This window comes from Phaeobacter sp. SYSU ZJ3003, assembly GCF_041300735.1.
In the GTDB taxonomy this organism is placed as follows: domain Bacteria; phylum Pseudomonadota; class Alphaproteobacteria; order Rhodobacterales; family Rhodobacteraceae; genus Phycobacter; species Phycobacter gallaeciensis_A.
In genome coordinates this window covers 227,365-284,515 of the sequence record NZ_PXNU01000002.1, presented here as the reverse complement: position 1 = coordinate 284,515, position 57,151 = coordinate 227,365, and the positions used below count along the sequence as shown (strand labels likewise).

Below are 57,151 nucleotides of genomic sequence, written 5' to 3'. Positions count from 1 at the left end.
AGCCGCGCATCACCGACGAAATCCAGAAACCCCTGACCGATCTTGGCGAACACCGGTTTATCGCGCAGCGTGACCGCTCCCGGCGCCGGCGTCTGCGGCGGGCTCAGCAGGTCCGGACCGATGCCGTGCACGCCAAATGCCTCTTCGGGCATGTCGCGCTCGGGGTTGATGTATTCGTGATAGGTCCTGCCGGTGGGCATGTGATTATAGAGTTCCACCGCACCGATTTCGACGATCCGATCCCCGGAAAACGGATCAAACCCCGTGGTCTCGGTATCCAGAACGATCTCACGCATCTGCCATCTTTCTCCTGATCTCGGCCAGGATCTGTTCCACCTGCGCGCGGGCGTGTTCCAGCGTGTCAGTCTCGATCACGTAATCGGCGCGGGCGCGTTTCTCTTCGATTGGCATCTGTTTCTGCAGGATCTGCTCGAATTGCTCAACCGTCATTGTGCCACGGTCCAGAACCCGTTGTTTCTGGGTTTCCGCATCCACGGTGACGCAGGCCACGGCATCCATCGCTGCCTCACCGCCAGTTTCAAACAACAGCGGGATGTCGAAGACGAGGATATCGCTCTCTGCAGTGCGACGAAATTCGGCGCGGTCTTCCCCAACCAGCGGATGCACGATCTTTTCGATCCGGGGCAGGGCAGAGGGGTCGCGGGCAATGATGTCCTTCAGCGCGGCACGATCCACCGCACCGTCGACAATCGCCTCCGGAAACTGCGCCTGCATTGGGGCGACAGCGGCGCCGCCTGGCATATAAAGACGATGCACCGCCGCATCCGCATCCCAGACCGTGCAGCCCAGTTCGGCAAAGATCTTTGCCGTGGTGCTTTTGCCCATTCCGATGGAGCCGGTGAGACCCAGTTTAAACGTCATGCCAGTGCTGCCGCCCGTGTTTCCTCATCCACTTCGGGCCGTTTGCCAAACCAGCGTTCAAAGCCCGGAACAGCCTGGTGCAGCAGCATTCCGAGACCGTCGACAACGGTGCAACCTGCGTCCTCTGCGGCTTGCAGCATATCTGTTTTCAGCGGGGTATAGACCAGATCGGTCACAACGCAGCCCGGGCGCAAACCGTCCATCGGCACCCGCAGCCGCGGCTTCCCTTCCATTCCTAGGGAGGTGGTATTCACCACCAGCGCGGCTTCTTCGACGATATTGCCGGCCAGAACCCAATCCACGACCTTGATACGTTTGCCGAATTCTTTGTGCAGCTTGTCCGCCCGTTCGCGGGTTCGGTTGGTCAGCATGATCTCGGTCACGCCAGCCTCGATCAGCGAGGCAACCACCGCGCGGCAGGCGCCGCCGGCGCCCAGAACCACCGCAGGGCCCGCGTCCGGTTTCCAATCCGGTGCACCCTGATGCAGATTGGTGATAAACCCATACCCATCTGTATTATCAGCCAGAACCGATCCATCTTCGCGGAAGATCAACGTGTTCGCCGCCCCCATCAGCGTGGCACGGTCCGTAACCTTGTCGGCGATTGTCATCACCGTTTCCTTGTGTGGTAAGGTCACATTAGCCCCGACAAAGCCGGCCTTTGGCAGCGCGCGGATCACAGTTTCAAGATCCTGCGGTTCCACGTGCATCGGCACATAATGTCCGGCGATTCCGTATTTGCGGAGCCAATGGTTCTGGATCTGCGGCGAACGTGAATGGGCCACCGGGCATCCAATGACCCCGGCCAGAGGTATCTTCACGGCATTCATTGATCGATAATCCCCTGCAGTCCAAGGTAGTTTATAAGTTCAGTCAGCGGCAGGCCCAAGACATTAAAATAGCTACCATCGATACTGGCGAACAGCCGCACGCCTTCCTCTTCCAGTTTGTAGGCGCCAACGGCGTGGCGGATGCTGTCCCAGTTGCGGTCCACATAATCACGCAGATACTCATCCGAGGCTTTGCGCATCAGCAACCGGACCTGACCGACGTGGCGCCACAATGGTTCTCCATCGCGGTAGATCACCGCCGCGGACAATAGCATATGCCGCTGTCCGCGCATCTCACAAAGCTGCGACAGTGCCTCTTCGGCAGAACGCGGTTTGGACAGAAGTTTTCCCTTGAAATCAAGTACCTGATCGCAGCCGATCACCATCTGACCAGGATGTTTACTGCTGATCTTGCGGGCTTTTGCCTCGGCCAGGGCATCGGCGATATCCCGGGGCGGCGCGCCCTCTGCCAGCAAGGCTGCCTTGATGCTATCTTCATCAAGACGCGGCACATCTGTTTCAAAGGGAATGCCTGCCTGCCGCAGCAGCTGGGCCCTGATACTAGACCCGGAGGCGAGCACGATGTGGGCAGTCATGTGGAAAACCCCGTGGGAAAGCGGTTCGGAAGTTAAGGACGTTTTGTATGGTTTTCCCCGGTTTTGGCAAGCCCACAGGCAAAGCCCGGATTCCATCCCAGTTTCACCCGCATCCATCCCGCGTGGATTGGGATAACTTCAAACCCGGGGATATCCCAGAACTTCACAATCGATCCCTTAGTTATCCCCACGATGCTCAAGATTAAGGATCACTTAACGATCCATAAAACAAAGGCCGTTAAGGATTCTTATACCCTTTCAAGCCGCCAGCTGGTGGAATCTTGTCCACGCTGGGGATAAGGGGAGGAAGCACTCAGTAATCCACGGAAAACAGGGGGCCCTACAAAAACATCATCCTTTACATCTTTCTTATTTATTTTAGGGTGACCCAAACGAACGGCGGAGAAGACACGCATGGACCTGACAGACTGGATGTACACCCTGTACCCCTATGCAAAGTCGCTCCATATCATGGCCGTGCTCAGCTGGATGGCGGGTCTCTTCTATCTCCCACGTCTGTTCGTGTATCACGTGGAGCAGGCTGTGAAGGTGCCAGAGACGGGTCCGGTGTTCCTGACCATGGAACAGAAGCTCATGAAGGTGATCATGCGCCCTGCGATGCACACCGCCTGGCTCGCCGGCCTTTTCATCGTCTTTACGCCGGGCATGATCGACTGGTCCTATATATGGCCTTGGACCAAAGGCGCCTGTGTGATCGGTATGACGCTGTTTCACACCTGGCTTGTCTGGCGCATCAAGGATTTCGAAGCCGGGCGGAACCGCCTGACGGGAAGACAGTTCAGGATGGCAAATGAAGTGCCGACGCTCCTGATGGTGGTCATCGTCATATCGGTCATTTTCAAGTTCTGAGGCCGATCTTACGCCCCTGACAGGGTCGGGCGTGCCTCTTACGCCCCTGACAGGGTCGGGCGTGCCACAGTTGTCAGCATTGCCTCAGGCGGTCTCTGAGGCGGTATTTGACTCATCGTGGACATGCCCCTATGTATGGCCCTCAACGGGCCCGTCCGGGCATTCGTGTCTTCCGATTTGATAATGACACCTCTCCCCGATGCCGGGGACGCAAAGGCTGTATGTAGATGACCGTCCAATCCCTGAATCTTTCCGATCTGAAAGCCAAAAGCCCCAAGGACCTTTTGTCCATGGCTGAAGATCTGGAGATCGAAAACGCCTCGACCATGCGCAAGGGCGAGATGATGTTCCAGATCCTGCGTGAACGCGCAGATGAAGGATGGGACATTGCCGGCGACGGCGTTCTGGAAGTTCTGCAAGACGGATTCGGTTTCTTGCGCTCGCCCGAAGCGAACTACCTGCCCGGTCCCGATGATATCTACGTCTCGCCCGACATGATTCGTCAGTATTCTCTGCGCACTGGCGATACCGTCGAAGGGCAGATCAAGGCGCCACTGGAAAATGAACGCTATTTCGCGCTGACCAATGTCACCAAGATCAATTTTGAAGATCCTGAAAAGGCCCGTCACAAGATCGCGTTCGACAACCTGACGCCGCTGTACCCGGATGAGCGGCTGAAAATGGAGGTCGAAGATCCCACGATCAAGGATAAATCCGCGCGTGTGATCGACCTGGTCGCGCCCATCGGTAAAGGTCAGCGCTCCCTGATCGTGGCGCCGCCGCGGACTGGTAAGACCGTGATTTTGCAGAACATTGCGAACTCGATCGAGAAGAACCATCCGGAATGCTACCTGATCGTCCTGCTGATCGACGAACGCCCGGAAGAGGTCACCGACATGCAGCGTTCGGTCAAGGGCGAGGTCGTTTCCTCCACCTTTGACGAGCCGGCAACGCGCCACGTTGCAGTATCGGAAATGGTCATCGAAAAGGCCAAGCGTCTGGTTGAGCACAAACGAGATGTTGTGATTCTTTTGGACTCGATCACAAGACTTGGTAGGGCCTTTAACACCGTGGTTCCGTCCTCGGGTAAGGTTTTGACCGGCGGTGTCGACGCCAACGCCCTGCAGCGGCCGAAACGCTTCTTCGGTGCTGCCCGGAACATCGAAGAAGGCGGATCGCTGACCATTATCGCAACCGCGCTGATCGATACCGGCAGCCGCATGGACGAGGTCATCTTCGAAGAATTCAAAGGTACCGGTAACTCCGAACTGGTCCTGGATCGTAAAATTGCCGACAAACGCGTCTTCCCGGCGATCGATATTCTCAAGTCGGGCACCCGGAAGGAAGACCTGCTTGTCGACAAGGGGGATCTGGCTAAGACCTTTGTTTTGCGGCGAATTCTCAACCCGATGGGTACCACGGACGCCATTGAATTCCTGCTCTCGAAGCTGAAACAGACGAAATCCAATTCTGAATTCTTCGACTCGATGAACACCTAGAACCCGGCAGCTCAGGAAAGGACGGCCACACATGGATACGATCTTTGCGTTGGCCTCTGCTCAGGGGAAGGCCGGGGTATCGGTTGTTCGTGTCTCCGGCCCCCAAGCCCTGGAGGCGATGAATGCGCTGTCCAAAACCCCTGTGCCGGTTCCCGGGCGGGGTCTGCGGGTTCTGACTGATGCGGCAGGCAGCCCTCTGGATGAGGCGCTGGTGCTGTCTTTCGCCGCACCGCATAGCTTTACCGGGGAAGATGTCGTCGAGTTTCAGGTCCATGGCAGTACGGCTGTGGTGTCCGCTCTTCTGGAAAGGCTGGGGCAGCTCGACGGACTGCGTCATGCAGAGCCCGGTGAGTTCACTCGAAGAGCGCTGGAGAACGGGCAGTTGGACTTGGCACAGGTCGAAGGCCTTGCCGATCTGATCGACGCCGAAACCGAAGCGCAGCGTAAACAGGCCCAGGTGGTTCTCTCGGGCGCGATCGGGAAATTGGCAGAACGTTGGCGAGCCGATCTGATCCGGGCAGCCTCTTTGATCGAAGTCACCATTGATTTCGCGGATGAAGAGGTTCCGGTGGACGTTACGCCCGAGGTATCGAGCCTCCTTGCAGGCGTTCAAAAGGATTTGGAAACCGAGGTCGCCGGCGTCAAAATCGCCGAGCGCATCCGCTCTGGGTTTGAGGTGGCCATCGTTGGTGCGCCAAACGTCGGGAAATCGACGCTTCTGAATGCGCTTGCGGGACGTGAGGCAGCCATTACGTCGGAATACGCTGGCACCACGCGGGATATTATCGAAGTGAAGATGGATCTCGCTGGCCTTCCGGTCACGCTTCTGGACACAGCCGGCCTGCGCGATACCGAGGATCACGTCGAAAGCATTGGTATTGCCTTGGCGCGGAAGAGGGCCGAGAATGCTGATATCCGTGTGTTTCTGGCAGAAGCTAGCGAAACGCCTGACGTGGAAATGCAGGACGGAGATATTCGCCTGCTGCCAAAAGCGGATGCTCGGGATGATGCGGAAGATGCAATTTCCGGGAAAACGGGGCAGGGGATCGATAGGCTAGTTGAGCACATTGCGACGGTTTTGAAGTCGCGCTCGGCTCATCCAGGGATCTCCACCCGAAATCGCCACAGGGAGGCTTTGTCTTCCGCGTTGAAGAGCTTACATCAGGCGCAATCGGTTCTCGAACTGGGACCGGAGCACTATGATCTTGCGGCTGAGGATATGCGATCAGCAATCCGATCGCTTGAACTGTTGGTTGGACGTGTCGGAGTTGAAAATCTCCTGGATGAGATTTTTTCTAGTTTCTGCCTTGGAAAATGAGGAGTGTTTCACGTGAAACATTCAGCCTATGACGTTGTTGTAATCGGCGGTGGTCACGCCGGCACCGAAGCTGCTCATGCGGCGGCTCGGATGGGTGTAAACACCGCGCTGATCACGTTAAAACGCGAAGGCATCGGTGTTATGTCCTGTAACCCGGCTATTGGCGGTTTGGGCAAAGGCCACCTCGTACGGGAAATTGACGCTCTTGACGGCGTCATGGGTCGTGTTGCCGATCTCGCTGGCATTCAGTTCCGACTCCTGAATCGGCGGAAGGGACCAGCCGTCCAGGGCCCTCGCGCCCAGTCCGACCGAGCAATCTATCGTCGGGAGATGCTCAAGCTTACCGAACAGCAGGACTGTCTCGACATTATCGAAGGTGAAGCGACCGATTTCATCATGTCCGGCCAATCGGTAACCGGCGTCGTCTTGGCAGATGGATCTCAAATCCCGGCGAAGGCTGTCATTCTTACCTCCGGGACGTTTCTGCGTGGTGTTATTCATATCGGAGATGTGTCGCGACCTGGCGGCCGTATGGGCGACAAGCCGTCGGTCAGCCTGGCAGAGCGTCTCGATAGCTTTGAATTACCGTTGGGACGCCTCAAGACCGGTACGCCGCCTCGGTTGGACGGCACAACGATTCGTTGGGATGAATTGGAATCGCAGCCCGGGGATGATGATCCAACGTTCTTTTCCTTTGCAACCACGCAGGTGACCGCAAAACAGGTGTCCTGCGGTATCACGCACACCAACGAAAAGACGCATGAGATCATTCGGGAAAACCTTGAACGATCTGCTATGTACGGCGGTCATATCGAAGGGGTCGGACCGCGGTATTGCCCGTCGATTGAAGACAAGGTCGTCAGGTTCGCTGATAAAACATCGCACCAAATCTTTTTGGAACCAGAGGGCGTCGACGATAACACCGTTTATCCAAACGGGATTTCGACAAGCCTGCCGGTGGATGTTCAAGAGGACTACGTGCATTCGATCTTTGGCCTGGAAGACGCCAAGATCATTCAACCCGGATATGCCATTGAGTACGATTACATTGATCCGCGGGCGCTAACACTGGGTTTAGAACTCAAGGAAGTTCCCGGCTTGTTCTTAGCTGGACAAATTAACGGTACAACCGGATATGAAGAGGCCGCTGCACAGGGCCTGGTCGCAGGCCTCAATGCTGCGCGGCGGAGTAGGGAGGAGGACCCGATTATCTTTGGTCGCTCCGGCAGCTACATTGGGGTTATGGTTGATGACCTGACCACGAATGGCGTGACGGAACCCTACCGGATGTTTACTTCCCGTGCGGAATTCCGTTTGTCCCTTCGGGCCGACAATGCGGATCAGCGCCTCACGCCTCTGGCGATTGAAGTCGGCTGCGCGGGGCAGGCCCGCAAAGAAATGTTCCAAAAGAAGATGGAGCGCCTGGATGCTGCGCGTGATGTTCTGACTGAGTCGGTTTTCACTCCAAAACAGGTTTCCGAGGCTGGTATCCGCGTAAATCAGGATGGCAATAAACGGACCGGCTTGGACGTCCTGGCGTTTCCTGATGTGTCGTTCGAAGATCTTTTTCCTTTGCTACCTGAACTCGCGAACAGCGATACTACAACACGACGTCAGTTGGAGCGTGACGCGCTTTATGCAAATTACATCGACCGGCAGGAGCGAGAGATCGCAGCGCTAAAGCGGGATGAGAGCTATCTGATCCCGAGGGATTTTGAATACGTCGGGATCGAAGGTCTTTCCAACGAGTTGCAACAAAAACTGGAGCGAGCCCGGCCTGAAAACCTGGCGCAGGCAGCACGTCTGGATGGGATGACGCCGGCTGCACTGGCCCTGCTTTTGGCAAGGTTGCGGAAGAGTTCCACCCAACGGAGCCGTACTGAATGACAACCGAAGCTTTGTTGGAACGGCTGAATGTTTCACGTGAAACACTCGACCGGCTGAAAATATTCGAACAAGTTTTGCTAAAATGGAATCCGAAGATCAACCTAGTTTCTCGGAACAGCCTGGATGACCTTTGGACCCGTCATATCATCGATTCGGTTCAGGTTTTCCGATGTGTTTCTCCGCCAAATCACTGGGTTGATATGGGAAGTGGCGGTGGCCTTCCAGGTGTTATCGTCGCCATTATGGCGGCAGAGGAATCTCCGAATACCAAGGTTACCCTGATCGAATCGGATCAACGAAAGTCGGCCTTCCTGCGTACGGCGGCACGGGAGTGCGGGGCGAAACTTACCGTAATTTCAAAGCGAATAGAGCAGGCGGACCCGCAAAATGCGGATGTTCTGTCTGCGCGGGCACTTGCGGATCTGTCGCTCCTACTGGAATTTTCTGAACGTCACCTCAGCCCGACAGGCACCGCCTTGTTCCCAAAAGGTGCAAACTGGAAAAAAGAAGTGGATAACGCGCGGCAACGATGGCGATTCGATTTCGAACCGATTACAAGTTTAACTGAACCCGACGCGGTCGTACTGAAAATAGAGGGAGTTGCTCGTGTCTGACTTATCCCGCCCGGATGGGCCACGTATCATCGCGGTTGCTAATCAAAAGGGTGGAGTAGGTAAGACAACGACGGCAATAAACCTCGCCGCGGCCCTGGTCGAAGGCGGATTGCGTGTCCTGGTCGTTGATTTGGACCCGCAGGGGAATGCATCCACCGGTCTGGGAATTGAGGCCGATGATCGGGACTACACCACCTACGATCTTTTAGTTGATGATGCGCCGCTGTCCGAGGTTATTCGGGCAACTGAGATCGAGGATCTCTGCGTTATTCCGGCGACGGTGGATCTGAGTTCCGCCGATATCGAACTGGTTTCCAACGAAAAACGCAGCTTCCTATTGCATGACGCCCTGCGACAGACGGCGATGGACGAATACGAATGGGATTACATCCTGATCGATTGCCCGCCGTCGCTGAACCTGCTGACGGTGAATGCCATGGTCGCCGCGCATTCGGTTCTTATCCCGCTGCAAAGTGAGTTCTTCGCGCTTGAGGGGGTATCGCAGCTAATGCTGACGATTCGTGAGGTACGGCAGGCGGCAAACTCGGATCTGAGGATCGAGGGTGTGGTGCTAACGATGTACGACCGTCGCAATAATCTGTCGCAACAGGTTGAACAGGATGCGCGCGACAACCTGGGTGAGCTGGTCTTCCGGACTGTGATTCCCCGGAACGTACGGGTGAGCGAGGCGCCGTCCTATGCGTTGCCGGTCCTGAACTACGATACGAACTCGCTGGGGGCGCGGGCGTACCGGGCACTGGCAGAAGAAATAGTCGCCAATCATCAAAGACTGGCAGCATAAAGGGGAGGGCACCATGACGGAAAAAAAGAACAAACCTCGCGGATTGGGACGTGGATTGTCGGCGCTGATGGCCGATGTGAACCCGGAACCCGTCAGCACCCAAGCCGAAGCACCCCGCAATGCCGAAGTATTGGTGCCAATCGAGAAGGTTACCGCCAACCCTGATCAGCCCCGTCGGCAGTTTCTTCAAGAAGATCTGGATGACCTGACGGCCTCTATCAAGGAAAAGGGCGTCTTGCAGCCGCTGATCGTGCGTCCGCGCGATGGCGGCATGTACGAGATCGTGGCTGGTGAACGGCGCTGGCGGGCCGCGCAGGCGGCGCAGTTGCATGAGGTTCCGGTTTTAATCCGGGACTATGACGACGTTGAAATGCTCGAAGTCGCCATCATCGAAAACATTCAGCGGTCAGACCTGAATGCGATGGAAGAGGCGCAAAGCTATAAGCAGTTGATGGAAAAGTTCGGCCACACCCAGGAAAAAATGGCTGAGGCGTTGGGCAAGAGCCGTAGCCATATTGCCAACCTTGTGCGGCTTCTTCACCTGCCTTCCGACGTGCAACAGCTTGTTCAGGAACGGAAATTGTCCGCGGGCCACGCGCGGGCGCTGATTACGTCAGACCATGCATCGGAACTGGCCAAGAAGATCGTCAAAGGCGGACTCTCCGTACGTGCGACCGAGAATCTGGTCAAAAAGGATGCAGCGGGTACCACTACCAACTCTTCTCCGAAAAAACCGCGCAAAGAGGTGGAAAAGGACGCGGATACCCGCGCGCTTGAAGGCGATCTGTCAGCGATGTTGCGGATGAAGGTATCGATTGATCATATCGCGGGCGGGGAAAGCGGCTCGGTGACGATCAGTTATGAGACGCTCGACCAGCTTGATGAGCTTTGCAATCTGCTCAGCCGTTAGGGCGCGACCAGATAAAGGTCAACACGCCTGACAGAACCACCGCCTGAATAATCAGGATGCGGGAGGGGGCGCCCAGCATCAGAGACAACAGAAAGACGGCGGCAATCGATCCGGTTGCCGCCTTTTTTGCGGTTGGTCGGATGGCACCGTTTTCGCGCCAATCCAGGATCATTGGCCCGAAGATGTTGTGAGAGATGATCCAGTCGTGCAGCCGCTCCGAAGAGTTTGCGAAAAAGAATGTTGCCAGAAGCAAGAAGGGCACGGTGGGGAGCAGGGGAAGGATAACCCCGACGATTGCCAATGCTACGCAACAAATCCCTAGTCCGGCGTAGATATAGCGCATTGGGTCAGTCCACCAAGAGATCGCGAAGGATCGCGTTGAGCACCGCACGTCCCTTGTCCGTCGCATGCAGTCTTTGTTCTGAGATAGAGATCATTCCCATCTTGGCAAGGTCCTGCAGCTTGTCAGCGTTTAGCGGCGTGCCAGAGAGTTGTGCGTAGCGCTCCATATCCAGCCCTTCCCGCAGGCGCATCCCCATCATCAGGCATTCGACAGCGGCATCCTCGCGCTCCAGGGCTTCCCGCAGGTTTTCGCCAGAGCCGTTAGAAACGGCTTGCAGCCAGGCACCGGGGGCGCGGTGGGTTTCGGTGGCATAGCGGGCGCCATCCAGAGTGATACGACCATGGGCGCCGGGGCCGATGCCCACATAGTCGCCGTAGCGCCAGTAAATCAGGTTGTGGCGGCTCTCCGCGCCGGGAACCGCGTGATTGGAAACCTCATAGGCGGGCATGCCATGGGCGGCGCAGATGTCCTGTGTCAGCTGGTACATGTCTGCGGCGCTGTCATCGCTGGGCAGGTCCCGCAGCTTACCCCGGGCATAACGGTCGCCAAAGGCGGTGCCTTCTTCGATCGTCAGCTGATAGAGCGACAGGTGGTCGATGGACATCGACAGTGCTTCGGTCAGCTCTGCCTGCCAGTCCTGCGGCGTCTGACCTTGCCGGGCATAGATCAGGTCGAAACTGACGCGGTCAAAACAATTGCGCGCAATGTCAAAGGCGGCCTTGGCTTCGCCCACGGAATGGATACGGCCAAGGCGGCGCAGGTCGGCGTCGTTGAGCGCCTGAATGCCCATCGAGACCCGGTTCACTCCTGCGTCGCGATAGCCTGCAAACCTGCCAGCTTCGACCGATCCGGGATTCGCCTCGAGCGAAATTTCGATGTCATTGGCAAAGGGCCAGATATCCCGCGCGGCCTCGATCACGGCGGCAACGGTGTCGGGATGCATCAGTGAAGGGGTACCGCCACCAAAGAAGATCGAATTCAACACCCGGCCCTGAAGCTGCTCGGACACACGTGCCAGCTCGGATTGATAGGCTTTGACCCAGACGCTTTGGTCTATATTTGCGGTGACGTGGCTGTTGAAATCGCAATAGGGGCATTTGGCCTGACAAAAGGGCCAGTGCACATAGAGGCCAAAGCCCCCATTGCGCCAGTCATCCACGGGATGGGTCATTCCCCGAAACACCCTTTGATAAACTTCGCCACGGCATTGGCGCGATGGCTGATCTTGTTCTTTTCCCAGCGGTCCATCTCGGCAAAGGTCACGTCGTGCCCATCGGGAATGAACATTGGATCATAGCCGAAACCAGCCTCGCCACGGATCGGCCAGATCAGATGACCGGGGGCGACGCCCTCGAACACCTCGTCGTGACCATCGGGCCAGGCCAGAACCAGCGTGCAGCGGAACTGCGCGGTACGCGGGTGGGGGGCATTCTTGGCTTCCAGCTCGTTGTGGGCGCGGGTCATGGCCATCATGAAGTCGCGGCCATTGCCGGTCTCTGCCCAGTCTGCGGTGTAGACGCCCGGTGCCCCATCAAGGCCGTCGATGGTGATCCCGGAATCATCGGACAGGGCAGGGAGCCCGGTTGCCTTGGCCGCGGCATGCGCCTTGATCTTGGCATTGCCGACAAAGGTGTCCTCGGTTTCCTCAGGTTCTGGCAGATCCATTTCGGCGGCGCCGACAACGGAGACGCCAAAGGGCTTGAGGAGATGCGCCATCTCCTCAAGCTTGCCTTTGTTATGCGTGGCGATCAACAGCCGATCGCCTTCAAACTTCCGGCTCATGCGCAGGCTGCCTTTTGCATTTCTGCCAGCTCGGCGGTGCCTTTTGCGGCCAGATCCATCAGGGAATTCATCTGCTCGCGCGAGAACATCGATCCTTCGGCGGACATCTGCACTTCGATCAGTTTACCGGATCCGGTCATGATGAAGTTGCCATCGACGCCGGCTTCGGAATCTTCGGGGTAGTCCAGATCCAGAACCGGCTGCCCGGCATAGATCCCGCAGGATACGGCTGCCACCGGATCGACCAGCGGGTCGATGCTGACATCGCCGGCCTTCATCAGTTTGTTGACTGCCAGACGCAGGGCCACCCAGCCGCCGGTGATTGAGGCGCAGCGGGTGCCGCCATCGGCCTGCAGCACGTCACAGTCGATACTGATCTGGCGTTCACCCAGGGCCACGCGGTCCACGCCGGCGCGCAGGGCACGGCCGATCAGGCGCTGGATTTCGACGGTACGGCCGCCTTGCTTGCCAGCCGAGGCTTCGCGGCGCATCCGGGTGTTGGTCGCGCGGGGCAGCATGCCGTATTCCGCAGTCACCCAGCCAAGGCCGGATCCCTTGATAAAGGGCGGCACGCGGTCTTCGATGGTGGCGGTGCACAGAACATGGGTGTCACCCGCCTTAATCAGGCATGATCCCTCGGCATGTTTGGTGAATCCGGTTTCGATGGAAATCGGGCGCATCTCGTTCAGTTGTCGTCCAGAGGGTCGCATGAGTAATCCTTTTTTTGCTGGCCTTCGGATAGCCCTGCCTGCGCGCGGTATGCAAGCATGATTGACCTTTGCGTGTGGGCCTCTTTAATGGCAATCCGGAGAAGGCTTCCTATCTATGTAGCGTGTAACCGCCGAAAATGCTCATGACAGACGCAAACAATATCCTGAAAGACATGAACGACCGGTCGCGGGATGTGTTCCGGGCGGTCGTGGAATCCTATCTGGAAAGCGGCGATCCCGTCGGCAGCCGTACCCTGACCCGGTCGCTGAGCGAAAAGGTCAGCGCGGCGACGGTACGCAACGTGATGCAGGATCTGGAGTTTCTGGGCCTGCTCGACAGCCCACATGTCAGCGCCGGACGGGTACCGACGCAGCTGGGTCTGCGGATGTTCGTCGATGGCCTGCTGGAGGTCGAGGACCTGAAGGCGCAGGACCGCGAAAAGATCGACGCCACCCTGGGTCGCAATTCCGGCGATGTGAGCGGTATGCTCGACCGTGTCGGGGCGGCGCTTTCCGGGGTGACGCAGGGTGCCTCGCTGGTCCTGACGCCAAAGCATGAAGCAGAGATCCGCCATATCGAATTCGTCTCGCTGGGTCATGACCGAGCGATGGTGGTGCTGGTGTTTTCCGATGGTCACGTGGAAAACCGGCTGTTCACCCCGCCGCCGGGGCAGACGCCCAGTTCGATGCGCGAGGCGGCCAATTTCCTGAATGCCCTCGTCGAAGGGCGCACGCTGAGTGACGTGCGCCTCGACATGCAGGAAGAGATCGCCACCCGGCGGCAGGAGATCGACAACCTGGCGCATCAGCTGATCGAAAGCGGTCTGGCCGCCTGGGAAGAAGACGGCAGCGACCAGGCGCGTCTGATCGTGCGGGGACGCGCGAATCTGCTGGCGGATAATGGCGTCACAGAAGAACTGGATCTGATCCGCAGCCTGTTCGACGATCTGGAGCGCAAGCAGGATATTGCCGAATTCCTGGAACTCACCGAAGAGGGCGAGGGCGTGCGCATTTTTATTGGCTCGGAGAACAAACTTTTCTCACTTTCGGGTTCCTCTTTGGTGGTGTCTCCTTATATGAACGCGGATCGAAAGGTGATTGGCGCGGTGGGGGTGATTGGCCCGACCCGCCTGAACTACGGACGGATTGTGCCCATCGTGGACTATACGGCGCAACTGGTCGGCAAATTGCTGTCAGACCGGAGTTAGAGGTGAAAAATGGCAGAGCCCAAGAACGACGATTTTCTCGACGATATCGCAAATGCCGAAGCAGAAGAGCTGGCGGCACAGACCGAAGAATTTGATGACGCGGCGCTGGAGCTGGATGCCCTGCGGGCGGAACGTGATGAGCTGAAGGACCGGTTCATGCGCGCTCTGGCGGATGCCGAGAATTCGCGCAAGCGGGGCGACAAGGCCCGCCGCGAAGCCGAGCAATACGGTGGCTCGAAGCTGGCCCGTGACATGCTGCCGGTGTTCGACAACATGAAGCGCGCGGTTGAATCGGTAACCGACGAACAGAAAGAGGCGGCCTCGGCCCTGATCGAAGGTGTTGAGCTGACCATGCGGGCGCTGCTGGGCGTGTTTGAAAAGCACGGCATCCGCGTTGTCTCGCCCGCAGTGGGTGACAAGTTCGACCCGCAGGTGCACGAAGCCATGTTCGAAGCCCCGGTGCCCGGCACCAAGGCTGGCGAGATTATTCAGGTTTCCGCTGAAGGTTTCATGCTGCACGACCGCCTGCTGCGGCCGGCGCAGGTCGGGGTCTCCTCGACACCGGCATAAGGCTGCCGGGGTTATTGGTGTAAATCGCTTCGGACCCTGCATTCAGAATTGAAAAAGGCGACCCGCCAGGGTCGCCTTTTTGCATTAATACGGCTTTGCATTTACGCAGTAGCGTCTTTCAGACGGTAGAGCGCCTCCAGTGCCTCGCGCGGGGTCAGATCGTCGGGGTGGATACTCTCCAGCAATTCCTCGACAGGTGACGGACCTGCGGCGGGTTTGGGTTGTGGCGGCGGGGCAGCAGCAAAGAGCGGCAGATCGTCGATCTGGATCTTTGCGCCAGCGCCTTCGCGGCTGCCTTGTTCCAGCATATCCAGCACATCGCGCGCCCGTGCCACAACCGAAGCTGGCAGGCCGGCAAGCTGCGCCACCTGCACCCCGTAGGAGCGGTCGGCGGCGCCTTTCTTGACCTCGTGCAGGAAGATCACCTCTCCCTCCCACTCCTTGACGGTGACGGTGGCGTTTTCGACGCCTTCCAGCTTACCGGCCAGTTGGGTCATCTCGTGATAGTGGGTCGCAAACAGGGCGCGGGCCTGGTTCACCTCGTGCAGGTGTTCCAGCGTGGCCCAGGCGATGGACAGCCCATCATAGGTCGCGGTGCCGCGCCCGATTTCATCAAGGATCACCAGAGCACGGTCATCGGCCTGGTTCAGGATCGCGGCGGTTTCCACCATTTCAACCATAAAGGTCGAGCGTCCGCGCGCCAGATCGTCCGAGGCCCCGACACGGCTGAACAGCTGGCTGATCAACCCTATATGCGCGGCTTCGGCGGGAACATAGCTGCCCATCTGCGCCAACAGCGCGATCAGCGCGTTCTGCCGCAGGAAGGTCGATTTACCGGCCATGTTGGGACCGGTCAGCAGCCAGATCGCGGCGCCATCCCCGGCCGAGAGATCGCAATCATTGGCGACGAAGGTATCGCCGCCCTGTTGTCGCAGCGCCTGTTCCACCACCGGATGGCGTCCGCCCTCCACGTGAAACGCGCGGGAGGCGTCCACCTTGGGACGGGTCCAGTTTTCACCGCGGGCCAGATCGGCCAATGCGGTCACCAGATCCAGCTCTGCCAACCCTTTGGCAGCGGTATTGAGTCGCGCAGCGGTGTCCAGAATGGCGGTAGAAAGCCTGTCATAGAGCCGCTTTTCGATCTCCAGTGCTCGGTTCCCTGCATTCAGGATCCTGGTTTCAATCTCGCTCAGCTCCACCGTGGTGAAACGCACCTGATTTGCGGTAGTTTGACGGTGTATGTAAGTTTCGGACAGCGGCGCAGACAGCATCTTTTCCGCGTGGGTCGCGGTGGTTTCGATGAAATAGCCCAGCACGTTGTTGTGCTTGATCTTCAGCGAGGTGATGCCGGTGTGCTCCGCATATTTTTGCTGCATCCCGGCAATGATCGAGCGTCCCTCATCGCGCAGGGTGCGGGCCTCATCCAGTTCCGGATCATAGCCGGTCGCGATGAACCCGCCGTCACGGGCCAGCAGCGGCGGATCGGCCACCAGCGCGGCATCCAGCAGCGACAGAAGATCGTCAAAGCCAAGAAGATCACGTACGGCGCCGCCGATCAAATCGGGTAGCTCCTGTCCTTCGCACATCTGGGCGATGGTTTCGGCCTGCACCAGCCCGTTGCGGATGGCGGCCAGATCGCGCGGACCACCGCGCTCCAGCGCCAGACGGGACAGAGCGCGGTCCAGATCCGGGGTCTTGCGCAGCGCGGCGCGGATATCCTGCGAAAGCTGTGTCGCCTCTACCGTGAAATCCAGTGCCGCCAATCGTGCGCTGATCACATCCAACGTGCGCGAGGGGCTTGCCATACGTTGTTCCAAAAGGCGGGCACCGCCTGGGGTGACGGTTCGGTCCACCACCGACAACAACGATCCGGCGCGCCCGCCCGACAGGGATCGGGTCAGTTCCAGGCTGGCGCGGGTGGAGGCATCAATCTGCACCACGCGATCCTGCGCCTCCTGTACCGGCGGCTGCAACAGCGGTAGTTTGCCCTTCTGCGTAATCTCCAGATAGTCGATCAGCGCACCCATGGCTGAGACCTCGGCGCGGGTGAAGGTGCCGAACCCATCCAGCGCACCAACGTTGAACAAGGTGCAGATGCGTTTTTCTGCCGCCGTGCTGTCGAAACTTGCTTTGCCCAGCGGGGTCAGCGGGATCTTGTATTCATCTGCCAGCGGGCGGGTCGCATCAAAAGGCGCGCCATCAGCGACGATCAATTCCGATGGCGCCAGCCGTGCCAGTTCCGGCGACAGGCGCACCCGGGCGATGGGCATCACGTGAAACGCGCCGGTGGAAATATCCGCCCAGGCCAAGGCCGCTTCGTCGCGCAACTCGGAATAGGAAACCAGGAAGTTGTGGCGCCGTGCTTCGAGCAGGGAATCCTCGGTCAGCGTGCCGGGAGTCACCAGCCGCACCACATCCCGTTTCACCACGGATTTGGAGCCGCGTTTCTTGGCTTCGGCCGGGCTTTCCAGCTGTTCGCCTACCGCGACGCGGAACCCCTTGCGGATCAGGGTCAGCAGATACCCTTCGGCGGCATGCACGGGAACGCCGCACATGGGTATATCCTCGCCGTCGTGTTTGCCCCGTTTGGTCAGGGCGATGTCCAGCGCCTCGGCGGCATTGACCGCGTCGTCAAAGAACATCTCGTAGAAATCGCCCATCCGATAAAAAAGCAACGCATCGGGATGCGCTGCTTTGATCTCAAGATATTGCGCCATCATGGGCGTAACGGTCATGCGAGCTCCCCCGGGGTTATTTGCCCGACATTTACAATGCGGACGGTCCAAGGAAAACCCGATTACCCGGATTTGCAATCCGTTGCTCAGGCCCTGGCGGGCCGGAGTTGATCAGAAGAGCACGCCGATCGATTGCGGGCTGTAGTTCGCAATCGACAAAGAGGTGGTGCCCAGCTGCTTTTGCACATCAAGCGCAACCAGTCGCGCCGCGGATTCCTCGATATTGGCATCCACCAGGGCGCCGATCCCCTTCTTTGTGGCATCAGCAAGGTTCTGCACGGTCTTGTTCTCTTCTGCCAGTCCATTGGCCGAGGCCCCAAGTGCAGCGGCACCTTCGATGGCAAAGCGCAGGAAACCGGTAATCTCGCTCAGCGCGGTTTGGGCGCTTGCCTGATCCGTGACCTGGGTGCGGTTGTTGATATCGAACAACGGGTCGCTTTCGAAATCGACACCATCAACTGTCAGCAACGACAGGTCTGCTCCGGTTGGAATACTAAGGCCGGTTGCGCCATTGCCGTCCACATTTGTGGCCAGCAGGTTGGCACCGTTGAACTGGGAGGAAGAAATGATCGAATTGATTTCCTCCGTCTTCTGGGCCAGCTGCGCTTCGATCTTGGAATAGTCAACAAGGCCGCTGCTTGCTGTAAGTGCCAGTTCCTTCATTTCGATGACAGCTTCGGAAATCCGTTCCGCACCAGCCGAGGCGACGGCGACGGTGGACTCACCCAGCGACAGCGCATCAGAGGTTGCCCGCAGCCCGGAGACATCGGCCTCCATGATCTGGGAAATCGCCCATAGCGCGGCATTGTCTTTGGCGGTATTCACCTCTTTTCCGGTTGCGACCTCGTTCTGGACGGTTTCCAGCTGCTGTGTCGTCCCTCCCAGCAGGTGTAGCGCTGTGGCGGCGCCGGTGTTGGAGTTGATACTTGTCATATCGTGCATCCCAAATTTACCCTGCCCGCCGGTATTGCGGCGGCGGGTGTGACTTTTCAGAAATGGTCGTATGCCGTTCTGACATGTGCTGTTCTGGCGCCGGTTTGCGGCCTTATAGCCACGCGTCACACAGAAGCTGTTAAGTATTATTAACGGAATATAGCGCGGATCGGTCGAGATTGTGGCGAAAAGCCGACGAAATCTATCAAGTTTTATTTGAAATATTATTGCTTTTTAGGGGTCGTTTTCTTTCCGGATCGGATTGAGAGGGACGCAGGGCTGGGATAAGACTGTGCCCGATTAGGAGAGGACACCTACAGCCCATGCCCAAAGCGAAGATCACAAACGAAGAGGCGCTTGCCTTCCATCTGGAGCCGACACCCGGCAAATGGGAAATCAATGCGACCGTCCCGATGACCACGCAGCGGGATCTCTCCCTGGCCTATTCCCCCGGTGTTGCGGTGCCATGCGAAGCGATCGCGGCGAACCCGGAAACCGCCTATGATTATACCAACAAGGGCAACCTGGTGGCTGTCATCTCCAACGGGACGGCGGTTTTGGGGCTTGGAAACCTGGGCGCGCTGGGATCGAAACCGGTGATGGAGGGGAAATCTGTCCTGTTCAAACGCTTTGCCGATGTGAACTCGATCGACATTGAGCTCGACACCGAAGATCCGGACAAGTTCATCGACGCGGTCAAGCTGATGGGCCCGACCTTTGGCGGCATCAACCTTGAGGACATCAAGGCGCCCGAGTGTTTCATCATCGAGCAGCGCCTGAAGGAAGAGATGGATATCCCCGTCTTCCATGACGACCAACACGGCACCGCCGTGATCTGTGCGGCGGGCCTGATCAATGCGCTGCATATCTCGGGCAAAAAGATCGAAGACGTGAAAATCGTGCTGAACGGCGCGGGCGCGGCGGGCATCGCCTGTATCGAGCTGCTGAAATCCATGGGCGCGCGGCACGACAATTGCATCGTCTGTGACACCAAGGGTGTGATTTATCAGGGCCGTACCGAAGGTATGAACCAGTGGAAGTCGGCCCATGCGGTCAAGACTGAGCTGCGGACGCTTGAGGAAGCAATGGAAGGCGCCGATGTCTTCCTTGGCGTGTCGGTCAAAGGCGCGGTGACGCAGGAGATGGTTGCCTCCATGGCCGACAACCCTGTGATCTTTGCCATGGCAAACCCGGATCCCGAAATCACCCCGGAAGAGGCACATGAGGTCCGCGTCGACGCCATCGTCGCCACGGGCCGCTCGGACTATCCCAACCAGGTGAACAACGTTCTGGGTTTTCCCTACCTGTTCCGCGGGGCGCTGGACATCAATGCGCGCGCCATCAATGACGAGATGAAGATTGCTTGTGCTCATGCGCTGGCCGCATTGGCGCGCGAGGATGTGCCGGATGAGGTGGCGCTAGCCTATGGCAAATCGCTGACTTTTGGTCGCGATTACATCATCCCAACACCGTTTGATCCGCGTCTGATCCACCGGATTCCCCCAGCCGTGGCCAAGGCGGGCATGGACACGGGTGCCGCGCGTCGTCCCATCATCGACATGGAAGCCTATGAGATCAGCCTGAAAAGCCGGATGGACCCGACGGCCTCGATCCTGCGCGGCCTCAACGCCCGCGCGCGTTCGGCTCAGTCGCGGATGATCTTTGCCGAGGGCGACGATCCCCGCGTGCTGCGCGCCGCCGTTACCTATCAGCGGTCCGGCTTTGGCAAGGCGCTGGTCGTTGGCCGTGCCGATGATGTGAAGGCCAAGCTGGAAGCGGCCGGCCTTGGCGATGCGGTGCGCGAGCTGGAGGTGGTCAATGCTGCCAATACCCAGCATTTCGACACCTACAAGGATTTCCTGTTCAACCGCCTGCAACGCAAGGGCTTCGACCGTAAGGACATCCACCGTCTGGTGGGACGTGACCGGCACGTCTTCTCGGCGCTGATGCTGGCGCATGGGCATGGCGATGGTCTGGTCACCGGTGCCACCCGGAAATCCGCGCATGTTCTGGATCAGATCAACCACGTCTTTGATGCCGATGCCAAACACGGCGCGGCCGGCGTGACCGCGTTGCTGCATAAGGGCCGGATCGTGCTGATTGGCGATACGCTGGTGCATGAATGGCCGGATGAGAACGATCTGGCGACGATTGCCGAACGCGCTGCTGGTGTGGCCCGGCACATGGGGCTGGATCCCCGCGTGGCCTTTGTCAGCTTCTCGACCTTTGGTTATCCGGTGTCCGAGCGGGCGGAAAAGATGCATATCGCCCCGGGTGTTCTGGACAAGCGCGGCGTCGATTTCGAATACGAAGGCGAAATGACCGTGGATGTGGCGCTGAATGCCAAGGCGCAGGAGAATTACCCGTTCCAGCGTCTATCGGGCCCCGCCAACATCCTGATCGTGCCTGCCCGGCACTCGGCCTCCATCTCGGTCAAGCTGATGCAGGAAATGGGCGGTGCCACCGTGGTTGGCCCGATCCTGGCGGGCGTGGACAAGCCGATCCAGATCTGCTCGACCACCTCGACCGCTAATGACGTGCTGAACATGGCGGTTCTGGCTGCCTGCAACATCGGCTAGGCGGTAACGATGGCAATCTGGAACCTGGGCTCGATCAACGCTGACATGGTCTACGCGCTGCCGCATCTTCCGGTGGCGGGTGAGACATTGGCAGCCTCGGGTCTGGACCAGTTTCTGGGCGGCAAGGGGGCCAATATGTCGGTCGCCGCCGCCCGGGCCGGTAGCCACGTCTGCCACATCGGTGCTGTTGGCGCTGATGGCAGATGGGCGGTGGACCGCCTGCTGGAGTACGGCGTCGATACCCGCCATATCGCGCAGATCGACACGCCCACGGGCCATGCAATCATTGCTGTGGATCAGGACGGCGAAAACCAGATCATCCTGTTTCCCGGAGCCAACCGCGCGATCAGCCCGGATCAGATCGGTCAGGCCCTGTCGGCTGCCTCTGCCGGGGATATTCTGGTGATGCAGAACGAAACCAACCTGCAGGTCGATGCAGCGCGGATGGGCCGTGATCTGGGGCTGCGGGTGGCCTATGCGGCGGCGCCTTTTGACGCGGTAGCGGTTGCAGCGGTCTTGCCGCATCTGGATCTTTTGTTTCTGAATGCGGTCGAGGCGCGTCAATTGCAGGATGCAACCGGCAATCCGCCCGAGGCGCTGGGCGTTGAAGATGTGATCGTTACCCTCGGGGCAGAGGGCGCGCGCCATTTCCATGGCACCACAGGCGCGGTGCAGGATATTCCAGCCTTGCCGGTCACCCCGGTCGATACCACCGGGGCAGGAGACACCTTTACCGGTTATGTCCTTTCCGGTCTGGATCGCGGAATGCCGATGGCGCAGGCCATGGCGCAAGCCTCCCGCGCGGCGGCCCTGATGGTGACTCGCCATGGCACCGCCGATGTCATTCCCGATCTGAAAGAGGTTCAGGACAGTCGGCTTTGATGCCTCCCCGGACCCGTACTGAGCCTACCGAACGGGTAGATTTCTAACGCCGGTCGATCCGGTTTCTCTTGTTATTCTCGGTGATTTAATCGGGCGATATTCTGGTCTGCTCATGCGCCCGGGATCCGTCCGCCCATGGTTCTGAAATCGTAACTTATTCGAATAAATGCTAAATATGGAGCCAAGGTTCAGGCGGCTCCCCAATACCCGTAGGTGCGAAAAGATCAACATGTCGTGATTTAAGTATGCAAATTCTTAAGCCTCTTCGCGCTAGGAAAAGACTCTGTTGATAGGAGTTTTTAACGATGTCCCTCAGAATGCGGATTGTTGTTGCGCTGTTGGTCAGTTCTTTGGTTGCGATCGCGATTGTCACTGTGCCTTTGTTCATGGGCCTGGGGACAGTCTCGGATGAGGGAACACTCCGCGAGCTGCGTCAGTTCGAGGCCCGTGTCAGTTCCGAGATCGAAGGGCGCCAGCGACTCGCCCTGACCACGGCTCAGACCGTGGCTGCCATGTCGGACGTGCAGCGCGCCGTGGCAGAGCAGGACCGAGACACGCTTGACCGGATTTTCGCCCAAAACTTCAAAGGACTGGCAACGAGTGCCGGGATCGCTCAGTTCCAGTTTCACACTCCAGAGGCGCTGTCTCTGTTCCGGGTGCACAAGCCCGAGAAGTTTGGCGATGACCTATCCGGGTTCCGCCATTCCGTTGTTGCCGCGAACAAGACGCAGGCGCCAGTTTCGGGCCTTGAACGGGGACGCGCGGGCATCGGTATCCGCGGTATCGCCCCGATCAGCCATGATGGCAGCCACGTGGGCAGCGTGGAAATCGGCCTCAAATTCGACAGCGCCCTGGTTCAAAGCCTGACCGAAGGAGGCGATTCCGCGCTTGAAATCTACCTTTTGCCAGACAGCGATATCAGTTCGTTCTCCAGCACTGGCGAAGAGATCCGCCGACTGACCGGAAGTTACGACGGTCCCGCGCTTCTGGATGCGGCTGCCATTGCAGGTTTTGTGAAAGGCGAGGCGGCAGAGACGTCGGACTATGACCTTGGCGGCCATGCCTATGCGGGCAGCCCGTTTGAAATCCGTGACTTCTCCGGAAATCTGGTTGCCGTGGGCAATGCGCTTGTCCCCTTGGATGCGATCACGGCGATCACCAATACGATCCGCAACACCGGTATCGGCGCGGCCATCGTGGCGATGGTTCTGGCCGGCGCCATGGCGCTGGGTCTGGGGAAATGGCTGTGTGGTCTGCTGAACCGGATCAGCAACCGGATGATTTCCTTGTCTGAGGGCAATCTGAACATCGAGATGACAGGCCTGCCAGACAAAGGCGAAATTGGCGACATGGCCCGCAGTCTGGGCGTCTTCCATGCGGCCCTGGTTCGCCAGCGTGAGATGGAGCAGACTCAAAAGGCACATAGTGAAAATCAGGCCAAGGTCGTTGCCAGCCTCGGCGCGCGTCTGTCCGAATTGTCAGGCGGTGATCTGACAACTCGCATCTCCGACCGGTTCCCCGAGGATTACGAACAGCTGCGTCTGGATTTCAACCGAACCGTCGAAAATCTGAACGGCACGGTGACGAAAGTGGTGGAATCCGCCTCCAGCATCCGCAACGGTGCCGCCGAGATCAGCCAGTCTTCGGATGATCTGTCTCACCGCACCGAGAGTCAGGCCGCGACGCTGGAAGAAACCGCTGCTGCGCTGGACGAGCTGACGGCGTCGGTCAAATCCGCTGCCGATGGCGCTCGTAGCGTTGAAAACATCATGAACGAGGCCAAGAAAGAGGCCGAGAACAGTGGCGTCGTGGTGCAAAGTGCAGTCTCGGCGATGACCGAGATCGAGCAATCCTCGACCCATATCGCCCAGATCATCAGTGTCATCGACGACATCGCTTTCCAGACCAACCTTCTGGCGCTGAACGCGGGGGTCGAGGCCGCCCGTGCAGGCGAAGCAGGCCGAGGCTTTGCCGTGGTCGCCTCCGAAGTGCGGGCTTTGGCGCAGCGGTCCTCGGATGCGGCGATGGAAATCAAGACGCTGATCGGCGATAGCTCGAGACAGGTGGAACGCGGTGTGGATCTGGTTGGCAAGGCCGGCGAGGCCCTGCAGAACATTGTCGAGCGGGTGAACCATATCTCTGGTCTGGTCACCGATATCGCCGAAGGCGCTGTGGAGCAATCCACGGGCCTTGGTGAGATCAACACCGGCGTGGTGCAGTTGGATCAGGTGACTCAGCAGAACGCCGCCATGGTGGAAGAGGCCACCGCAGCAGGGCACATGCTGAACAGCGACGCCACCAAGCTGGCCGAGCTGGTTGCTCATTTCAAAATCGCAGGCGGTGGCAATATCACGGCAATGCCCAGCACCCCTGAAGCAGCGCCAAGCATGCCAACGGCCCATGGGGATGCGGACTGGGACTTCAGCGACGCGACACCTGCCGCTGCCACGGATGGCAACGCCGCCCTCGACAAGTGGCAGGATTTCTAAAGCCGGAAGCAGGGCTGAATATCAGCCTGAGCTGAGGCAAGACATCATTCAAGGGCGCCCTGTGGGGCGTCTTTGAACATCTGAAACTGTAGGGGTTCCAACAAAGGATTATGGTGCCCAGGAGAGGACTCGAACCTCCACGTCCATACGGACACTAGCACCTGAAGCTAGCGCGTCTACCAATTCCGCCACCTGGGCAGGTGTCGTGCAGCGGCGTATACGCACCGGCGGCGGGAGCGTCAAACGGATTTTTACATCGGGTGGCAATTTGCAGCCGGATTCAGGGCCCCGCGGCCGGGACCCCGTGAAGGCCGGGGCCGATGGCGGCGGTAAAGCCAGCGATTTATCATGAAACTGTGGGTCCGGACATGATTTTGCGCCTTGTTTGAAACCCGCTGGCCCGGTAGATCGGGTCAAGAGCTAACTGCAGGAGCCAAAAGATGTCCAAACTGGTCACGATCTATGGCGGATCTGGTTTTGTCGGTCGATACATTGCGCGCCGGATGGCCAAGGAAGGCTGGCGGGTCCGGGTCGCCGTGCGCCGCCCGAACGAGGCGATGCATGTAAAACCCTACGGTGTCCCTGGTCAGGTCGAGCCTGTCTTCTGCAACATCCGCGACGATGCCTCTGTCGCGGCGGTGATGCAGGGCGCGGATGCGGTTGTGAACTGCGTCGGCGTTCTGAACGAGCTGGGCAAGAATACCTTTGATGCCGTCCAGGCCGAAGGCGCGGGCCGCATCGCCCGGATCGCTGCCGAACAGGGTGTCCAGCAACTGGTACATATCTCTGCCCTTGGCGCCGATGCCGAAAGCGACAGCGACTATGCCCGCAGCAAGGCCGCAGGCGAAGCCGCCGTTCAGGGGGCTTTCCCGGCTGCAGTGATCCTGCGCCCCTCGATCATCTTTGGTACCGAAGATCAGTTCTTCAACCGTTTCGCCTCGATGACGCGGATGTCGCCCGTGCTGCCGATTGCCTGCGGCAAGACCCTGTTCCAGCCGGTCTATGTGGATGATGTGGCGCGCGCCGCCGTGGCCGGAGTTCTGGGTCAGGCCGAGCCGGGCATCTACGAGCTGGGCGGGCCGGAAGTGAAGAGCTTTGCCGCGCTGATGCAGGAGATGCTGTCGGTCATCCATCGCCGTCGTCTGGTGCTGTCGCTGCCGCGTTTCGTTGCCGGTATCGTGGCCTTCGGGTTTGACGTGCTTCAGGCCGCCAGCTTCCAGCTGATCGAGAACAAGGTGCTGACCCGCGACCAGCTGAAGAGCCTGCGCCGCGACAATGTGGTATCTGAGGGCGCCAAAGGGTTCGCCGATCTGGGGATCGAGCCGGAACTGATGGGCCCGATCCTGCCGGATTACCTGTGGAAATTCCGCCCCTCCGGGCAATACGACGTGATGACCGCTTCGGCTCGCAACCTGAAGGGCGACGCCTGATCGCGTTGGCGGCAGGTCCATATAAGATCATGAAGCGCGGTCCATCTGGTGCCGCGCTTTTTCTTTGACTGTTCTTTGTCTGATCGGCGCAGAGGGATCTCAGCTATAGGCGACGATCAGCAGCACAACGCCCAGAACCACCCGGTAGATCACATAGGGGGTGAAGCTGACCGATCTCAGCAGCCGCATCATCAGGCTAAGGGCTGCAAGGGCCGAGACCAGCGCCAGCACGGCGGCGATGGCGGCGTCGCGCATCAGGGCGGTATTTGCCTCGACCGCGACTTCAGCCCCCAGCAGAACGCCTGAGGCGATAATGGTGGGGATCGACATCAGCATGGCAATCCGTGCGCCTTCGGTGCGGGTATAGCCCAACTGCCGGGCACCGGTGATGGTGATGCCGGACCGCGAGGTGCCGGGGATCAGCGCGATCATCTGCCACAGCCCCATGATCAGCGCATCACGCAGGCCCCAGTCTTGTGCGGATTTCAGGCTCGCGCCCTTCTGATCGGCGACATAAAGGACAATGCCAAAGATCAGCATGGTCCAGCCGATGACAGCGGTGGAGCGTAGCGCGTCGCTGAAGCCGGTGAAATGCAGGGCGGCGCCGAACAGGACCGTGGGGATTGTTGCGACGATCAGCCCCAGCGCCAGTCGGGCACCTTCGGTGTCTACATGTCCGCAGGCCAGACGCGGCAACCCCATCAAGCCGGTGCGCACATCTTTCCAGAAATAGATCACCACGGCCGCCAGTGTGCCGACGTGAACGGCCACGTCGATCACCTGCCCCTGATCGTCCAGCCCGGTCAGCGCAGGCAGCAGAATCAGGTGCCCGGAGGAGGAAATCGGCAGGAATTCGGTGATGCCCTGAATGAGGGCGACCAGGACGAGTTGAAAGAGAGGCATGGCCGGGCGCTCCTGTATCGGACCGGAGGGGTCCTAAGCGGTCAATTTTCTTTAGTAAATTTGCACCCGGATGGGAAGCGCAGCACTTAGGTCCGATTCGGATCTAAAATCACTGTACTTTTTTGCTCCAGCGGGTATCAGAAAGCGAGAACTGACAAAATAGGTCAGTACAGTTGACTTTTAATCCGCCGCGCTTCGATCTATGACGACCGGAGCAAGCTAAAAATGGAGTCCCCCCGTGGCCAAGCAACCAATGCTCAAATTCGTGCAGATCGAACGCGACATGCCCGAGAAGCGGACCGCGGAAGCGCGCAAGGAAGATTTCGACGAAATCTATGCGGAGTTCGCCCAGGCGAAGGCAGAAGAGCAGGCCAGCCGCTGCAGCCAGTGTGGCGTGCCCTATTGCCAGTCCCATTGTCCGCTGCACAACAACATCCCCGACTGGCTGCGTCTGACCGCGACCGGCCGTCTGGAAGAAGCCTATGCCACCAGCCAGGCGACCAATACATTCCCGGAAATCTGCGGCCGCATCTGCCCGCAGGACCGCCTGTGCGAAGGCAACTGTGTCATCGAGCAATCCGGCCATGGCACGGTCACCATCGGCGCGGTGGAGAAATACATCACCGACACCGCCTGGGAAAACGGCTGGGTCAAACCCTTTGCACCGCTTCATGAGCGTAGCGAAAGCGTTGGCATCATCGGTGCCGGCCCCGGTGGTCTGGCAGCTGCGGACATGCTGCGCCGCGCGGGTGTGCAGGTCACCATCTATGACCGCTATGACCGGGCCGGCGGGTTGCTGACCTACGGCATTCCCGGCTTCAAGCTGGAAAAAGACGTGGTGATGCGCCGCAACAAACTGCTCGAAGACAGCGGCGTTACATTCGTGATGAACTGCAACGTGGGCGAGGACATCTCCTTTGCTGACCTCCGGGCCAAGCATGATGCGGTGATCATTGCCACCGGCGTCTATAAATCCCGCGATCTGGCCATGCCGGGCAGCGGCGCGGCGGGCATCGTCAAGGCGATCGACTTCCTGACCGTCTCCAACAAGCGCAGCTTTGGCGACACGGTTGCCGAATTCGACAGCGGTGAGCTGAATGCCGAAGGCAAGAAGGTCGTTGTGATCGGCGGCGGTGATACCGCGATGGACTGCGTGCGGACCTCGATCCGCGAAGGCGCGACATCGGTGAAATGTCTCTACCGCCGCGACCGTGCCAACATGCCCGGTTCGCAGCGCGAAGTGCAGAACGCCGAGGAAGAAGGCGTCGTCTTTGAATGGCTGTCGGCGCCCAAGGGATTTGCCGATGCGGATGGCAAGGTGACCGGCGTGATGGTGCAGAAGATGCGCCTGGGTGCCCCCGATGCCACCGGCCGTCAGGCTCCCGAGGTGATCGAAGGTGCCGACTATGTCGAAGAGGCCGACCTGGTGATCAAGGCGCTGGGCTTTGAGCCGGAAGATCTGCCGACCCTCTGGGGCCAGCCCGAATTGCCGGTCACCCGCTGGGGCACCGTCAAGGCCGAGTTCAAATCCGGCGCAACCGATCTTCCCGGCGTCTATGCCGTGGGCGATATCGTGCGCGGGGCGAGCCTCGTGGTCTGGGCCATCAAGGACGGCCGTGACTGTGCCGAGGCGATCCTGGAGCGGTTCAACGCAAAGGCAGCCGTCGCAGCTGAATAACCAAAGACTTCGGTCCCACGCGGATGCGCGCCCCTGAAACAGGCGAGGCGCCCCCGCCAGGCAAAGGAAAATGACATGACGAAATATGATGCAGAATGGGTCCGCGCCGAAGAAGCCAAGCGCAAGTGGATGGCAGAAAACGGTCTCTATTCCGAGGAAGAAGAGCATTCTTCCTGCGGTGTGGGTCTGGTCGTCTCGCAGGATGGCAGCGCCAGCCGCAAGGTGGTCGAAGCCGGTATCAACGCGCTGAAGGCGATCTGGCACCGCGGTGCGGTCGATGCCGATGGCAAGACCGGCGATGGTGCGGGCATCCACGTGCAGATCCCGGTTCCCTTCTTCTATGACCAGATCAAGCGCACCGGCCACGAGCCGCACACCGATCAGCTGATCGCGGTTGGTCAGGTCTTCCTGCCGCGTACCGATTTCGGCGCACAGGAAACCTGCCGGACCATCGTGGAAACCGAAGTTCTGCGCATGGGCTATTACATCTATGGCTGGCGCCACGTGCCGGTGGATGTGACCTGCCTGGGTGAAAAGGCCAACGCCACCCGCCCCGAGATCGAGCAGATCCTGATCTCCAACTCCAAGGGCGTGGACGAAGACACCTTTGAGCGGGAGCTTTACGTGATCCGTCGCCGGATTGAGAAAGCAGCCGCTGCTGCCGGGATTGGTGGTCTTTATATCGCGTCGCTGTCCTGCCGGTCGATCATCTACAAGGGCATGATGCTCGCCGAACAGGTTGCGGTTTTCTATCCCGACCTGATGGACGAACGCTTTGAATCTGCCTTTGCGATCTATCACCAGCGCTATTCCACCAATACCTTCCCGCAGTGGTGGCTGGCACAGCCGTTCCGCATGCTGGCCCACAATGGTGAGATCAACACGCTGAAGGGCAACGTCAACTGGATGAAGAGCCACGAGATCCGCATGGCTTCCTCCACCTTTGGCGACTATGCTGAGGACATCAAACCGATCATCGCGGGCGGGTCTTCCGACTCGGCGGCGCTCGATTCGGTGTTTGAGGTTCTGGTGCGCGCGGGCCGCTCCGCCCCCATGGCGAAAACCATGCTGGTACCCGAAAGCTGGTCGAAACAGGCGGTCGAACTGCCCGAAGCCTGGCGCGACATGTATTCCTACTGCAACTCCGTGATGGAGCCCTGGGATGGCCCTGCCGCGCTGGCAATGACAGATGGTCGCTGGGTCTGCGCCGGTCTGGACCGTAACGGCCTGCGCCCGATGCGCTATGTCGTCACCGGCGATGGTCTGGTGATCGCGGGGTCCGAAGCGGGCATGGTTCCGATCGACGAAGCCAACGTGGTGGAAAAGGGTGCGCTTGGCCCCGGTCAGATGCTGGCCGTGGACATGAAAAAGGGCAAGCTGTTCCACGACACCGAGATCAAGGACAAGCTGGCCGCCGCGCTGCCGTTCGGCGAGTGGGTTGAAAAGATCAACGATCTGGACGAATCCCTTGCCACGGTGACGGAAAAGCCGCTGTTCCAGGGCGAAGAACTGCGCCGCCGCCAGATTGCGGCCGGTTACACCATCGAAGAGCTGGAGCAGATCCTGGCGCCGATGGCTGAGGACGGCAAGGAAACGCTGGCCTCCATGGGCGATGACACCCCGTCGGCGGTTCTCTCCAAGAAATACCGCCCGCTGTCGCATTTCTTCCGTCAGAACTTCAGCCAGGTGACCAACCCGCCGATCGATTCCCTGCGTGAATACCGGGTTATGTCGCTGAAAACGCGGTTCGGGAACCTCAAGAACGTTCTGGATGAGGACAGCAGCCAGACCGAGATCTTCGTTCTGGAAAGCCCCTTTGTCGGCAACGCCCAGTGGGACAAGCTGATGGAGAGCCTCAACGCGCCGCTGGTCGAGATCGACTGTACTTTCGTACCGGGCAAAGGCTCGCTGAATGCGGCGCTCCAGCGCATTCGCGCCGAGGCTGAAGAGGCAGTGCGCTCCGGCTCTGGCCATATCGTTCTGACCGACCAGCATTCGAATGCGGATAAGGTTGCAATGCCGATGATCCTGGCGACCTCTGCCGTGCATTCGCATCTGACCCGCAAGGGTCTGCGGACCTTCTGTTCGCTGAACGTGCGTTCGGCCGAGTGTATCGACCCGCATTACTTTGCGGTGCTGATCGGTTGTGGCGCCACCGTGGTGAACGCATATCTGGCCGAGGATTCGCTGGCAGACCGTATCGAACGCGGCCTCTTGGACGGCAGCCTGACCGAGAACGTCAGCCGCTACCGCGAAGCCATTGACCAGGGCCTCTTGAAGATCATGGCCAAGATGGGAATCTCGGTGATCTCCTCTTACCGTGGCGGTCTCAATTTCGAGGCCGTAGGCCTGTCCCGCGCCATGTGCGCCGAATACTTCCCGGGTATGACCAGCCGGATTTCCGGCATCGGTGTGTCGGGTATCCAGGTCAAGGCTGAGGAAATCCACGGCACCGCATGGGCAGAGCAGCAAAACGTTCTGCCGATTGGCGGCTTTTACAAGGCGCGTAAATCGGGTGAGACCCATGCCTGGGAAGCCAGCTCGATGCATATGCTGCAGATGGCCTGCAACAAGGCGTCCTACGAGATGTGGAAGCAGTATTCGGCCAAGATGCAAAGCAATCCGCCGATCCATCTGCGCGACCTTCTGGACATCAAGCCGCTGGGCAAGCCGGTGCCGCTGGAGGAAGTGGAAAGCATTACCGCGATCCGTAAACGCTTTGTGACGCCGGGCATGTCGCTGGGGGCGCTGTCGCCCGAGGCGCATAAGACGCTGAACGTCGCAATGAACCGCATCGGCGCCAAATCGGACTCCGGTGAGGGTGGCGAGGATCCGGCACACTTTGTGCCCGAGCCCAATGGCGACAACCCGTCGGCCAAGATCAAACAGGTGGCCTCAGGCCGTTTCGGTGTCACCGCCGAATACCTGAACCAGTGTGAAGAGCTGGAGATCAAGGTCGCTCAAGGTGCCAAACCGGGTGAAGGTGGTCAGCTGCCGGGGATGAAGGTCACCGACCTGATTGCCCGCCTGCGCCATTCGACCAAGGGCGTGACCCTGATTTCGCCGCCGCCGCACCACGATATCTACTCGATCGAGGATCTGGCGCAGCTGATCTATGACCTGAAACAGATCAACCCGCGCTGCAAGGTGACGGTGAAACTGGTGGCTTCCTCTGGTGTTGGCACCATTGCTGCTGGCGTTGCCAAGGCGAAGGCCGACATCATCCTGATCTCGGGCGCCAATGGCGGCACCGGTGCTTCGCCCGCGACCTCGATCAAATTCGCCGGTCTGCCCTGGGAAATGGGTCTGACCGAAGCGCATCAGGTGCTGGCGATGAACAACCTGCGGGGCCGCGTGACTCTGCGCACCGATGGTGGTCTGCGCACGGGACGCGACATCGTCATGGCCGCGATGATGGGCGCCGAGGAATACGGCATCGGTACCGCCGCGCTGATCGCGATGGGCTGCATCATGGTGCGTCAGTGCCAGTCGAACACCTGCCCGGTGGGCGTCTGCACCCAGGACGAAAGCCTGCGTGACAAGTTCACCGGCAACGCCGACAAGGTGGTGAACCTGATCACCTTCTACGCGCAGGAAGTGCGGGAAATCCTCGCTTCCATCGGTGCGCGCAGCCTGGATGAAGTGGTTGGCCGTGCGGATCTGCTGGCGCAGGTCTCACGCGGTTCGGCGCATCTCGATGATCTCGACCTCAACCCGCTGCTGATCACCGTCGATGGCTCTGCCAGCATCGTCTACAACCGCGACAAGGACCGCAACGCGGTGCCGGATACGCTGGACGCGGAAATCGTGCGCGATGCGGCGCGGTTCCTGCAGGATGGCGAAAAGATGCAGCTGTCCTATGCGGTGCAGAACACCCACCGCACCGTGGGTACCCGCACGTCGAGCCATATCGTGCGCAACTTCGGTATGCGTAATTCCTTCCAGCCCAACCACCTGACGGTGAAGCTGCAAGGCTCGGCCGGTCAGTCCCTGGGGGCCTTTGCGGCGCCGGGTCTGAAACTGGAAGTGTCCGGTGATGCCAACGACTATGTCGGCAAGGGCCTGTCGGGTGGCATGATCGTCGTGCGTCCGCCGATGGCCTCGCCGCTGGTGGCAAGCGACAACACCATCGTTGGCAACACCGTGCTTTATGGCGCTACGGACGGCTACCTGTTCGCAGCGGGCCGCGCGGGCGAGCGTTTCGGGGTCCGCAACTCGGGCGCCAAGGTGGTAATCGAGGGCTGCGGCTCCAACGGTTGTGAATATATGACCGGCGGTGTTGCGGTCATCCTGGGCTCCATCGGCGCCAACTTTGGTGCCGGCATGACCGGGGGTATGGCCTATCTCTATGACCCCGAGGGTAAGGCCGAGACCATGATGAACATGGAATCGCTGGTTACCTGCCCGGTCACCGTTGAGCATTGGGAAGCGCAGCTGAAAGGCCTGATCGAGCGTCATCTTGAGGAAACCGGAAGCCGCAAGGCCGCGGAGATCCTGCAACACTGGGACATCGAGAAGGGTAATTTCCTGCAGGTTTGCCCCAAGGAAATGCTGAACAAGCTGACGCATCCGATCTCGGAAGAGCAGGCTGCCGTTCCCGCCGAATAAGCCGAACGAAAACAGTGCTATCAAATTGTCCCGCAGGCGACCCGCCTGCGGGGCTTTTTCTTTTTGGGGGAGTGTTTCTCCGGGTCACCCGAGCAGCAAGCCCTGGCGCCTACATCGCCTGACCCCTGCCTGTCCCGGGACAGGACCGGTTCAAGCACAATGGCGGTTTCCCCGCCTGCGGCGCGGAGCCTCCGCAATTCTGCCTGAGCCGTCCCTTTGTCCCGTGCCCGTTTTGGGCATGCGATGAGGGGTCCGGAGCAGCAGGCGGATTTCACGGTGGCAGCCACGGGTGGCTCTGCCGTATAGAGGGGGTATGGCGAAGGCAGCGAAGAAAAAGCCGGGCCCGCGCAGTGCGTCTCTGCTGCGCCGGATGACCTGGCCCTTGAGGTGGGTGCGCAAATGGGTTCTTAGAGCCTTTTTTGCGGCTGCCCTGCTGGCTGTGGCGTTGGTGGCGCTCTATTCGGTGGTGAACCCGCCGATCACCCATACGATCTGGAGCGAACAGCGCAGGCTGGGTGAGGTGGATCGGGAATGGGTCCCGTTTGACCATATCGCGCCGGTCATGGCGCGCTCCGTGGTGGCGGCGGAAGATGCGCGGTATTGCCAGCATTGGGGGATTGATGTCACCGCGATCCGCGCGGCCCTTGCCGAGGGCGGTCAGCGTGGCGGGTCGACTATTTCCCAGCAGGTGGTGAAGAACGTATTCCTCTGGCAGGGGCGCAGCTGGATCCGCAAGGCGCTGGAAACACTGATGACTCCGCTGGTCGAGGCGATCTGGAGCAAACGGCGCATCCTGGAGGTCTATCTGAACGTCGCGGAGATGGACGAAGGCGTCTTTGGCGTCGAGGCGGCGGCGCGGCAGTATTTCGGCGTCGGCCCTGATGCTTTGTCCGCGCGTCAGGCGGCGCTGATCGCGGCGGTGCTGCCGGATCCCAAGGGCAGATCGGCGTCGCGGCCGTCAAAATTCGTCCGTCAACGGGCGGCGCAGATCCGGGATGGGGCGGCCACCATCCGCGCAGATGGACGATCAGCCTGTTTCGAGGATTGAAACTTTTGCCGCAAGCGGGCATTGCTGGTTCTATCCCGCACGCTTCAGGAGACTCCACCCGCCAATGGCACGCCTGTATCATGTCCCGCTCTCACCGTTTTGTCGCAAGGTCCGCTTGTCGCTGGCGGAAAAGAAGATCGAGGTCGAACTGGTCGAAGAACGCTATTGGGAGAAAGATCCCGATTTCCTGCGGCGCAACCCGGCGGCCAAGGTTCCGGTGGTACGTCTTGATGGCAAGATGATGTCGGAAAGCGCGGCGATCTGCGAATACTTGGAGGAAAGCCGCCCCGAACCGTCGCTGATGCCCTCTGATCCCGATGGCCGTTATGAGGTGCGCCGTCTGGTCAGCTGGTTCGATGACAAGTTCCACCACGAGGTGACCTCGAAACTGCTGTATGAGCGGGTCAACAAGAAGGTCACCGGCGAAGGCTATCCCGACAGCCGCAACGTCAAGGCTGGCGCCCGGGCGATCAAGTATCACCTGGATTACATGGCCTGGCTGCTGGACCACCGGCGCTGGCTGGCGGGGGATAGTATGACGCTGGCGGATTTTGCTGCCGCCGCGCATCTGTCATCGCTCGATTATATCTCCGATGTGGATTGGAACCGCTCTGCCGCCGTGAAGGATTGGTATGCCAAGATCAAGTCGCGCCCGGCATTCCGGTCGATCCTGGCTGATCAGATCCCCGGCTTCCGGCCGCCGCCGCATTATGCTGACCTCGATTTTTGATCTGCGCCTGCCGGTGTTGGCATGAGCGCTGCCCTGAAGGAAAAGCTGATCCGCCAGGCGCTGGACGAAGGGTTCGTCGCCTGCCGGGTCTGCCGCCCGGGGGATGTGCCCGAGGTGCCCGCGCGGCTGCAGGCCTTTTTGGAGGCAGGGTATCACGGGCAGATGGGCTGGATGGCGGAGCGCAGCCATTGGCGCGGTGATCCGGCGCAGCTGTGGCCCGAGGCAAGATCAGTGATCATGCTCGCCGAAAGCTATACCCCCGACGAAGACCCGATGGCGGTTGTGGGCCAGCCTGACCGGGGTGCGGTCTCGGTCTATGCGCGCGGCAAGGATTATCATGATCTGGTCAAGAAACGTCTGAAACGTCTGGCTCGCTGGCTGATTGCCGAGGCGGAGAAGGCGGGCGATCCTGCCGAGGTAAAGGTTTTTGTCGATACTGCGCCGGTGCCGGAGAAGCCGCTGGGGCAGGCGGCCGGGCTGGGTTGGCAGGGCAAACATACCAACCTGGTGAGCCGGGACTGGGGCAACTGGGCCTTCATAGGCTCTGTTTTCACCACGCTGGAGCTGCCGGTCGATGCGCCAGAGCGGGATCATTGCGGCTCCTGCCGGTCCTGCCTTGCGGCCTGTCCGACAGATGCCTTTCCCGCGCCCTATCAACTGGATGCACGGCGCTGCATTTCCTATCTGACAATCGAGTACAAAGGCCCGATTGACGAAGAGCTGCGCGGCAAGATGGGCAACCGGATCTATGGCTGTGACGATTGTCTCGCCGCCTGCCCGTGGAACAAATTTGCGGTTGCAGCCAGCGACATGCGTTATGCCGCCCGCGAAGGGCTCAGCGCGCCGCGTCTGGCCGATTTGGCGGCGCTGGACGATACGGCGTTCCGGGCGATGTTCTCGGGCTCGCCGATCAAGCGGATCGGGCGGGATCGGTTTGTGCGCAATGTTCTATATGCCATCGGCAATTCGGGCGATCCCGCCCTTGGCCCGGTGGCGGCGCGGCTGACCGAGGATCCGGATCCCGTGGTCGCCGATGCCGCGCGCTGGGCGGTGCAGCGCATCAAAGGGAGTTGAAGCTTTTCACGCCTGTCGCGCCAGCGGCAGGCATGCGTCCGCCCGCCGCATGGCGGGCGATTAGGTGACATGCCTCAGTTGATCCATTGTTTCAGGCTCAGCCCGAAAAGCTCTAGCGGCCCTTCCAGACCGGATCGCGTTTCTCGGCAAAGGCGCGGGCACCTTCCATCTGATCTTCGCTGTCATAGAGCACATCGACCGAGCGCAATTGCCGCTGGGTGATCCGGTTCATCGCGTCCTGGAACTTGGAATCTTCGGCATCGCGCACGATTTCCTTGATCGCCGCATAGACCAGCGGCGGCCCCGAGGCGAGCAGCCGGGCCAGCTCCCAGGCGCGGTCCATCAGCTGATCGGCGGCGACGATTTCATTCACCAGACCCCAACGGTTCGCCTCTTCTGCGTCGAACCAGCGTCCGGTGAGCAAAAGCTCCATGGCGATGTGATAGGGGATGCGTTTGGGCAGTTTGATCGAGGCCGCATCGGCCACCGTGCCCGAACGGATTTCCGGCAGGGCAAAGGTGGCGTGATCGGCAGCAAGGATCATGTCGGCTGACAGCGCCAGTTCCAACCCACCGCCACAGGCGATGCCGTTCACCGCTGCGATCACCGGTTTGTTCATCTCGCGCATTTCCTGCAGGCCGCCGAAGCCGCCAACGCCGTAATTGCCATCGACGGCATCACCATCCGCGGCAGCCTTCAGGTCCCAGCCGGGGCAGAAGAACTTGTCACCGCCACCTGTCACGATGGCGACGCGCAATTCGGGATCATCGCGGAATTCGCGGAACACCTCGCCCATGACAACGCTGGTCTTCAGGTCGATGGCGTTGGCCTTTGGTCGGTCCAGTGTCACCTCAAGGATGGCGCCTTCGCGGCGGGTTTTGACGGGGCTCTGTGCGGTATCTGTGTCGGTCATCTCATCCAGTCCTTTCTGCGCATAAGCGCATCCGCCGCGATGGCATCATCGGCGGTACAAATCAGCGGGTTGATCTCAATCTCTTCCAGTCCTTCGGCGTGGTCCAGCACATAAGAGCCGACCGCGCGAACGGCGCGCAGGATGGCCGCGTGGTCTGCGGCGGGTCTGCCCCGATAGCCGTCGAGCACCCGGGCGATACGCAGGGAGCTGAGCGCAGCCTCGATGGCCGCGTCGCTGGCGGGCAGCAGAAGTGAGACGCTGTCCTGCATCAATTCGGTCAGGGTTCCACCGGCGGCCAGGGTCAGGACAAAGCCATGTGCTGGATCCTTCACTACGCCGATCAGCAGTTCGGCCACCGCATCCGTGATCATCTCTTCGACCAGGAAGGAGGAGGCAGGCATCTGCTCTGCGGCCGCGCTTACGGCGCCGCCGGACATCAGGTTCAGAACCACGGCGCCCGCCTCGGTCTTGTGGGCAACGCCTTCACCTTTCAGCGCTACCGGGTAGCCAATGTCGGCTGCGCTGGCGCGCGCTGCGCCCGGTGTTTTTGCGCGATGGGATTTCGGGATACGCAGTCCGTAATCCGCAAGGCGCCGCTTGGCTTCGGCCTCGGGGATCAGATCGGGATCCACCGTCGGCGTGGGCAGCAACAGCGGCTCGGCAGCGGGCAGGGGGGATCCTGCGGCGGCTTCGCAGGCGATGATCGCTTCGCGCAATCCGCAGAAGGGCACCACGCCTGCCGCCATCAGCTGCGCCGCGACTTCTTCGGGCAAGAGTTCGGACAGTGAGGCTACCATCCCGACATTGGCGCCAGTCTGCTGGCGGGCGCCAATCGCGGCCTCAATCGCGCAGTCCCAGTCCGCGGCCGAGCAGCGATCGGGGCGCGGGAAATCGACGATCAGCAGGGTCATCGCCAGCGATGGGTCCATCATCGCGGAAAAGGCGCGGGTCATCGCATCGACGTCGCGCCAGATATAGGTGTGGTAATCCAGCGGGTTGGCCAGTGCCACCATCGGTCCCAGCGCCGCGCGCAGGTTGGTCGTCTGGCGCTCGTTCAGCGGCGGAAAGACCACATCAAGGTCATGGGCCGTATCCGCCGCCAGACTGGCCTCGCCGCCAGAACAGCTGATCGAGGCGATCCGGTTTGAGGCGAGAGGCCCGGTGACGTGCAGCAGTTTCAGCGTCTCAAGGAAAGAAGAGAGATCATCGAGCCGCGCAATGCCAAGGCGGGCGAGCAGCGCTGCCGCCCCGGCATCTCCCCCGGCGACCGATGCGGTATGGGAAACGGTCGCTGCCTGTGCCTCGGCTGATTTTCCAACCTTGAGGGCAACAATGGGTTTGCCCAGCTCCCGGGCACGCTGGGCGAGGGCCTCGAAGGCCCGCAGATCGCCAAAGCCTTCGATATGCAGACCAAGGGCCGTCACCCGGTCGTCTTCCAGCAGGGCGGCGCCAATGTCGGCGATGCCGGATTGCGCCTGATTGCCCGCTGTCACCACATAGGCAAGGGGCAGACCGCGTTGCTGCATGGTGAGGTTAATGGCGATGTTGGAACTTTGAGTGACGATGGCCACACCGCTGTCGGTGGGTTGCCCGCCATGCTGATCCGGCCACAAAAGCGCGCCGTCCAGATAGTTGATGAAGCCATAGCAGTTCGGTCCGAGAATCGGCATCTCGGCCGCGGCCTCCAGCAGCTTGGCCTGCAGGTCAGCGCCTTCGGCATCCTCGGCCTGGGCCTCGAGGAAACCGGAGGCGAAACAGACCGCTCCGCCGGCATTCCGGGCGGCAAGGTCGGCGACGATATCCACAGTGGCAAAGCGGTTCACCCCGATGAAACTGGCATCCGGTGCAGCGGGCAGATCCGCAACCGATGCATAGGCGGGCAGACCTGCGATCTCTTCGGCCTTGGGGTGAACTGGCCAGATCTGGCCAGCGAATCCCATCGACCGGCATTGCTCAACCACCAGCCGACACCAGTCGCCGCCGCCAATGACGGCGATTGTTTCGGGCCGCAACAGTCGTGACAGGCGCGGAGTCATGCTGAAACCCCATGCAAACTGAAAAATTTTGGGCCAAGGGCGGAATTATAGCCGCGCTGATAACGTTTCATTAACGAAATGATCCCTTTATGGTTGTGCGGATTGAGTAGGGATGCTTTAGACCGCGATTTCAGAACGCCCCCCGGTTCCTTTTGGGTCCGGGGGGTTGTCGTTTTTGAACTGCCTTTTTTCCCGGGAGATCGCTGCACTTTGGTTGCACAGGAACCCGACGGTATCAGGTCTGCGACAGAGGCGTACCGTAAACAGGTCGCGAAATCTGACCCAAATTCGGTGCTCATCCAATGAGTGAAAAACGGCCGGTAGCAGTGAAATATGGTCTTCACCACCGGGGGTTACCCGCCCAGAGGACGCAGCAACTCCCGGCTGATGATGTGGCGCTGGATTTCGCTGGTGCCTTCCCAGATCCGTTCAACCCGGGCATCGCGCCAGATACGCTCAAGCGGCAGTTCGTCCATCAGGCCCATGCCGCCGTGAATCTGGATCGCCTCATCCGCGACCATGGCCAGCATTTCAGTCGCCTTCAGTTTCGCCATGGACATGTCGCTTTCGGTGACGCTGCCCTGATCGAATTTCCAGCCTGCTTCCCAGGTCAGAAGGTTTGCTGCCTTCAGCTCGGTTGCCATATCCGCCAGTTTGAAGGACACGCCCTGAAATTTCCCGATCTGCTGGCCGAATTGCTTGCGCTCGGCGGAGTATTCCACCGCATGCTGCAAGGCGCGTTCAGCGCGGCCCAGACAGGTGGCCGCAACCTGCAGTCGCGTTGCGCCTAGCCAAGTGTTTGCAACCTCGAACCCCTTGTCCACCTCACCCAGAATGGCGGATTTCGGCAGGCGGCAATCGTCGAATTCCAGCACCGCGTTGGTATAGCCGCGGTGGCTGACATTGCGGTAGCCGTCGCGCACGCTGAAGCCCGGCGTGCCCTTGTCGACGAAAAAGGCGGTGATCTTCTTTTTCGGCCCGCGCGGGGTATCCTCTTCACCCGTGGCCATGAAGACGATGGCGAAATCGGCAATATCGGCGTGGCTGATGAAATGCTTGGTGCCGTTGAGGATGTAATCATCCCCATCCGCCCGCGCCGTGGCGGTCATGCCGCGCAGATCGGACCCGGCGCCCGGCTCTGTCATCGCCAGACAATCCCATTTTTCGCCCTTCATGCAGGGGTAGAGGTACTTTTCCTTCTGCTCATCCGTACCGGCCAGCAGGATGTTCGACGGGCGCGCAACGCAGGTCCAGTGCAGCGCGTAGTTGGCGCGACCCAGTTCCTTTTCGTACATCAGCCAGCTGAGCGTATCGAGCCCGGCGCCGCCCACCTCTTCGGGCATGTTGGCGGCATAAAGACCCGCTTCCATCGCCTTGGCCTGCAGCTCCTTGATCAGCTCCATCGGCAGATGACCGCTGCGCTCCACCTCAAGCTCATGCGGGTACAGCTCTTTTTCGACAAAGGCGCGGGTGGTGTCGACGATCATCGACTGTTCTTCGGTCATCCCAAACTGCATCTGCGGAATCCTTCTTGTTCGCTTGTCCGGGAGACTACGCGGGATATAGGTAGGTTTCATGCGTAAATGGAGAAAATCATGCAAAGTTGGGTGAAAGATCGCGCCGCACCGCAGCAGGTGGATGTGCTGCTGTTTGATGATTTCTCGGGTCACTGTTTGGCCAATACAGTCGAGCCCATGCGCGCGGCCAATACGCTGGCCGGGCGGCAGATCTACGATTGGCGCTTTCTTACGCTGGAGGGCGGCACGGCGGTGTCTTCGGCGGGGATGGAGGTCAACGCGCACGGGCGGCTCGCTGAATACGGCGGCGACATGCTGATCGCCATGCCCAGCTATCATTACCGGCCATTGGCCACCGATAAGGCGTTGCGCGGGCTGCGGGCTGCGGCGCGGCGCTACGCGGTGATGGCGGGGTTTGATGCCGGGGCCTGGCTGCTGGCCTCTGCGGGGCTATTGGACGGGCACCGGGCTACCATCCACTGGGAAGAGTTGCAGGGTTTCACCGAGGCCTTCCCCTCGGTCGATGCGCAGCGGCTGCGTTATGTGCGGGACGGGGATCGGGTCACCTGTTCCGGCGCGCTGGCTGCCTTCGAGCTGATGCTGGATCTGATCGCGGAACGCCACGGCCAAGCGCTGCGGCTGGAGCTTGCGGCCCTGTTCATGAGCCCGGAGGCCACTGGCGGTCAGGTCATCCCACTGGCCCGCAGCCGGTCGCTGGTGCGGGCCATCGACTTGATGCAGGCCAATCTGGAGATGCCGCTGCCCATCGGAGAGGTCGCCCGCCGGGTGGGCCGCAGTCAAAAGGATCTGGAGGCGCGGATGAAGGCGGAACTGGGCGCGCCGCCGCAAGCGGTCTATCGCAGGCTGCGGCTGATACAGGCGCGCAAACTGGTGCTGGAAACCACGCTCAGCGTGGCCGAGATTTCCCTGCGTTGCGGCTATGAGGATCCCAGCGCCATGACACGTGCCTTCCGGCAGGAGTTCGGCAGTACCCCGCGCCAGATGCGCAGGGGGTAGGGGTTAGGGGGCAGCCTGCCGGGCAGTGATCCACAGGTTCAGCCGCCAGATCCCCCAGGCCAGCGGAACCGCCGTGAGTCCGCCGATCACATAGGCCAGCGGTTCATCGGCAAAGCTCTCGAACAGCTGGGTATAGGCGTGGATGCCGCCAAAGGTCAGCGACGCATTGAACAGACCGCGTTCGTTGCGCATCGCCGCCCAGACCACCATGCCCGCCAGCGCCAGTGCCCAGAGGATGGAATAGAGATTGGCCGACAGCTCCAGCGCAGTGTCCCGGAACACGGTGCGCGCGGCATTGAAGCTGTCCCAGTCCTGATGGACGCTGCCGTAATAGCGTCCCGGCCCCCAGATGGTTTCGCCCACGAAATCCCCCCACAGCGAACCGACCAGTGCACAGAGGTTGGCCACCACAAAGGCCAGCATGACAAGAATGCGCAGATGCCGCGCAATGCGTTCCGGCTGGCTGCGGGCGAGCCACAGGCACAGGGCGATCAGCGCAGACATCTGCAGAATCGATAGGGTCGGTTCCGGGGAATAGAACACGTAGGCGGCGTGGAAATAGGCGCTGCCCGTTTCCAGCGCCTGAGCAAAAGGCGCCAGAGCAAAGGCGGTGACCAGCCGCACGTCGATCAGCGCGCCGATCCCCGCCAGCAGCGCCGCATAATACAGCATTTCAAAGTTGCGCAGCGGTGAGCCGATATCGTGTTGTCTGCTCAGCGCCTCGATCCCGATGATATGGACGGCCAGCCCCATCAGGATCAGCGCCCCCAGCACGAAATGCGACGATAGCCCGCCGCGCCAGTACCGCAGGGAAAGAACTGCCAGCAGCAAACCACCCACAGGCCACAGGACCCAGCCCGCGATCTCTTCGTAATTGTCCATCAGTTCCAGCGTGGCGCCACCGATGAGCATGCCTGCGCCGATCAGCGTGGCAGCGTTGCCGAACATGTGGAACATCTCGCCCCCCCGGGCCAGGATCGCCAGCCCGGTGAGGGTCATCAGCAGACCCGCAATCGCCACGGGCAGCGGATCGGCCAGCCAGAAGATGAAGCCGCCCGTCGCCGCGAGGATCCCGAGGCACAGGATGACGTTGACCCCGAGGGTGATCATCGCTTCGCGGGCGCGGGATTCGATGATGCGGGCCTGATCGGCGGTGATCACGCCCTCTGCCGTCAGACGGGTGGTATCGGCAATCGCATGCATCGGGCAGCCCTCATCAACAACTCATGCGGGGACAGGCCCCGCCTCAGCTTGCGTAAGTTGACCCCTCGCTGTCCAGTACTGCCTTGATCTCGCGCAGGTGTGCTTCGGCCTGCCCGGGATAGGCGTCCAGCTCGGCAGCGGTCTTTTCGGCGACTTCGTCCGACAGATAGCGCAGCGGCTGGCCGGTCTGCAGGGCGCGGATATAGGTCTCGGCCGCGCGTTCGAAATAGTAGAGCCGGTTGAAGGTATCGCCGGGCGTGTCGCCGATCACCAGAACCCCATGGTTGCCCATGATCATCACCTTCTTCTTGGGATCGGTGAGCATGGCGGCGCAGCGGGCGCCTTCATCCTCGAAGGCAAGACCGCCATAGCCATCGTCGATTACGTAACGGTCGTAGAAGGTCGCGGTGTTCTGGTCGATGGCAGGCAGGTTGCTGTCGGCGAGAGAGGCCAGAACCGTGGCAAAGATCGAATGCACATGCATCACGCAGCGCGCGTGCGGGCACAGGCGGTGGATCGAGCCATGCAGCCCCCAGGCGGTGGGATCGGGGGCATCGGGCCGGTTCATCGTGGCCGGATCGTCCGCATCCAGCAGCAACAGGTTCGAGGCGGTGATGCGGGTGAAATGCATCTGGTTGGCGTTCATCAGGAACCGCGTGCCTTCGGGGTTCACCGCGAGGCTGAAATGGTTCGCCACCCCTTCGTGCATATTGAGCCGCTCGGTCCAGCGGAAGGTCGCTGCAAGGTCCACCCGCTCCTGCCAGTGTTCTATATTCTGCCGGTCGACATCGGGGCGCAGATCCGTGACGGTCATGGGAACCTCTTCATATATCCAAATTAGAGCCTGTTTCAGGGCTCATTGATCATCCTGCCCCAGCCTCCTCCGCCGACAGGGAAGTGGCAAGGGGGATTTTTCGCTTTGTGCAGAAGGTGATCCTTTGATGACAGGATGCCTTCGGCCCTTGCACTTGTGAGCGCAATCAGAACAATTGGCGCATGACACAGACCGCATTTCCCAGCTGGCCCGATTCCGCCCCGAAACTGATCGAAGTTGCCGCAGGCCGCGCGCCCGCAGATACGGTGATCCGTCAGGGCAGATGGGTGAATGTCCACACCCGTGAAGTGCTGGACGGGCACGACATCGCCATCGTCGCGGGGCGCATTGCCTATGTCGGGCCGGACGCCTCTTATTGCACCGGACCAGAGACAGAGGTGATCGAGGCCAACGGTCGCTTTATGGTTCCCGGCCTGTGCGATGCCCATATGCATATCGAATCCGGCATGCTGACTCCGGCGGAATTTGCCCGCGCGGTGATCCCGCATGGCACCACCTCGATGTTCACCGACCCGCATGAGATTGCTAATGTTCTGGGCCTTGATGGCGTGCGTATGATGCATGACGAGGCGCTGATGCAGCCGGTCAATATCTTCACCCAGATGCCCAGCTGCGCGCCTTCGGCGCCGGGGCTGGAAACCACCGGATATGAAATCACCGCCGAAGACGTGGCCGAGGCGATGACATGGCCCGGCATCATCGGTCTGGGTGAGATGATGAACTTCCCCGGCGTCGCCAACGCCGATCCCAAGATGCTGGCGGAAATCGCCGCCACCCAACGGGCAGGTAAAACAGTAGGCGGGCATTATGCCTCTCCCGATCTGGGACCGGATTTCGCGGCCTATGTGGCCGGTGGCCCGGCGGATGATCACGAAGGTACCTGCGAAGCCGATGCCATCGCCCGGGTCCGTCAGGGCATGCGGTCAATGATGCGGCTGGGCTCGGCCTGGTATGACGTCGAAAGCCAGATCACCGCTGTGACGGAAAAGGGCCTGGATCCGCGCAACTTCATTCTCTGCACCGATGACTGCCATTCCGGCACGCTGGTGCACGATGGCCATATGAACCGGGTGGTGCGCCACGCCATCGCCTGCGGCTGCGATCCGGTAATCGCGCTGCAGATGGCGACCATCAACACGGCGACGCACTTTGGGCTGGAGCGCGAGCTTGGCTCGATCACCCCTGGGCGGCGCGCGGATGTAATCCTGACCTCGGACCTGCGCGAATTGCCCATCGAACTGGTGATCGCGCGTGGGCAGATCGTGGCAGAAAACGGCTCTATTACTGTTGAATGCCCGCACTATGACTGGCCAGAGAGCGCCACGGGTACCGTGCATCTGGGCCACGCGCTGTCGGCGGGTGATTTTGAACTGAAGGCGCCGGAGGGGGCGAACTCGGTTACCGCCAATGTGATTGGCGTGGTAGAGAACCAGGCCCCGACCAAGGCGCTGAAGGCGGAATTGCCAGTGGTCGAAGGGCTGGTCGAAGGCAGCGGCGAGGTCTGCCAGATCGCTTTGGTCGAACGCCATCAGGCCACGGGCGGCGTCACCAACGCCTTTGTCTCGGGCTTTGGCTATCAGGGGTCCATGGCGATGGCTTCGACCGTGGCGCATGACAGCCACCACATGATCGTGGTTGGCACCGACCGGGAGCAGATGGCGCTGGCCGCAAATCGCCTGGCCGAGGTCGGCGGCGGTATCACCCTGTTCCGCGACGGAGAGGAGCTGGCGCTGGTCGAATTGCCCATCGCGGGCCTGATGTCCAGCAGCCCAGCGACCGAGGTTGCCGCCAAGGCGCAGAAGATGGTCGAGGCGATGGAGGCCTGTGGCTGCAAGCTGAACAACGCCTATATGCAGCATTCGCTATTGGCGCTGGTGGTAATTCCTGAGCTGCGGATTTCAGATCTGGGGCTGGTGGATGTGCGCACATTCAAGAAAATCCCCGTGTTAGAGCCGATTTCATGACCACCATCCGCCTGCCTGAACATCCCGCCCCCGAGACATTCACTGACGCGGCGCAGGCCGTGGAGCGGCTGGAGCTGCTTTATCGGCAGTCCACGGAGTTCCTTTGCAACGCTTTCATGGCGGTGATGTCTGGAAATGCGCCGCAGGATCAGCGTATCCGCGCCTTCTATCCTGAAATTCGCTTTACCACTTCTTCCTTTGCGCAAGTGGATTCGCGGCTCAGCTTTGGCCATGTGTCGATGCCGGGAACCTATGCCACCACGGTGACGCGCCCGGACCTGTTCCGCAATTACCTGATCCAGCAGATCGGCCTGCTGATCAAGAACCACGGACAGCCAGTGGTCATCGGTGCTTCGGAAACGCCGATCCCGGTGCATTTTGCCGTGGCCTCGCGGCAGGATCTGACGGTGCCACAGGACGGCGCCGCCGGGTTTACCCTGCGCGATGTGTTTGACGTGCCGGATCTGTCCACGACGAATGATGATATCGTCAACGGCACTCATCAGCCCGCCAATGGCAGCGGCCCCCTGTCACTGTTCACTGCGCAGCGTGTCGATTATTCGCTGGCACGGCTGGCCCATTACACGGCAACCGATCCGTCCCATTTCCAGAACCACGTGTTGTTCACCAACTACCAGTTCTACGTGGCCGAGTTCGAAGCCTATGCGCGCGCGCAGCTGGCCGATCCGGCCTCGGGCTACAGCAGTTTTGTCAGTACCGGCGATCATGAGATCACCGATGCAGATGCCGACATTCCAGCCATCGCCAAACTGCCGCAGATGCCGACCTACCATCTGAAACGGGCGGATGGCAGCGGCATCACGCTGGTTAATATCGGCGTTGGCCCGTCCAATGCCAAAACCGCCACCGATCATATCGCGGTGCTGCGGCCGCATGCCTGGCTGATGGTGGGCCATTGTGCCGGCCTCAGGAACACGCAGGCGCTGGGCGATTTTGTGCTGGCCCATGCGTACCTGCGCGAGGATCACGTGCTGGATGATGACCTGCCTGTCTGGACCCCGATCCCGGCGCTGGCGGAAATCCAGATCGCACTGGAACAGGCCGTGGCCGAGGTGACCGAGTTCGAAGGCTACGATCTGAAGCGGATCATGCGCACCGGCACCGTCGCCACCATCGACAATCGCAACTGGGAACTGCGCGACCAGTCCGGCCCGGTGCAGCGGCTCAGCCAGTCGCGCGCCATTGCGCTGGATATGGAAAGCGCGACGATCGCCGCAAATGGCTATCGCTTCCGGGTTCCCTATGGCACATTGCTCTGTGTCTCGGATAAGCCGCTGCATGGCGAGCTGAAGCTGCCCGGCATGGCGTCGGACTTCTATCAGACTCAGGTTGCGCGCCATTTGCAGATCGGAATTCGGGCAATGGAGCAGCTGCGCGGCATGCCATTGGAGCGGCTTCACAGCCGAAAACTGCGCTCTTTTGATGAAACGGCCTTCCTCTGAGGCTAGTTTTCCCCAAATTTCTGCGGAAATTCGCTTGTTTTCACGATCTTTGCTATCGCTACGCGTTGTGTTACCGCACAACATAACGATAATGTCACGCAATGAGGCCCCACAGTTCGGGCAGTTTTAAGGAGAGCTAAGAATGTCCAAACCGATGACCAAAACCCAGCTTGTCGCAGCGCTGGCTGAGGAAATGGGCAGCGATAAGAAAGCAGCTGGTGCCGCTCTGGACGCCGTCTGCGCGCTGATCACGCGTGAAGTTTCCAACGGCGGCGCCGTGACCCTGCCCGGTGTCGGAAAGATCTATTGCCGCGAGCGCCCCGAGCGCGAAGTGCGCAACCCTGCCACTGGCGAAAAGTTCATGAAAGAAGCCGACAAGGTTGTCAAAATGACCATCGCCAAGGCTCTGAAAGACAGCGTCAACGAAGACGCATAAGTCTCGGACCGGATCCTTTGGATCTGACAGGAATTTGGGTCGCCCTCGGGCGGCCCTTTCTTTTTGGGCGCGGGACCAGCCGGGATGTCTCACTGTGATGTGAGCGGGCCTTGCGCCCCGGCGCCTTTTGCGGGACTGTCCGGGCAATTCAGGGGAGGATCAGCTTTGGATATTCGTGCAATCGCCATGGGGCTGACATTTGCCCTGATGTGGTCCTCGGCTTTCACCTCGGCGCGGATCATCGTCGTGGATGCTTCGCCGCTGTTTTCCCTGGCGGTGCGGTTCCTGATCTCGGGCCTGATCGGAATTTCCATTGCGCTGGCAATGGGACAGACTTGGCGGCTGACACGCGGACAGTGGCGCGCGACCATCATTTTCGGGATTTGTCAGAATGCGCTGTATCTGGGGCTGAACTTTGTCGCCATGCAGACGATCGAAGCGTCGCTGGCGGCGATCATCGCTTCGACAATGCCTTTGCTGGTGGCGCTGGCCTCCTGGTTGGTGTTCCGGGAACGTCTGAAACCCCTGGGTATTGTCGGCCTTCTGGCCGGTGTTGTCGGCGTTGCCCTGATCATGGGCACCCGGATCAGCGCCGGGGTCGATCTGTTCGGCATGGCGCTTTGCGGTGTCGGCGTTCTGGCCCTGACCCTGGCAACTCTGGCCCTGCGCGGGGCCACATCGGGCGGCAATTTCATGATGGTGGTCGGGTTGCAGATGCTGATCGGATCGGCCTGCCTGTTCATCGCCGCGCCGCTGTTCGAGGATATCTTTGTCAATCCGACCCTGCCGCTGGCACTGGCCTTTGCCTATACCACGCTGGTGCCGGGGCTTGCCGCGACCTTTATCTGGGTGCTGCTGCTGAACCGCATTGGCGCGGTGCGTGCGGCCACCTTCCACTTTCTGAACCCGGTCTTCGGGGTGGCGATCGCCAGCCTTCTTTTGGGTGAAAAACTGGGGCCGCTGGATATTGTTGGGGTGGTGATTGTCACCGGCGGCATTCTGGCGGTGCAATTGTCCCGTCAGCCGGGCAGAACGGCCAAAGTCGCAGCGAAACCCGCGGAATAGATTTCTGTTATCGCGGCAGGTTGGCTTCGACGGCGCCGGTGATCTGCCCCGACAGAGGCCGCGTGATGGAACCCCAGGTGCCCGCAACCGTGCCATCGGCGGCGATCAGGACCTTGTTGAAGTTCCAGCCTGGCTCAAATCCGGTTTCCGTCCGCACTGCTTGGTAAAACGGATGCGCGCCATCGCCCCGTACAGGCGTGATATCGGTCATCGGCAGGGTCAGATCATAATTCAGGGCGCAGAATTCCTTGACCTCTTCGGCGCTGGACAATTCCTGTTTGAAATCATTCGACGGCACGGCCAGCACCACAAGGCCGCGGTCCTTGTATCGGTCATAGAGCGTTTGCAGACCGTCGTATTGCTTGGTGAAGCCGCAGCGCGAGGCGGTGTTCACCACCAGAACCGGCTGCCCCCGGAAGGATGATATGTCGATTTTACCGCCATCGATGGAGGCAAAGACGCCCCCGACTGGTGCCGCCTGCACCATCTGCCCCACCATTAACAGCGCCGCCAATACCCACATTCGAACCATTTTCACTCTCCACTGTTGTTATCAGGGCTACGGATCGGGCACCGGTTTGGATCATTCCGGAATGCCCCGCTGCCGCACAAGAGCGCGAGATGGGCAATAATCGCTTTGCATTTCCGCTGCATCAGCCCATGTACTGACTCACCACGATTTGCCGGAGACCCGACATGACGCGATACACCAAAGATCCAGATGCCATTGCTGCCCTGTCAGACGAAGAGTACTACGTCACGCAGAAATCCGGCACCGAACGCCCCGGCACGGGTAAGTTGCTGCACAACAAGGCGCCAGGCATCTATGTGGATATCGTCTCGGGGGAGCCGCTGTTCGCATCGTCCGACAAATATGAATCCGGCTGCGGCTGGCCCAGTTTCACCAAACCCATCGAACCGGCGCATGTGGCCGAACTGGAAGACCGCTCGCTGGGCATGATCCGTACCGAGGTCCGCTCGGCTCATGGTGACAGCCATCTGGGCCACGTGTTCCCGGATGGCCCGCTGGACCGGGGTGGCCTGCGCTATTGTATCAACTCGGCGTCACTGCGCTTTGTTCCTCTCGACGAGATGGAGGCCGAAGGCTATGGCGACTATATCGACCAAGTGGAGGATAACAGATGAGCAATCCTGAACGTGCCGTTCTGGCCGGCGGTTGTTTCTGGGGCATGCAGGACCTGATCCGCAAACGCCCCGGGGTGATCAAGACCCGCGTCGGCTATACCGGCGGTGATGTCCCCAATGCCACCTACCGCGATCACGGAACCCATGCCGAAGGGATCGAAATCCTGTTTGATCCGGAAAAGACCTCTTACCGGGAATTGCTGGAGTTCTTCTTTCAGATCCACGATCCGACCACGGTGAACCGGCAGGGCAATGACATCGGGATGAGCTATCGCTCAGCCATCTACTATGTGGATGACGCGCAAAAGGCCGTGGCCGAAGACACCATTGCCGATGTGAATGCCTCGGGTATCTGGCCTGGCAAGGTGGTAACCGAACTGGAACCCGTCGGTGATTTCTGGGAGGCAGAGCCCGAGCATCAGGACTATCTGGAGCGTCTGCCGAATGGCTATACCTGCCATTTCCCGCGCCCCGACTGGGTGCTGCCGAAACGGGCTGATGCCGCGGAATAGAGCCTGATATCATCGGAATATAAGGTGCTAAACCCGTCCTTGCTGCCGCAAGGGCGGGTTCTTTATTTCTGGGTATCAGCCCAGTGCCACGCGCGGGCGGCCGCTGGCCTCGGCGGTGATGAAGGCTTCGACAAATACCTCGCGCGCCTCGACCTGGGCGGTGCGGATGTCCCGTTCCACATGCACATGGATATCCTCGGCTCCTGCCGCGCGGGCCTCTTTCTCTGCCTCTTGGCTCAGATGGGTTTCAAGCAAGGCCAGCGCGTCCTCTGAGGCGCTGAAATCCTGCGGCCCATCCTCCAGATGTACCCGGAATTTCCCCTCGGCAGGGGAAGTCACGGTGCCGCTGCGACGCAGGGTGACGCGGCCGACGACGGCGCCGATGGCATTGGCGACCCCGGCGTGTTCGGGCAGGATCATCCGGCAATGCAGGCGCTCTCCCACCGCCGGGTAGTAACTGGGGGCCGAGGCACCAAGCCCCACCACATCCACGTTCAGCGCCGCGCTGAGCGACAGCATGCCCCGGTGATTTTCCAATCCCCTGCGCAGCAGGATATGGCGGGCCAGCTGATCCGCAGGCAGTCCGAATGTGTCGCCTTCTTCGGCAAAAGCAGTCTCTAACAAAGCTAATGATGTCTGTTCTGTCAGCTGGTCGATGATCATACGGGCCAGGGTTTCGGCATCGGGGGCAAGGGGGTCGCCGCTGCCGATGCGGCGGCGGGCAAAGATGGTCAGCGCCTTTTCGGCGGCTGCGCTGTCCCAATCGTTCAGGCGGCCCAGTACATGGGAGGCATCCGACGGGGTGACGCCGGCCAACTGCACCAGCCCGCGATCCACCAACCGGTTCAGGGCGCCTTGCTCCATCCGGGTGCGCAGCACGGCGCCAAGAGGATGCACATCGGTGCCGATCCGCTCCAGCAGGGCCGTCTCCCGCTCTCCGAGGCCGCTTGTCGGCTGACCTGGGATCGCCCGGACAAACCTGCCGTCGTGTTCCCCGACAACCGTTGCGTTGATCTGCCGGTCCAGCGCCGCATGCACCACCTCCGGCGCCTGATGGGCGATCAGAGAGACCGGGACCACCCGGCGCGGACCCAGGGTCACCCCGCCGTTCAACCCTTCGCTTTGGATATGGACCTGGCTGTCGCCGCCCAGACCGGTGGTGCGCATGGCGACGGCCTCTACCATGGTTCGGTAATCTCCGACCCGCGCCCCGGCCGGATCTATGGCCGGTTTTCCGCCCCGGATCAGCGCCACGTCGGTGGTGGTGCCGCCGATATCGCTGACCAGCGCGGTGTCGACCCCGGTCATCCAGCGGGCGCCAACGATCGAGGCTGCCGGGCCGCTGAGGATGGTTTCGATGGGGCGTTCCCGCGCCTGTTCTGCCGACATCAGGGCGCCATCGCCGCGCACGACCAACATCGGCGCCGTGATCCCGAGGTCCGCCAATGTGTGCTGTGCCCGCCCGATCAGCCGGTCGATCATCCCGATCAGCCGCGCGTTCAGCACCGCTGTCAGCGCCCGTTTCGGCCCGTTGAGTTTTGCCGATAGCTGGTGCGAACAGGTGACTGGCGCGCCGGTTGCTTCGGTGATGATCCGGGCGGCCTCCAGCTCATGCGCGGGGTTGCGGGTGGCAAAGACACCGGCCACGGCATAGCCGCTCACCCCTGCCGATTCAGTCTCTAAAAAGGCCATTAGCGCGTCTGTATCAAGCGGCGCAGCCTCGCTTCCGGCATGGGTATGCCCTCCCCCCAACACCAGCGCCGGATCGCCTTTCAGCGCGTCGCGCAACCCGTGACGTTCCAGATCTTCGGGGGCAAAGCCGATATAGATCAGCGCCACGCGTCCACCTTGCCCTTCGACCAACGCATTGGTGGCCAGGGTGGTGGACAATGCCGCCAGCGAAATCTCCTGCGGCGCGACGCCGGACTGGTCCAGCACTGCCCGCACCGCACCGCCGACGCCGATGGCCAGATCGTGGCGGGTGGTCAGAGATTTGGCCGATGCGATCACCTCTTCCTCGTCGCGGATCAGCACCGCATCCGTATAGGTCCCGCCCGTATCCACACCGAGTAGCAGCGCCATCGCCTGATCCTTTTCCGTTCGCTGCCCCCGGTTTAGCGCCGTTTTCGCCCCGGTCCATCCCGTTTGCGTCATCGCGGATATTTCCGCCCTTGCCGGGCAGCCCTCTGCGACGCATCTATTGGGGCATGACAAAAACACTTCTCTGTATCGGATATGGCTACTCGGCCCGGGCGCTGGCGCGGCGGATGCTGGCGCGGGGCTGGCGGGTGATTGGCACCACGCGGGATCTGGGTGAGGCCCAGCCGGATGAGGACGTGGAGCTGCTGCAATGGCCCGGCGCGAACGTCCCGCTGGAGGGCGTCACCCATGTGCTCTCCTCGGTTGGTCCGAATGCGGATGGCGATCCGGTGATGGAGGCGCTGCGGGAGGAACTGGCGGCGCGCGCGGCGTCCGGACAGTTCGACTGGGTCGGTTATCTCTCCACCACCGCCGTCTATGGCGATCAGGGCGGCGCCTGGGTGGATGAGGACACGCCCGTTGCCCCCTCCAGCCGTCGCGGCAACTGGCGCGCGCAGGCCGAGGCGGCATGGCAGGCGATACCGGATCTACCGCTGCACATCTTTCGCCTCGCGGGCATCTACGGTCCCGGCCGCGGTCCCTTTGCCAAGCTGATGGCGGGCAAGGCGCGGCGCATCGTGAAGCCCGGACAGGTGTTTTCCCGCATCCACGTGGAGGATATCGCGACGGTGCTGGAGGCCTCGATCGACCGACCCAACCCGGGTGCGATCTACAATGTCTGCGATGATGAACCCGCTCCGCCGCAGGATGTGCTTGGTTACGGCGCGGAGCTGCTGGGCCTGCCGGTGCCTGCCGAAGTGCCCTTTGATGAGGCCGGAATGACCCCGATGGCGCGCAGTTTCTACGGTGAGAACAAGCGCGTTCGGAATACCCGCATCAAGGAGGAACTGGGCGTGAGGCTGGCCTATCCCGATTACCGCACGGGCCTGCGCGCGGTGAAATTGGCTGAGAATCTGGAAAGTTACACGCCCCCGGCGGATCCGCCAGCCTTGTAGTACGACCAATCGGCCGGGCCTCTCCAGGCAGTCACAGGCTTATTGACGGCGTGTTAAGCCCGCTTTTCCCCAATCGTCGCGATATCCAGAACCTCCAGCACCTTGGCTTCGATCTGCGGGGCGTTCATGGCGGCCACGTCGTACATATCCGCCGGGCTGGCCTGATCGATGAAAGTATCGGGCAACACCATCGAGCGGAACTTCAGGCCGGAATCGAAAACGCCTTCCTCGGCGAGGAGCTGCGCAACGTGGCTGCCGAAACCGCCCACTGCGCCTTCCTCGATGGTGATCAGCGCCTCGTGACCTTCGGCCAGCTGCAGGATCATCTCGCGGTCCAAGGGTTTGGCGAACCGCGCATCCGCGATAGTGGGCGTGATCCCCTTGGCAGACAGGGACTCGGCCGCCTTTTTCACCTCACCCAGACGGGTGCCGAAAGACAGGATCGCAACGCGGGCGCCTTTCTGGATCATCCGGCCCTTACCGATCTCCAGAACTTCGGCCTCTTCGGGCATATCGACACCTTCGCCCTCTCCGCGGGGATAGCGGAAGGCGATGGGGCCGTCATCGTGGGCGGCGGCGGTGGCGACCATGTGTTTCAGTTCGGCCTCGTCGGCGGCGGCCATCACCACCATGCCGGGCAGGTTGGCCATATAGGCGATGTCGAAGCTGCCTGCGTGGGTGGCGCCATCGGCGCCCACCAGACCAGCGCGGTCGATGGCGAAACGCACCGGCAGGCGCTGGATTGCCACATCGTGCACCACCTGATCATAGCCGCGTTGCAGGAAGGTGGAATACATCGCGCAGAAGGGCTTCATGCCCCCGGCAGCCAGTGCGGCGGCAAAGGTGACGCCATGCTGTTCTGCAATGCCGACGTCAAAGGTGCGCGAGGGGTAGCGTTCGGCCATCAGCCCCAGGCCGGTGCCATCGGGCATGGCGGCGGTGACAGCGCAGATCTTGTCGTCCTTCGCGGCCAGCTTCACCAGCTCGTCGCCAAAGACCGAGGTATAGGACGGCGCGTTCGACGGCGGCTTGTTCTGCTTGCCGGTGATGACGTCAAAGGTCGCCGTGGCGTGGCCTTTGTCATCGGCGCGCTCGGCGGGGGCGTATCCCTTTCCCTTTTTCGTCAGCACGTGGATCAGGATCGGTCCCGAGGCGCGCGCCTTGACCGTGCGCAGCACCGGCAAAAGCTGGTCCATGTCGTGCCCATCGATGGGTCCGAGGTAGGAAAAGCCTAAGGATTCAAACAGGGTGCCGCCGACGGCCATGCCCTTCAGCATGTCCTTGGCGCGTTTGGCACCTTCGCGGAAGGGTTCCGGCAGCAAGGAGGCAGCGCCCTTGGCCACGGCCTTCAGCTCCTGAAAGGGTTCTTCGGCGTAAAGGCGCGACAGGTAGGACGACAGCGCGCCCACCGGTGGGGCAATCGACATTTCATTGTCGTTGAGGATCACAATCAGCCGCTTGCCCAGGTGGCCGGCGTTGTTCATTGCCTCGAAGGCCATGCCAGCCGACATGGCGCCATCGCCGATCACCGCGATGGCATCACCCAGTCCTTCGGGCACGTTGCCCCCCAGATCGCGGGCGACAGCGAACCCCAGCGCCGCGCTGATCGAGGTGGAGCTATGGGCGGCGCCAAAGGGGTCGTAGGGAGATTCGACGCGTTTGGTGAAGCCGGACAGCCCGTCTTTCTTGCGCAGGGTGCGGATGCGGTCGCGGCGGCCTGTCAGGATCTTGTGCGGATAGCACTGGTGGGAGACATCCCAGATCACCTTGTCGCGCGGCGTGTCGAACACCGCGTGTAGCGCCACTGTCAGCTCCACCACGCCAAGGCCTGCGCCCAGGTGGCCGCCCGTTTCAGAAACGGCGGAAACGGTCTCCTGGCGCAGCTCGTCCGCGACCTGCGTCAGCTGGCGGTCGCTGAGGCCTTTCAGATCCGCAGGGCGGGCGATCTGATCCAGTAGCGGGGTATGGGGCCTCTCAGACATGGCTCCTCCTCGGGAGTGGCGCAGCAAATGGTGCGCAGGTTAGCTATCGCGCGCAATAACGAAGCGGGCGGCGTCCTTCAAGATTGCAGCCTCCTCCCCATAGGAAGAAAGCGCGGAACAGGCGGTGCCGCACAGCTCTTCTGCGCGGGCTTTTGCCGGTTCCAACCCCAGCAGGGAGACAAAGGTGGCCTTGCCAGCGGTTTCGTCCTTGCGCAGGGCCTTGCCGACCTTGCTGGCATCGCCTTCAACATCCAAGATGTCGTCAGCGATCTGAAAAGCAAGCCCTAGCGCCGAGGCGTAGGCCTGCAAAGGCCCGGTATCCGCGCCGGCCAGAACCGCACCGGCGGTGGCGGACCATTCGATCAGGCAACCGGTCTTGCGGGCTTGCAGCCGGGTGATTTCGTCAAGTGTCAGCGGCGTGCCTGCGGTTTCCGCGGCGATGTCCATCATCTGCCCCGAAACCATGCCGTCCTTGCCTGCGGATTGCGCCAGCGCCCGGATCAGCACCAGCGCCTGCGGGCCGATGTGATCGGCAGCTAACAGTTCAAAGGCAAATGTCTGCAAGGCATCCCCGGCGAGCGTCGCCGTGGCCTCGTCCCATTTGCGGTGCAGGGTCGGCTGACCCCGGCGCAGGTCGTCATCGTCCATGCAGGGCAGATCGTCATGCACGAGCGAATAGGCGTGCACGCATTCGATGGCCAGCGCCGCATCCAGCGCGGCGGTTGCATCGACACCATGCAAGCGGGCGCTTTCCAGCACCAGAAATCCGCGCAGCATCTTGCCGCCGATCATGGCATAGCGCATGGCATCGTGCAGCCGGTCGGTGCCGCTCAGCCGCATGTCCATATGGGCGGTGATCCGGGTCTGGGCATCCAGCAGCGCCGCCTGAAAGGCGCGCGTGTCCGCCTGCATCTCCGTGGTCATGCCCTCAGCCCGCATCCAGCGGCTGGGTGCCGGTCGGGGTGCCATTTGCATCCAGGGTGATGGCGGCGACCTTTTCCTCGGCGCGCTTCAGCTCGTCCTCGCAGCGTTTCTTCAGCGCCGCGCCGCGTTCGTACAGCGCGATCGAGGCATCCAGCGCCACATCGCCGCGTTCCAGCTGATCCACCACGCGTTCCAGCTCGTGCATGGCCTGTTCAAAGCTCATCTCTTCGACGGGGGTCTGGGTCTCGGTCATCTGGCTGCCTCTGTCAGTTCTTCCACATGCGCCCGGGCGGAGACGGGCAGGGCGTTCAGATCATATCTGCACGTCAAAGTCGAGGTGTGAGAGCGGCATAAACGCGCCGTGGAAAGGCGGCAGCTTTACCGGTCTGGGGCGGGGCCGGGGGTGGCTCAGTCCGGCGCCAGCATATAGCCCGCACCGCGCACGGTTTGCAGGTATTGCGGTTGTTTCGGGTTGGGTTCGATCTTGCGGCGCAGGCGGGTGATCTGCACGTCCACGGCGCGTTCTTGCGCCTGGCCCCGGTCGCGGCCCAGATCCTCGACCAGTTTTGCCCGGCTGATCGGCTCTCCGGGCTGGGCGGAAAAGATCTTCATCAGCTGGCTTTCGGTGCCGGTGAGGCGGATCAGATCGTCCCCCTGCCACATCTCGCCCCGTTCGATGTCATAGCGGATGGCGCCGAGGTGCAGAACCTTGGGAATGCTGTCCTCGGCCACGGTATCGGGCATCCGGCGCAGGATGGCGTTGACGCGCAGCAGCAGCTCCTTGGGCTCAAACGGTTTGGAGAGGTAATCGTCGGCCCCGGCCTCCAGCCCGGCGATGCGGTCATCGGTTTCACCCTTGGCGGTCAGCAGCAGGATCGGCGTGGTCATGGTTTCGCGCAAGGCGCGGGTCAGGCTGACGCCATCCTCGCCCGGCATCATCACATCCATGATAATCAGATCGAAATCGAGGCCGGCCAGCAGCCGCCGGGCATGGGCGCCGTCGCGCGCGGCGGTAACAAGGAACCCGGCCCGCATCAGGAACTTCTTCAACAGGCTGCGGATGCGCTCATCATCATCCACGATCATCAGATGTGCGTCGTTGGTGCTCATGATCCGGTTTCCCGCAGCTTGGC

Annotated in this window: 49 protein-coding genes and 1 tRNA gene (2 of these 50 running past the window's edge); 26 read left to right on the top strand and 24 right to left on the bottom strand. The window is 60.8% G+C overall.

Features of this window, described 5'->3' with window-relative positions:
- The 4 genes in view from dnaQ to C6W91_RS02800 are tightly spaced (each overlapping or abutting the next) and all read right to left on the bottom strand, a layout consistent with a single transcriptional unit that may run on beyond the window.
- Positions 1–296 carry the 5' end (the start) of a DNA polymerase III subunit epsilon gene (dnaQ, locus tag C6W91_RS02815; protein WP_274838044.1) on the bottom strand. The gene continues 439 nt to the left of window position 1, outside the view, so the window shows 296 of its 735 coding nt (coding positions 1–296); its start codon is at positions 294–296; the stop codon falls past the left edge of the window.
- Positions 289–882 carry a dephospho-CoA kinase gene (gene coaE / locus C6W91_RS02810; RefSeq protein WP_370570414.1) on the bottom strand — a complete coding sequence of 198 codons (594 nt, stop codon included), beginning with the start codon at positions 880–882 and terminating at the stop codon, positions 289–291. The genes dnaQ and coaE overlap by 8 nt, the downstream gene beginning before the upstream one ends.
- A complete protein-coding gene (locus tag C6W91_RS02805) occupies positions 879–1,712 on the bottom strand; it encodes a shikimate dehydrogenase (RefSeq protein WP_065272003.1) in 834 nt (277 codons plus the stop codon). The genes coaE and C6W91_RS02805 overlap by 4 nt, the downstream gene beginning before the upstream one ends.
- Entirely contained in the window at positions 1,709–2,308 is a 600-nt protein-coding gene (locus tag C6W91_RS02800) for a nucleoside triphosphate pyrophosphatase (RefSeq protein WP_065272002.1), read from the bottom strand. The genes C6W91_RS02805 and C6W91_RS02800 overlap by 4 nt, the downstream gene beginning before the upstream one ends.
- 414 nt (positions 2,309–2,722) lie before the next feature.
- Between C6W91_RS02800 and C6W91_RS02795 the strand changes: the two genes are divergently transcribed.
- The 7 genes from C6W91_RS02795 to C6W91_RS02765 all read left to right on the top strand — a co-directional run bounded on the left by C6W91_RS02795 (position 2,723) and on the right by C6W91_RS02765 (position 10,208).
- Entirely contained in the window at positions 2,723–3,178 is a 456-nt protein-coding gene (locus tag C6W91_RS02795; protein ID WP_065272001.1) for a CopD family protein, read from the top strand.
- Positions 3,179–3,405: 227 nt separating this feature from the next.
- Positions 3,406–4,677 (top strand): transcription termination factor Rho, encoded by a 1,272-nt coding sequence (gene rho / locus C6W91_RS02790; RefSeq protein WP_065272000.1) that lies wholly within the window; start codon positions 3,406–3,408, stop codon positions 4,675–4,677.
- A gap of 31 nt (positions 4,678–4,708) precedes the next feature.
- Positions 4,709–5,995, top strand: a complete 1,287-nt coding sequence (gene mnmE / locus C6W91_RS02785) for a tRNA uridine-5-carboxymethylaminomethyl(34) synthesis GTPase MnmE (RefSeq protein WP_274840512.1) — start codon at positions 4,709–4,711, stop codon at positions 5,993–5,995.
- A 12-nt stretch (positions 5,996–6,007) separates the two neighbouring features.
- On the top strand, positions 6,008–7,882 hold the full coding sequence (mnmG, locus tag C6W91_RS02780; RefSeq protein ID WP_065273648.1) for a tRNA uridine-5-carboxymethylaminomethyl(34) synthesis enzyme MnmG: 1,875 nt from the start codon (positions 6,008–6,010) through the stop codon (positions 7,880–7,882).
- Positions 7,879–8,496 carry a 16S rRNA (guanine(527)-N(7))-methyltransferase RsmG gene (gene rsmG, locus C6W91_RS02775; protein ID WP_065271998.1) on the top strand — a complete coding sequence of 206 codons (618 nt, stop codon included), beginning with the start codon at positions 7,879–7,881 and terminating at the stop codon, positions 8,494–8,496. Before mnmG ends, rsmG begins: the two co-directional genes overlap by 4 nt.
- A complete protein-coding gene (locus C6W91_RS02770; RefSeq protein ID WP_065273647.1) occupies positions 8,489–9,298 on the top strand; it encodes a ParA family protein in 810 nt (269 codons plus the stop codon). Before rsmG ends, C6W91_RS02770 begins: the two co-directional genes overlap by 8 nt.
- Positions 9,299–9,311: 13 nt before the next feature.
- Entirely contained in the window at positions 9,312–10,208 is an 897-nt protein-coding gene (locus C6W91_RS02765) for a ParB/RepB/Spo0J family partition protein (protein WP_065271997.1), read from the top strand.
- Here the strand turns inward: C6W91_RS02765 and C6W91_RS02760 are convergent.
- Genes C6W91_RS02760 through rph form a run of 4 tightly spaced genes read right to left on the bottom strand, consistent with a single transcriptional unit; the run spans position 10,198 to position 13,043 of the window.
- On the bottom strand, positions 10,198–10,551 hold the full coding sequence (locus C6W91_RS02760; RefSeq protein WP_065271996.1) for a YbaN family protein: 354 nt from the start codon (positions 10,549–10,551) through the stop codon (positions 10,198–10,200). The genes C6W91_RS02765 and C6W91_RS02760 overlap by 11 nt on opposite strands.
- A gap of 4 nt (positions 10,552–10,555) precedes the next feature.
- Entirely contained in the window at positions 10,556–11,710 is a 1,155-nt protein-coding gene (gene hemW, locus C6W91_RS02755) for a radical SAM family heme chaperone HemW (protein ID WP_065273646.1), read from the bottom strand.
- 8 nt (positions 11,711–11,718) lie between these two features.
- Positions 11,719–12,333: an RdgB/HAM1 family non-canonical purine NTP pyrophosphatase gene (rdgB, locus tag C6W91_RS02750; RefSeq protein WP_065271995.1), complete on the bottom strand. Its 615-nt coding sequence runs from the start codon at positions 12,331–12,333 to the stop codon at positions 11,719–11,721.
- Positions 12,330–13,043: a ribonuclease PH gene (rph, locus tag C6W91_RS02745; protein WP_065271994.1), complete on the bottom strand. Its 714-nt coding sequence runs from the start codon at positions 13,041–13,043 to the stop codon at positions 12,330–12,332. The genes rdgB and rph overlap by 4 nt, the downstream gene beginning before the upstream one ends.
- Positions 13,044–13,186: 143 nt before the next feature.
- Here rph and hrcA point away from each other — a divergent pair, with 143 nt between their 5' ends.
- A complete protein-coding gene (gene hrcA, locus C6W91_RS02740) occupies positions 13,187–14,251 on the top strand; it encodes a heat-inducible transcriptional repressor HrcA (RefSeq protein WP_065271993.1) in 1,065 nt (354 codons plus the stop codon).
- A gap of 9 nt (positions 14,252–14,260) precedes the next feature.
- Positions 14,261–14,821 carry a nucleotide exchange factor GrpE gene (locus C6W91_RS02735; protein ID WP_065271992.1) on the top strand — a complete coding sequence of 187 codons (561 nt, stop codon included), beginning with the start codon at positions 14,261–14,263 and terminating at the stop codon, positions 14,819–14,821.
- A gap of 101 nt (positions 14,822–14,922) precedes the next feature.
- On the opposite strand, the gene mutS is transcribed toward C6W91_RS02735, so the two are convergent.
- Complete coding sequence (mutS, locus tag C6W91_RS02730) at positions 14,923–17,556, bottom strand: DNA mismatch repair protein MutS (protein WP_065271991.1); 2,634 nt, start codon at positions 17,554–17,556, stop codon at positions 14,923–14,925.
- 111 nt (positions 17,557–17,667) lie between these two features.
- Positions 17,668–18,489, bottom strand: a complete 822-nt coding sequence (locus C6W91_RS02725) for a flagellin (protein ID WP_065273645.1) — start codon at positions 18,487–18,489, stop codon at positions 17,668–17,670.
- Positions 18,490–18,812: 323 nt separating this feature from the next.
- Between C6W91_RS02725 and C6W91_RS02720 the strand changes: the two genes are divergently transcribed.
- The 3 genes from C6W91_RS02720 (at position 18,813) to C6W91_RS02710 (ending at position 24,439) form a co-directional block, all read left to right on the top strand.
- A complete protein-coding gene (locus C6W91_RS02720) occupies positions 18,813–21,068 on the top strand; it encodes an NADP-dependent malic enzyme (RefSeq protein ID WP_065271990.1) in 2,256 nt (751 codons plus the stop codon).
- 9 nt (positions 21,069–21,077) lie between these two features.
- Positions 21,078–21,950 carry a ribokinase gene (locus C6W91_RS02715; RefSeq protein WP_065271989.1) on the top strand — a complete coding sequence of 291 codons (873 nt, stop codon included), beginning with the start codon at positions 21,078–21,080 and terminating at the stop codon, positions 21,948–21,950.
- A gap of 305 nt (positions 21,951–22,255) precedes the next feature.
- On the top strand, positions 22,256–24,439 hold the full coding sequence (locus C6W91_RS02710) for a methyl-accepting chemotaxis protein (RefSeq protein WP_165832687.1): 2,184 nt from the start codon (positions 22,256–22,258) through the stop codon (positions 24,437–24,439).
- A 111-nt stretch (positions 24,440–24,550) separates the two neighbouring features.
- On the opposite strand, the gene C6W91_RS02705 is transcribed toward C6W91_RS02710, so the two are convergent.
- Positions 24,551–24,637, bottom strand: a tRNA-Leu gene (locus C6W91_RS02705).
- Between the two features lie 242 nt (positions 24,638–24,879).
- Here C6W91_RS02705 and C6W91_RS02700 point away from each other — a divergent pair.
- Positions 24,880–25,869 carry a complex I NDUFA9 subunit family protein gene (locus C6W91_RS02700; protein ID WP_065271987.1) on the top strand — a complete coding sequence of 330 codons (990 nt, stop codon included), beginning with the start codon at positions 24,880–24,882 and terminating at the stop codon, positions 25,867–25,869.
- Between the two features lie 99 nt (positions 25,870–25,968).
- On the opposite strand, the gene C6W91_RS02695 is transcribed toward C6W91_RS02700, so the two are convergent.
- Entirely contained in the window at positions 25,969–26,772 is an 804-nt protein-coding gene (locus tag C6W91_RS02695; protein WP_065271986.1) for an undecaprenyl-diphosphate phosphatase, read from the bottom strand.
- 238 nt (positions 26,773–27,010) lie between these two features.
- Between C6W91_RS02695 and C6W91_RS02690 the strand changes: the two genes are divergently transcribed.
- The 5 genes from C6W91_RS02690 to queG all read left to right on the top strand — a co-directional run bounded on the left by C6W91_RS02690 (position 27,011) and on the right by queG (position 35,910).
- Positions 27,011–28,450, top strand: a complete 1,440-nt coding sequence (locus C6W91_RS02690) for an NAD(P)-dependent oxidoreductase (RefSeq protein ID WP_065271985.1) — start codon at positions 27,011–27,013, stop codon at positions 28,448–28,450.
- A 75-nt stretch (positions 28,451–28,525) separates the two neighbouring features.
- Positions 28,526–33,058, top strand: coding sequence for a glutamate synthase large subunit (gene gltB, locus C6W91_RS02685; protein WP_065271984.1), 4,533 nt, complete (start codon positions 28,526–28,528; stop codon positions 33,056–33,058).
- 313 nt (positions 33,059–33,371) lie between these two features.
- Positions 33,372–34,106 (top strand): monofunctional biosynthetic peptidoglycan transglycosylase, encoded by a 735-nt coding sequence (gene mtgA / locus C6W91_RS02680; RefSeq protein WP_065271983.1) that lies wholly within the window; start codon positions 33,372–33,374, stop codon positions 34,104–34,106.
- Between the two features lie 64 nt (positions 34,107–34,170).
- Complete coding sequence (locus tag C6W91_RS02675) at positions 34,171–34,836, top strand: glutathione S-transferase family protein (RefSeq protein WP_065271982.1); 666 nt, start codon at positions 34,171–34,173, stop codon at positions 34,834–34,836.
- A 21-nt stretch (positions 34,837–34,857) separates the two neighbouring features.
- On the top strand, positions 34,858–35,910 hold the full coding sequence (queG, locus tag C6W91_RS02670; RefSeq protein ID WP_065271981.1) for a tRNA epoxyqueuosine(34) reductase QueG: 1,053 nt from the start codon (positions 34,858–34,860) through the stop codon (positions 35,908–35,910).
- 112 nt (positions 35,911–36,022) lie between these two features.
- Here the strand turns inward: queG and C6W91_RS02665 are convergent, their stop codons facing one another.
- From C6W91_RS02665 to C6W91_RS02655, 3 genes are all read right to left on the bottom strand, one after another.
- The gene (locus C6W91_RS02665; RefSeq protein WP_065271980.1) at positions 36,023–36,823 is read right to left on the bottom strand and encodes a carnitinyl-CoA dehydratase; all 801 of its coding nucleotides are present in this window, start codon (positions 36,821–36,823) and stop codon (positions 36,023–36,025) included.
- Positions 36,820–38,859 (bottom strand): acetate--CoA ligase family protein, encoded by a 2,040-nt coding sequence (locus C6W91_RS02660; protein WP_065271979.1) that lies wholly within the window; start codon positions 38,857–38,859, stop codon positions 36,820–36,822. Before C6W91_RS02660 ends, C6W91_RS02665 begins: the two co-directional genes overlap by 4 nt.
- 353 nt (positions 38,860–39,212) lie before the next feature.
- Complete coding sequence (locus C6W91_RS02655; RefSeq protein ID WP_065271978.1) at positions 39,213–40,376, bottom strand: acyl-CoA dehydrogenase family protein; 1,164 nt, start codon at positions 40,374–40,376, stop codon at positions 39,213–39,215.
- Between the two features lie 78 nt (positions 40,377–40,454).
- On the opposite strand from C6W91_RS02655, the gene C6W91_RS02650 reads away from it, so the two are divergent.
- Complete coding sequence (locus C6W91_RS02650; RefSeq protein WP_065273644.1) at positions 40,455–41,393, top strand: GlxA family transcriptional regulator; 939 nt, start codon at positions 40,455–40,457, stop codon at positions 41,391–41,393.
- Between the two features lie 3 nt (positions 41,394–41,396).
- On the opposite strand, the gene C6W91_RS02645 is transcribed toward C6W91_RS02650, so the two are convergent.
- Positions 41,397–42,596: a hypothetical protein gene (locus tag C6W91_RS02645; RefSeq protein ID WP_065271977.1), complete on the bottom strand. Its 1,200-nt coding sequence runs from the start codon at positions 42,594–42,596 to the stop codon at positions 41,397–41,399.
- A gap of 43 nt (positions 42,597–42,639) precedes the next feature.
- Positions 42,640–43,410 (bottom strand): class II aldolase and adducin N-terminal domain-containing protein, encoded by a 771-nt coding sequence (locus C6W91_RS02640; RefSeq protein WP_065271976.1) that lies wholly within the window; start codon positions 43,408–43,410, stop codon positions 42,640–42,642.
- Positions 43,411–43,592: 182 nt separating this feature from the next.
- Here C6W91_RS02640 and ade point away from each other — a divergent pair, with 182 nt between their 5' ends.
- From ade to C6W91_RS02620, 4 genes are all read left to right on the top strand, one after another.
- Positions 43,593–45,395 carry an adenine deaminase gene (ade, locus tag C6W91_RS02635; protein ID WP_065271975.1) on the top strand — a complete coding sequence of 601 codons (1,803 nt, stop codon included), beginning with the start codon at positions 43,593–43,595 and terminating at the stop codon, positions 45,393–45,395.
- Positions 45,392–46,858: an AMP nucleosidase gene (locus tag C6W91_RS02630; protein WP_065271974.1), complete on the top strand. Its 1,467-nt coding sequence runs from the start codon at positions 45,392–45,394 to the stop codon at positions 46,856–46,858. The genes ade and C6W91_RS02630 overlap by 4 nt, the downstream gene beginning before the upstream one ends.
- 142 nt (positions 46,859–47,000) lie before the next feature.
- Complete coding sequence (locus C6W91_RS02625) at positions 47,001–47,294, top strand: HU family DNA-binding protein (RefSeq protein ID WP_065271973.1); 294 nt, start codon at positions 47,001–47,003, stop codon at positions 47,292–47,294.
- A gap of 165 nt (positions 47,295–47,459) precedes the next feature.
- Complete coding sequence (locus C6W91_RS02620) at positions 47,460–48,359, top strand: DMT family transporter (protein WP_065271972.1); 900 nt, start codon at positions 47,460–47,462, stop codon at positions 48,357–48,359.
- Between the two features lie 7 nt (positions 48,360–48,366).
- Here C6W91_RS02620 and C6W91_RS02615 read toward each other — a convergent pair whose 3' ends face one another.
- Complete coding sequence (locus C6W91_RS02615) at positions 48,367–48,891, bottom strand: glutathione peroxidase (protein ID WP_370570413.1); 525 nt, start codon at positions 48,889–48,891, stop codon at positions 48,367–48,369.
- Positions 48,892–49,055: 164 nt separating this feature from the next.
- Between C6W91_RS02615 and msrB the strand changes: the two genes are divergently transcribed.
- Together msrB and msrA are read left to right on the top strand one after the other, a co-directional pair.
- Positions 49,056–49,505: a peptide-methionine (R)-S-oxide reductase MsrB gene (msrB, locus tag C6W91_RS02610; protein ID WP_065271970.1), complete on the top strand. Its 450-nt coding sequence runs from the start codon at positions 49,056–49,058 to the stop codon at positions 49,503–49,505.
- Positions 49,502–50,017, top strand: coding sequence for a peptide-methionine (S)-S-oxide reductase MsrA (gene msrA, locus C6W91_RS02605; protein ID WP_274829969.1), 516 nt, complete (start codon positions 49,502–49,504; stop codon positions 50,015–50,017). Before msrB ends, msrA begins: the two co-directional genes overlap by 4 nt.
- Positions 50,018–50,092: 75 nt before the next feature.
- Here msrA and C6W91_RS02600 read toward each other — a convergent pair whose 3' ends face one another.
- Entirely contained in the window at positions 50,093–52,099 is a 2,007-nt protein-coding gene (locus C6W91_RS02600) for a hydantoinase/oxoprolinase family protein (RefSeq protein WP_274839789.1), read from the bottom strand.
- Positions 52,100–52,224: 125 nt separating this feature from the next.
- Between C6W91_RS02600 and C6W91_RS02595 the strand changes: the two genes are divergently transcribed.
- Positions 52,225–53,112 (top strand): SDR family oxidoreductase, encoded by an 888-nt coding sequence (locus C6W91_RS02595; protein ID WP_274839790.1) that lies wholly within the window; start codon positions 52,225–52,227, stop codon positions 53,110–53,112.
- Between the two features lie 53 nt (positions 53,113–53,165).
- Here the strand turns inward: C6W91_RS02595 and dxs are convergent, their stop codons facing one another.
- From dxs to C6W91_RS02570, 5 genes are all read right to left on the bottom strand, one after another.
- On the bottom strand, positions 53,166–55,094 hold the full coding sequence (gene dxs, locus C6W91_RS02590) for a 1-deoxy-D-xylulose-5-phosphate synthase (RefSeq protein WP_274839791.1): 1,929 nt from the start codon (positions 55,092–55,094) through the stop codon (positions 53,166–53,168).
- 39 nt (positions 55,095–55,133) lie between these two features.
- Positions 55,134–56,018, bottom strand: a complete 885-nt coding sequence (locus C6W91_RS02585) for a polyprenyl synthetase family protein (protein WP_370570412.1) — start codon at positions 56,016–56,018, stop codon at positions 55,134–55,136.
- Positions 56,019–56,022: 4 nt separating this feature from the next.
- Positions 56,023–56,271, bottom strand: a complete 249-nt coding sequence (locus tag C6W91_RS02580) for an exodeoxyribonuclease VII small subunit (RefSeq protein WP_065271967.1) — start codon at positions 56,269–56,271, stop codon at positions 56,023–56,025.
- Positions 56,272–56,426: 155 nt separating this feature from the next.
- Positions 56,427–57,128 (bottom strand): response regulator, encoded by a 702-nt coding sequence (locus C6W91_RS02575; RefSeq protein WP_065271966.1) that lies wholly within the window; start codon positions 57,126–57,128, stop codon positions 56,427–56,429.
- A protein-coding gene (locus tag C6W91_RS02570; protein WP_065271965.1) for a MarR family winged helix-turn-helix transcriptional regulator crosses the window boundary here: on the bottom strand, positions 57,125–57,151 show its final stretch. The gene runs 486 nt beyond the window's last position; the window shows 27 of its 513 coding nt (coding positions 487–513); its start codon lies beyond the right edge, outside the window — the gene reads right to left on this strand; it ends in the stop codon at positions 57,125–57,127. Before C6W91_RS02570 ends, C6W91_RS02575 begins: the two co-directional genes overlap by 4 nt.

Excerpts from the sequence above, each read along its gene's own strand:
- coaE (WP_370570414.1), bottom strand. The coding sequence starts at position 882 with ATGACGTTTAAACTGGGTCTCACCGGCTCCATCGGAATGGGCAAAAGC.
- C6W91_RS02805 (WP_065272003.1), bottom strand. The coding sequence starts at position 1,712 with ATGAATGCCGTGAAGATACCTCTGGCCGGGGTCATTGGATGCCCGGTG.
- C6W91_RS02800 (WP_065272002.1), bottom strand. The coding sequence starts at position 2,308 with ATGACTGCCCACATCGTGCTCGCCTCCGGGTCTAGTATCAGGGCCCAG.
- C6W91_RS02795 (WP_065272001.1), top strand. The coding sequence starts at position 2,723 with ATGGACCTGACAGACTGGATGTACACCCTGTACCCCTATGCAAAGTCG.
- rho (WP_065272000.1), top strand. The coding sequence starts at position 3,406 with ATGACCGTCCAATCCCTGAATCTTTCCGATCTGAAAGCCAAAAGCCCC.
- mnmE (WP_274840512.1), top strand. The coding sequence starts at position 4,709 with ATGGATACGATCTTTGCGTTGGCCTCTGCTCAGGGGAAGGCCGGGGTA.
- rsmG (WP_065271998.1), top strand. The coding sequence starts at position 7,879 with ATGACAACCGAAGCTTTGTTGGAACGGCTGAATGTTTCACGTGAAACA.
- C6W91_RS02765 (WP_065271997.1), top strand. The coding sequence starts at position 9,312 with ATGACGGAAAAAAAGAACAAACCTCGCGGATTGGGACGTGGATTGTCG.
- C6W91_RS02760 (WP_065271996.1), bottom strand. The coding sequence starts at position 10,551 with ATGCGCTATATCTACGCCGGACTAGGGATTTGTTGCGTAGCATTGGCA.
- rdgB (WP_065271995.1), bottom strand. The coding sequence starts at position 12,333 with ATGAGCCGGAAGTTTGAAGGCGATCGGCTGTTGATCGCCACGCATAAC.
- rph (WP_065271994.1), bottom strand. The coding sequence starts at position 13,043 with ATGCGACCCTCTGGACGACAACTGAACGAGATGCGCCCGATTTCCATC.
- hrcA (WP_065271993.1), top strand. The coding sequence starts at position 13,187 with ATGACAGACGCAAACAATATCCTGAAAGACATGAACGACCGGTCGCGG.
- C6W91_RS02735 (WP_065271992.1), top strand. The coding sequence starts at position 14,261 with ATGGCAGAGCCCAAGAACGACGATTTTCTCGACGATATCGCAAATGCC.
- mutS (WP_065271991.1), bottom strand. The coding sequence starts at position 17,556 with ATGACCGTTACGCCCATGATGGCGCAATATCTTGAGATCAAAGCAGCG.
- C6W91_RS02725 (WP_065273645.1), bottom strand. The coding sequence starts at position 18,489 with ATGACAAGTATCAACTCCAACACCGGCGCCGCCACAGCGCTACACCTG.
- C6W91_RS02720 (WP_065271990.1), top strand. The coding sequence starts at position 18,813 with ATGCCCAAAGCGAAGATCACAAACGAAGAGGCGCTTGCCTTCCATCTG.
- C6W91_RS02715 (WP_065271989.1), top strand. The coding sequence starts at position 21,078 with ATGGCAATCTGGAACCTGGGCTCGATCAACGCTGACATGGTCTACGCG.
- C6W91_RS02710 (WP_165832687.1), top strand. The coding sequence starts at position 22,256 with ATGTCCCTCAGAATGCGGATTGTTGTTGCGCTGTTGGTCAGTTCTTTG.
- C6W91_RS02700 (WP_065271987.1), top strand. The coding sequence starts at position 24,880 with ATGTCCAAACTGGTCACGATCTATGGCGGATCTGGTTTTGTCGGTCGA.
- C6W91_RS02695 (WP_065271986.1), bottom strand. The coding sequence starts at position 26,772 with ATGCCTCTCTTTCAACTCGTCCTGGTCGCCCTCATTCAGGGCATCACC.
- gltB (WP_065271984.1), top strand. The coding sequence starts at position 28,526 with ATGACGAAATATGATGCAGAATGGGTCCGCGCCGAAGAAGCCAAGCGC.
- mtgA (WP_065271983.1), top strand. The coding sequence starts at position 33,372 with ATGGCGAAGGCAGCGAAGAAAAAGCCGGGCCCGCGCAGTGCGTCTCTG.
- C6W91_RS02675 (WP_065271982.1), top strand. The coding sequence starts at position 34,171 with ATGGCACGCCTGTATCATGTCCCGCTCTCACCGTTTTGTCGCAAGGTC.
- queG (WP_065271981.1), top strand. The coding sequence starts at position 34,858 with ATGAGCGCTGCCCTGAAGGAAAAGCTGATCCGCCAGGCGCTGGACGAA.
- C6W91_RS02665 (WP_065271980.1), bottom strand. The coding sequence starts at position 36,823 with ATGACCGACACAGATACCGCACAGAGCCCCGTCAAAACCCGCCGCGAA.
- C6W91_RS02660 (WP_065271979.1), bottom strand. The coding sequence starts at position 38,859 with ATGACTCCGCGCCTGTCACGACTGTTGCGGCCCGAAACAATCGCCGTC.
- C6W91_RS02655 (WP_065271978.1), bottom strand. The coding sequence starts at position 40,376 with ATGCAGTTTGGGATGACCGAAGAACAGTCGATGATCGTCGACACCACC.
- C6W91_RS02650 (WP_065273644.1), top strand. The coding sequence starts at position 40,455 with ATGCAAAGTTGGGTGAAAGATCGCGCCGCACCGCAGCAGGTGGATGTG.
- C6W91_RS02645 (WP_065271977.1), bottom strand. The coding sequence starts at position 42,596 with ATGCATGCGATTGCCGATACCACCCGTCTGACGGCAGAGGGCGTGATC.
- C6W91_RS02640 (WP_065271976.1), bottom strand. The coding sequence starts at position 43,410 with ATGACCGTCACGGATCTGCGCCCCGATGTCGACCGGCAGAATATAGAA.
- ade (WP_065271975.1), top strand. The coding sequence starts at position 43,593 with ATGACACAGACCGCATTTCCCAGCTGGCCCGATTCCGCCCCGAAACTG.
- C6W91_RS02630 (WP_065271974.1), top strand. The coding sequence starts at position 45,392 with ATGACCACCATCCGCCTGCCTGAACATCCCGCCCCCGAGACATTCACT.
- C6W91_RS02625 (WP_065271973.1), top strand. The coding sequence starts at position 47,001 with ATGTCCAAACCGATGACCAAAACCCAGCTTGTCGCAGCGCTGGCTGAG.
- C6W91_RS02615 (WP_370570413.1), bottom strand. The coding sequence starts at position 48,891 with ATGGTTCGAATGTGGGTATTGGCGGCGCTGTTAATGGTGGGGCAGATG.
- msrB (WP_065271970.1), top strand. The coding sequence starts at position 49,056 with ATGACGCGATACACCAAAGATCCAGATGCCATTGCTGCCCTGTCAGAC.
- msrA (WP_274829969.1), top strand. The coding sequence starts at position 49,502 with ATGAGCAATCCTGAACGTGCCGTTCTGGCCGGCGGTTGTTTCTGGGGC.
- C6W91_RS02600 (WP_274839789.1), bottom strand. The coding sequence starts at position 52,099 with ATGGCGCTGCTACTCGGTGTGGATACGGGCGGGACCTATACGGATGCG.
- C6W91_RS02595 (WP_274839790.1), top strand. The coding sequence starts at position 52,225 with ATGACAAAAACACTTCTCTGTATCGGATATGGCTACTCGGCCCGGGCG.
- dxs (WP_274839791.1), bottom strand. The coding sequence starts at position 55,094 with ATGTCTGAGAGGCCCCATACCCCGCTACTGGATCAGATCGCCCGCCCT.
- C6W91_RS02585 (WP_370570412.1), bottom strand. The coding sequence starts at position 56,018 with ATGACCACGGAGATGCAGGCGGACACGCGCGCCTTTCAGGCGGCGCTG.
- C6W91_RS02580 (WP_065271967.1), bottom strand. The coding sequence starts at position 56,271 with ATGACCGAGACCCAGACCCCCGTCGAAGAGATGAGCTTTGAACAGGCC.
- C6W91_RS02575 (WP_065271966.1), bottom strand. The coding sequence starts at position 57,128 with ATGAGCACCAACGACGCACATCTGATGATCGTGGATGATGATGAGCGC.